Raw genomic sequence first — 57,671 nt, forward strand, 5'->3', positions numbered from 1 at the left:
GGAGAATGTGTATATGAATAAGATATTGAAAATTGTTACAGCTTGTATCGTATTACCTGTTAGTTTCTTATGTGCTAACACACAGGAAGTTCAAGAAGAGAAACAAACCAACTGCTGCTGCCTTGAAAACTCATTTGGGTACCTTAATGTTGGAGTAGGTCCTCTACCTGAGCTAATTCCTTCTTTTGGAATTGGGTATAGAACACAAAAAGATCATCACGGATTTGATTTGGCTGGATCTATTGCTAAAACTTGGATACGAACAACAGCTCGAGCAAGTGTATTATACAATTATTTTTTCAAACCAAATCTAGAATCTGAATTTTATGCTGGTTTAGGCTTAGCCATTAAAGGGGTACACGAGAAAATAGAGCGTAAGAATAACTCTCATGTAGCTGTTTATCCAGAGCTTGTATTTGGTAAGCAATATAAGAATGAAACAAACTGCCAGCGTTTCTTTCAAATGCAAATTAGTTTTCCTGTTTTTGTTCTTGATAAGATAGTTAAGAAGACTTGGACTCATCGTAAGAGCTCCTATAGTATTTTTTATCCTACATCTTACAAGACCTCCTACGTTCCTGAAGTAATTTTCAGCTACGGTATTGGTTTCTAAGTTTCTTTTATGAGCTGCCTTAAAAATTTAGGGCAGCTTTTTTCTCTTTATTCGATCATCTCTATAAAGGACAATTTTTTAGGATATGACAACTGGCATACTTCTAGAAAGTACTCTTAAGAGGTTTAGATTTTTGCTATACTTCCTTCCTAAATGGAGGGAAAGGAAAAATTACTTAGGGCCTGTTTAAAATCTTTTCAAAAGTAGAGCAATAAAAGCAAGAACCACCATATTCAGGCTTGTATGTAGTTTTCTTTCGCAATTTTTCCATAGCCGACGACATTTTTCTATCCACGCAAAAGAACGCTCTACAACCCATCTTTTGGGAATAACTGTAAAAGTATGAAGTGTATTTCTTTTGGCTATTTCTACTATACATCCTAATATCTCCTGCACACTCTTTGCAAATTTTTCTCCAGAATATCCTCCATCTGCTAAAACATTTTTTACACCGAACAAATGGTTTTTATGTAGTGAAAATGCTTCTATACTAGTGCCGATTCAAACGGCTAGCTTAATGGGATTTAAGTCAACGACTTGAAACTTGTCGTTTATCCTACATTTCAAAATATCTGTTATTTTCGGTATCTCTTCTAAGAAGAATCCTCTAATTGCCTGAAAAAAAGTCACCGACGTTTCGTAATATCGATTGTATACCTTCTTTTCCTTTAAGATCTTCCACAAGCGTTCAATAGGATTCAAATTCGGCGAATAAGGAGGGAGATAGTGCACTTTAATCCTAGAAGACATCAGAAACTCTTCTAGTTTCTTATTTTTGTTTGATCTTGCATTATCCAAAATTACATGAATAATTCGAGCCTCTGTCTGTTTTTCTAGCTTCTTGAAAAAATCGAGCATTGCATCGGCATCAACTGTCTTATATTCCTCTGTAAAAATCTTCATTGTTCTTAGAGCCTGTTTAAAATCTTTTCAAAAGTGAGGATATTCTGGAGAAAGATTTGCAAAGAGTGTGCAGGAAATATTAGAATATATAGTAGAAATAGCAAAAAGAAATGCACTTCATACTTTTAAAGTCATTTCTAGAAGATGGGTTGTAGAGCGTTCTTTTGCGTGGATAGAAAAATGTCGCAGGCTATGGAAAAATTGCGAAAGAAAACTACATACAAGCCTGAATATGGAGGTTCTCGCTTTTATTGCTCTACTTTTGAAAAGATTTTAAACAGGCTCTTAAAAAAAGCAATAGGACTTGAAGAGATTTACAGGGTTTTCACGGTTCTTTTAATTTCTTTTCAAAGATTTTTAACAGACGGGAAATTTCCTGTGGAGTTTCTTGGACAGAAGTTTCTATGGATCTTTTTTGCTTTTCGTTTTTTTTAGCAACATAAGAGAGAAAATCTGTTAAAGAAAGGGTTTTTGCTCTTAATGCTCTGCAGCGTTTAATCAACTCTTGATCATTGGATACAACTGTTGTGTGTGCTGGTTTTTTGTGTAATTGAATCTCTTCGAAGATATAGAAGTCAGCTGTTATGCTTAAAGGGGTATAGATGATCTCTAATTGGCTTATATGATGTTTTGTAGAGTGTTTTTCATGAGGATCACTGCCATCAAAGACTAAGACAATATCTAAAAAAGAAGAGATAGAGTTTGCGAAATAGGAGATGAGTTCATGACGGTATTGGCGCAGGGGAGTACGTTTTTTTGTTAAATAAAAAAGCAGATTGTAACCATCTACAAAGTAGCGCATTAAATAAGAGATGCTAATAGAGGAAAAAGTTTATCTAATGCTTTTCTGCGATGGGAGATTTTATTTTTAGTAGCTTCTTCTAGTTGAGCAAAGGTTTTTCTATATTCGTGTTTTAGGAAAATAGAATCATAACCAAAACCTAAACTGCCTTTTTCTTTTTCTAAAATAACCCCCTCTACTTTTCCTGTAGCGGCCTTTTTTAAACCCTCAGGAGAAGCTAGAGAGATTACACATTCAAAATAGGCATGGCGCAAGGGATCTTGCAAATGCTGCATAGATTTAAGCAGCTTTTGCCTATTTTGTCTATCGGTTGCATTATCCCCTGCGTAACGATGGGAAAAAATACCGGGCTCTCCATTTAAAGCGGGTACAACAAGTCCTGAATCATCAGCAATTACCCACGCATCCAATTGAATAGCCGCATGTATAGCTTTAGCAGTGGAGTTTTCTATAAAACTTATTCCTATTTCTTCTTGAGGGGTATAAGAGGGAAAATCGATTAAGCTTAATAGATCCAATTTAGGAAATAATTTAAGTATAGCACGAAACTCTCTGATTTTATGTACATTCTTACTGGCAATAATCAAACGCATAAAGCTATTCTCTTGTTTTAATAAAGATATAACAAATCAGAGACATTGGATGCAAAGTTCCTTTTCAAAATTTTAAAGATAGCTGTGGATTGCTTCTATGGTAAAAGTTTCTTCTTGAAACCGAAAGGACTCTCCTACTGATAAACCATTAATCGTTGAAGCCAACTTTGATTGAAAGGAAAGAATATTTTTTTCTGGATCAGCATCCCAAGGTCCTAGAATTGTGTAGTTTATTGTTTCTCCGTGAGTATTTTTGCAATCAATAATAGATCCTACTCCTACTTCTTGAGTAGAGATATCCTCTTTTGACAAAACACGCGCGCGATGCATTTGATCAGATAGGGTTTTTAGTTCTGATTGTAGTCTGTCTCTACGCTCTAAGGCAGCTTTGAATTCTGCATTTTCTCTTAGGTCTCCATGAGCTCTTGCAATTTCAATTTCTTTAGCATTTTCTACGGTTTCTACTGTGGCTATTTGTTGAATTCTTTGCTGCAATTTTTGGTATCCTTCTTGGGTTGTCCAAATAGTAAGGTCTTCTTGAACCTCTTTTTTATGAAGTTTAGCCAATTGAGGGTATGCCACTTCTGCAAGCGAGACAAAGATTTTTTGATCGTGATCGCTCAAAGAGTGACATTTTGTAACAAGAAGAAGAAATTCTTTTACATCTTCAATGCTGGATTCTTGCATGATCTGTCTCACTATAGCAAAACGACCAGCTGATAGGAGATTATGAATCTTTTTAACAAGGTCTCTTTGTAGAGGTTGATGTTCAATCCTGCTAAGTAAAACTAAAAGCCCTTCAAAAAATCTTGTTCGGCCCTGTTTATCACAAAGGGGAAGTGTTTTTTGGCTAATGACTTTTTGAAAGTACCAAATAAAAGCAGATGGGTATTTAGCTGGATGTATGTATAGTTGTTCTAATTTCTTAATGAGGCCATCTGAGGCTTTAGCTACGAGTAAAGCAGAAAGGATATAATCTCTTAATGGAGAAATGTCGATATAAAAAAGCAAATCTAAAAAAATCTGTGGCCATTCTTCAGAGTTTTGTTGTAGATGGTTTAAGCAACGTTTTTTAAAACTAATGATTTTGATCTCATCGATTAGTTTAAAAATAGAGGAACAGTTTTTAAAAATTTCTTTTATATTTTCAGATTCTTTTTCTTCTTTTAAATCCTGCAAAAAGAAATGAATTTGTAGGCTTTGAGCAGGAGTGATGTCAGTAAGCAAAAGAGCTTCAGAGAGCTTGGTCTTCAGGGTTGTTTTGAACTCTTCATTCTTCAGTGTTTCTGGAAAATCTTTTAAAAATCCATAGACCATTTCAATAAGAGTGTCTGCATTAGGCTTACTTTGTAATACGTCACTGAGCTTTTGCTCATGACTTATTTCCGTTTGTCTCAATTTAAAACTATTTTTAATATCTTCAGGGATTTCAATAAAGGTATCTTTTTTTAGCTTGGATCTAGTTGCTTGCCACCATCTTGTCCATTCTTTAGCAGGAATGATGAGATCACATAGTTCATCTTTAATTTCTGCGGTTGTTTTAGGGCCTAAATCCTTTAATAACATATGAATTACACCAACTGGATCTTTTCTGGCTTTTTTTTCGAGCAAATCAGGGTTTCCGAACCGCAAAGCTAAAAAATGATCAGGAGGAATAGGTATTAAAACTTTGAAGGCTGTTACAAAGGAAAGATCTTTCCTTCCGGGAACATAATCAAACTCGATGCTCACTTGTTCGAGAACAAAAGAAAAATCTACAATTTCTCCAACACCCCATCCTCCTGTATGAAAGACATAATTTCCAATTTTCATATGAGAGAGCAGCTCAAAGTTGCTAACTGCGCCTTGGAACTTTTCTCGATTGCGTAGCCCTATTAAACGAATTTTTTCGTTAAAAAGAGGATCATTTGGGTATTTAGCTTTCAAGAAATCTAAGGTCATCTGAGCCAAGGCATCATCATTCATTGTCTGTAAATCAATGATAAGCTTGAATATTTCTTCAGAACCAGGACTCTGTGGGGTAACTCGCCACAAGGGCAGAATTTCTTGTACATGTAGACCAAAAGAATCGGCCATTTCAGAGTATTTGATACTTTGTAAAATTGCTTTGAGTTCTTCTATATCCAACTCATCCCCGGCGCAATACTCCTCCCACAACTTGAGTACTCCAGAATAGTTGTGTTTAGCGATATGAGTTTGGAAATCTTTAAGATAGCTCATTTGAATTCCTTATAATCTATAGAAAATATGTGAAAGAAAACGGCGTCAAAAGGATCATAAGCTCCATTTTTGACTTTTTAACTAATAGTTCAGATTGCTTTTTCTTGCATCCGTTGAGTATATGAGTTCAACTAATTATCTTCAATTAAAACCCTAAAAACAATTCCTGGGATAGAAAGGATTGTTTTTTTGAAATTCAAATTTTTATTGATTTTTTTTAAAAAATTATTTTGTTTTTCTTACATCTAAAAGTAGGTGACTCCAATCGGCTAAGCAAATTCCTATTAAGGCGTAGATAAAGTATGTTTTAAAATGTTTGTAAAAAGAAAAGATATTCTCTGAAAAAGAAAAGATAAAACTAAGTAGAAATAGAATGGAGCTAAGCCAAATAATACGCGTAAAAGAACCTAATAAAAAGGAATGGGAAATGCCTCTATGTTTAAATATTTTGGAGTAACCACGAAAAGGCAATGTGATAAATCCACGCAGGGAAAATAGTTTTATTTTGTGAACAAGGTCTAAATCTGGATTCATGAACAAAGTGGCATAGGTAAAGGTTGCCGTAAAAATAATCAAAGCTTTCTCTGAGGGCTGAAAGAAATAATAACCAAAACCCACTAAAGCAGGTAGCATGAAGAAAAGATTGAATCCAGTATGAGTTTTATAGTTTGCCATAGCTTGATCCTTTTAAAGTGGCCCTTTCAACCTTGAAGTGCACAAAAAAGAACATATAAATACTTGAAAAAACATCTATTGTGCACCCGAGCATAGCATGTTTGTAGATAATCTCGTAAACACTTCTAGTGGAGTTTCGAAGTTGAGAGCCTTTCTAGGTCTGTTATTTAGTAAAGTTTCCACCCTTTCTATATCCTTGGAAGTCGTATCTAAAAAGCTTTGTGTTTTAGGAAAATATTGCCTAACTAGTCCGTTTGTATGCTCATTTAAGCCTCTTTCCCAAGAATGGTAGGGCGTTGCAAAGTAGAAGTCTGTCTCTAGCTCGAAACTAACCATTTGGTGATAGGCAAATTCTTTTCCGTTGTCTGCTGTTAATGTGTGTACAAAATCTTTGATAGGTTTAAGTTGTTCAATTAACGCTTGACTTACTTCCTCTGCAGTTTTATGAGAAACTTTGGCGAGCTTAGTTAGCTTGGAAGTTCTTTCTACCATTGATACAATTACGCCTTTATGTCCTGCCCCTATGACTGTATCTAGTTCCCAGTCTCCTAAACGAGTCTTTTTTTCTACAATACAAGGCCGTTGCTTAATATCTATACGACCAGGCATGTTCCCTCTTCCAGAAGCTCCCTTTCTCTGCTTGTTATATTTTTTCCCTCGATGACGGAGCTCTCTATAAAGCTGTCCTCCCTGTCGTTTATCTTTCCAGATATGATTATAGATGGTCTCATGACTAACATGTTCTTTACCATGTCTTTTAAGCCATCCGGATATTTGTATAGGGCTCCATTGCAACTTGATTTTTTCTTCAATACGGGTAACTATTTGAGGAGTCATTTTTTTATTGGGCTGAGAATTTTTTCTAAGAAATGCTTTTTCTTGAGCTTGCTGATGACGGTATCCTCGTTGCCCTTTATTTCTCTTAAGTTCCCTACTAATAGTGCTATGATGAACTTTTAGAATGTTTGCTATTGAGCTAGATGTATCTCCTCTAGCTTTTAAAATATAAATCTGACATCTTTGGTCATAGGTTAGGTGATGGTAGCCTTTAGGCAAGGTCTCTCCTTGTGTTTGATTGTTAAAAATCACAATAGAGATTCTTTCATCGCCTGCCTATTCTTTTTTTAATTCTTCTGTGCACTTCAAACTTGAAAAGACTAGTCTTGTTAAAAACTAAGTAGCTCTTTATTTTTGATGCGTCCTTTAAAAATATACTAATCTTATTTCAAATTAAGAATAACCTCTAAACGACATATGGATGCGATTATGATTAAAGTATTTGGAAAAAATCTATGTATTTCCCAACCTATAAAGCTTATTTCTAATATATTTGAATATACGCACTCTAGATAAGAGTAATTTGTGAATTCTTCACTTAAGATGTGTTGTGCTATTTTTCTTATTAGCACTTCTTGGATTTTTGCAGAACAAAATTCTTTTTGCCTAGAAAAATTTGAAGAAAACTCTCTTTTTCATGATCTAGAATTAGTAGGAAAAATTTATGAAGAGATGCCTGATAAGCTCCCTTTTATCTATAACTATTCAGCATTAGGAGGTTATTTTCATATACCTTCTGCACGTATGGATGCAATAGGCACTTTAGCAGCAAATATAACCTCCTCCTCCTCTTTTCAAATTTACAGTGTTGGGTTTCAATTTTTTGATCGGATTCAAGTATCAGCTAATTACCATATTTACAAAGGCATGAAAAAACAAAACACAGCTAGAATAGCAAATATTAAGTTGGGATTGATTCAAGATGATTTTACGTATGTTCCATCTCTTGCTATAGGCATAGATGATTTTATCGGGGTAGGGAGTGTTGATTCCTCTTATATTGTGATGAGCAAGCAGCTTCTTTCTCTCAATTTAGAATGTTCTTTGGGATGGGGCAGAAAAAGATTACAAGGGATATTTGCAGGAATATCTTGGAGCCCATTTAGAAAAAGCAAAAAGGCATTTCTGAAAAATCTCTCACTTATCGCTGAATATGACTCTGGTAGTAATAAGTCACACTCTTTAAAGAGAAAAATAAATACAGGTCTTGTATTTTCAGCAGGTGATTATTTTCAATTTTCCATTGCAAGTCTAAGAGGAAAAGAAGTAGCTGTATCTGGTTGTTTGCAATTTCCTCTAGGGTTGAACCAAAAAACAAAACCGCAAGATCCTTGTTTATATGTATCGCCCGTCAATACAGAGCCTTTAGGATGTATTCGTAATGAGCAAGACTTTTCTCAAGAAATTGCTTATGCATTAAAGCAGCAAGGTCTTGATTTATATAGAGCAACTCTTCAATACAATGCTTTTGGGGAAAAGCAGCTGTGTTTAAAGATTATCAATACACGTTATCGCGAAGAGTGTGAAGTTAGAGAGAGAATTCAATGTGTTTTAGCAGCTTTGATCCCTTCTGATATTACAAGTATTTTACTGGTTATAGAAGAAGGCGGAGTGAACTGTCAAGCCTATTGTTTTGATAGAAAACTTCTGGGGTTTTGGTATCACAATCAAATAAGCGATTTTGCATATAATGCACTCTCTCCTCTACAAGAAGTTCCAGAGTGTAAGAATTGTTATGAAGAAGCGATTATTTTTCAAAGGCATAAGCCGATTGGAACATTGGTAATACGTCCTCGGATGCTTACCTTTTTTGGTACCAACAATGGCAAATTTAAGTACAACATTGGCGCTATCCTTTCTCCTGAGGGCTATATTAAAGATCAGCTCTACTATAAAATTCAACTGGGTTATTCGGTTGCATCTAGTATGCAAAAAATCACGCAACATCAGAAAAATCCTTCGTATCTACCTATTGTGCGTTCAGATACATTATCCTATTTGCGTCCTAATCGACTTTCTTTAGAAGAGGCTTATTTACAGAAAACCTGGAATTTGGGATATGGATGGTTTTTTCGCACAGCAACCGGTTATTTTGAAATCGCTTATGCAGGAATTGTAGCAGAGTATTTATTTTATCCGGTTAATAGTAACTGGGCAATTGGTTTAGAATGCGCTGCAACTTATAAACGTAGATACCAGGGTATTGCCTTTACCAACCATATAAAACAACTAAAAAAAACAGGATATGTCGAGATTCCTTTTATAGGGATGCAATATTTCCTAGATGTTTATTATGACTGCAAACCCTTACATGTAGATCTGCAAATGAGTGTAGGGCGATTTTTAGCCAAAGAAAGAGGAATTCGCATAGAGTTAGGTCGGTATTTTCCTATTGGATTGCGTTTTTCTCTTTGGATGACTATCACAAATGGTCATGATCGAGTAAATGGAAGAGTCTATTACGATAAAGGCTTTTGTTGTGTCTTACCGCTCGATCTTTTTTTTCCCCGTAGTTCTCGTAACTATCTGGGATTTTCTATGTCGGCCTATCTTCGAGATGTAGGAGCTAGAGCAAAAACAGGGACGCCTCTTTATGATATTTTATATCGCGCCCGTTATAATTACTAGAGCAAATCCTTATCTTCGGAAAATTCTAACTTCTCTCTAACTGTGCTTGGATCTCCTTTTCTATTTGTGAAAAGAGCCCTTTCAACCTCAAAGTACACAAAAAAGAACATATAAATACTTGAAAAAACTGCTCTATAATAGTTTGATTTCAAATTAAAAATTGTATAACTAGGTTTTTTTGAAAAAATTGATCTATCTTGCAAGAAGATGTTATCTTTTATATAAAAATGTTTATACATTCAAACTCTTAATTTGAATGTAAAAGAGTATAAAGCATGTGCTACTTGTGGGTATGTCCACCCTTCATCTAAAAATAAAATAGATTTGATTCTATCGCATAGCCTTTTATCCCGTTCATGGCGATGACGAGCCTTGAGGATGTCTTTTTGGTTTCTTGTTAAGAAGTTCGCTTTTAGTTGCATATGAGCAAAACTTATATCTCAATCCATTAGAAAATTTCAATGAATTTAGTGTTTGAAAAGTCTTTTTTTTAATGCATTTCAGTATATTTCGAGGTTGAAAGGGCCGATGTTAAAGAACGGTTTAAAAAAATATATTGTCAAATTTGATAAAAGTGTTATATCAATGATTCTTATGGAATAAACTTCTGTAAAGTTAACTATTTATAACATTTGAGTATAAGCCTATTCCGTTCAGAATAGTCTTTTGGATGCTTTAACTTGTCTTCTAAGTCAGCTCTCTGGCTAGGGGTCAGTTTTTTCATGCTCAATAGCTTAACACAAAACAAAATATTTTTTTATTCTTCGGAAGCACTATATATGGATTCTAAGCACTTTCTTATCTTAACTAGCATAATTTTTTTTTCAGCTCCTTTGTGGGGAGATACCTATACAGTTTCAAGTGAGGCCGATGCAGGCCCAGGTAGCCTTAGACAAGCTATTTTAGATCTGAATGAGACGGGGAATACAGCTACTAATACTATAACTATAAATAGCGGATTGCCTCCTATTCTGCTTACTAGCAAATTACCTGTTATCCAAAGAACGGCAACGATTACTACTTCTGGAACAGTTCCTCAAATAATTGATGGGAACCAAAATCGTTTATTTGTTGCAAATGCTAATCTAACTATCGAAAATTGCAATATACAAAATGGTGCGGCTATTGGGGGAAATGGAATCTCAGGTCAAAGTAGTGGAGGAGGAGGGGGATTAGGAGCAGGGGGTGGAGTGTATGTAGCTCCTAATACTGTTGTTACTTTGAATAACACCTCTCTTAATAATAATCTTGCACAAGGAGGAAAAGGTGCAAGTGGTTTTCAAAATTTGAAAGGAGGAGGTTTCAGTGGATCAGGAGGAGGGGCTAGTTTTTCATCAGCTGACCCAAATGCTAGTCGGACACAAGGAGGAGGGGATAATCCAGGTCAACATGGATCTATGGGAAACCCAGTAGCAGGAGGAGGAAATAAAGGAGGAAAGGGAGGATTATCAAATCCTGGATTTATCTTCAACGATCTACCATTTAACTTTGTACAGGGAGTTCCAGCTAGAGGTCTAGGCAGGCTTCTAGATGTTATAGGTGGTATTAGTGACATATCTCGTAAATTCATAAATGTTAGCCTAACACCCAACTTTAACATAATAAACGGTCAGTCAGGTAGTAGTTCTGGAAACTTAAGGAGAGGGGGTGGAGACGGTGGAGACGGTGGTTCTACTACAAATGGTATTTATGAGTTTTTGTCAAGTGATGAACCTGTATATACAGGAGAAATAGAAGAAGGAGGCGTAGATGGAGGAGCAGGAGGAATAGGTGGAGCCGGTGGCGGAGGAGGTGGCGGGGCATATGTTGCACAGCCCCCAACTTTATTTGAGCAAGCAGTAAGCCCATTCGAAGATGAAATAGGTTACTCAAAAATACAACTTGTATCTCAACCTGGTAATGGGGGTGATGAGGTAGGTGGTGGTGGTGCTGCAGGTAACCTAAGAAATGGTGGTGATGGTGGTGGTTATGGTAGTGGTGGTGGAGGCGGATCCACATCGGCGTATAGCCTTGCAACCCCAAAAAAAGAACGGGGAGCGACCCCAGGCCTCCCTACTAGAACTTTTGCCCAGACAATAGCGCAACTAGTACCTCTAACGGGTTTTGGTAGTGGAGGTGGAGGTGGTGGTTTTGGAGGAGGCGGAGGTGGCGGAGGAGGCGATTTAACCCTCCTTTCCGGAGAAAAAGTTGAATATATCTCAGGAGGAGGAGGAGGATTCAAATTCGTTGAACCAATAATAATTGTTGTTGGAAGAAAAATTCCTTTCCAGGGAGGGGGAGGAGGAGGCGGAGGTGGTTTTGGCGGTGGCGGTGGTGGTAACGCTGCTTTTCTTCAGGAGGATGTTAAGGACTTCCCTATTTTTGAGGATGGTAGGGTCAGCCAAGGAGGGAAATTTGGAGGAGCTGGTGGTGGTCAGGCTCAACAAACAAAACCTTATGCAGGAAGTGGTGGAGGAGGAGCTGGAATTGGAGGAGCTGTTTTTGTTGGTAACAACGCCCAGTTAGTTATCCAAGACTCGGTTTCTTTAAGTGGGAATCAAAGCCAAGGAGGCGAGCCTGGAACAGATTCTGTCGGATCTGATATTGCTCTACCCGCTGGGCATGGGTTTGGACTTGCTGACGATATTTTTTTACATAGTAACACTAAGTTAGTATTTCAAAATGAGAACTCTTTACTAGCAGATTTTAGTATCCAATCAGATCCAGAAAATTTTCAAAATACAGTGGTTAGAAAAGAAGGTAGTGGCACGGTTACTATGACCTCACAAGAAAACAACTATCGAGGAACTACTGTAATCAAAGAGGGAACTATTGCTATAGCAAGTGATGTGCTGGGATTTCCTACTTCACAGCTCGTTTTTGCAGGAGGAACCCTTGAAGCAACGGATACTTTTTCCTTAAAACGACTTATTATTTTAGATCCAGGGGGAACTATTGCTGTAAATCCTTCTTGTACTTTAACTGTTACAACCCCTTTCGTGGGGGAAGGTTCGCTCACAAAAACAGATGAGGGAACATTGGTTTTACTAGCATTGTTCCCTCCATCGTTCCCTCTTACGGGAAATTTGATCATAGATGACGGAATTGTGATAGGAGACACATCCGGTATACAAAGAGATGTTCTTATTAACAAATTAGGAACTCTAGTTTTTGACCAAAATTTTGAAGGAGTTTACGAAGGTCGAATATCAGGTAATGGTACTCTATATAAAGATGGAATTGGAAGAGTATCTTTTATTGGATCTGATGATTTTTCAGGTAGCACTAATATTATACAAGGGGCTCTTGTTGTTCCTGAGGGAGAGCGTTTTAGCAGCGACTATATTTTTTTAGAGAGTCGTGCCGTACTGAAAAATAATGGAACAATTACTGCAAATCTTCTTTTTACTTATGGCACAACTCTTGGATCTGGAACATTCAATGTAAAGACTATAAATAACAGGGGTCGTCTTCGTTCGGGGAATTCTATTGGAACCCTTACAATCAATGGAAATTATGTACAAGACCCATCTGGTACATTAGGTATAGAAATTGATGCTACAGGAGCAGCTAATCTCTTAAATGTAACAGGAACTGCTACATTGGATGGAAATGTAGATGTCACTCTTAACCCCGGGGTTTACCTAAAAGGAACAACGTATACTTTTCTTACCGCAGGAGCAGTAACCGGGCAATTTAGTAGCTTGTTTGGCGACCCCCTTAATTATACCATCAATTATCTTCCTAACCAAGCCCAACTCTTTTTAACCGCCTCTTCTGTAATTCTAGGTATACCTAACTCCAGCTTGACCGGTAATGCTCGATCTGTAGCAGGTTATCTATTTTGTGATAACTTTGATTTTGCAAATACAGATCTAATTGTAGTAGCTAATAAGTTAATCCAGTTACCGATAAATGAATATACAAAAGCACTTAATAGCTTAACCCCTGCTGCATTTGGATCTCTGCCCTTAGTTGAACTCGAGAACAATTTTAATCTTGCCAATACTTTTTTTGTAGCAGGAGTTGGTCAAAGGTCCTATTGTTATAAAGATATCGATGAACCTACAAATGTTTGGTTTAACCCTTTAGGGTTTGTTTATTCACAAGATGGGCATAAAGAAGCTCCTGGCTTTACAGCTCACACCTATGGAGCTGTAGTAGGGGCAGACCGAGTATTTCTCGATGAGTGGAGCCTGGGCGTAGGGTTTGGGTACTCTCATGCCCAACTTGATTGGAAACATCAGGTAGGCCATGCTCATGCTGACTCCATATACTTAGGTCCTTATGTTAAGTACGACTCTGAAAATTTCTATTTTGATTTTCTGCTTTTAGGAGCAGGGAATTTCTATGATGTGGATCGAAAAATTGTGTTTCCAGGGTTTTCTAGAAAAGCACATAGCGATCCTACTACTTGGAACCTCTCAGAGATTCTCCTAGCAGGGTTTAGATTAGAGCCTTTCGATATAGACAATTTTTTCGTGCAACCTGAGATCAGATTAGATCAAACCAACTCATTCCAAGAGAAATTTAAAGAAACAGGAGCTCAATCTCTCGACCTTTCTGTAAAAGACAAACGCTCTTCCTTCTTACGCTCTTTGGTCAGTATTAAAGTCGTTAAAGAATCATGTGTTAGTGGTTTTTGCTTAGTTCCTAGTATCAATATAGGTTGGTTGAGAACAACTCCTCTAATACGCGGTCATTACGCTTCTAAATTTAGAGAGGGAACATTTTGTAAATCTGATTTTGTAGCCTCTAGTTTTCACCAAACAATTGATCAATTGCTCGTAGGTGCGCAATTTCTTGTTTCCCGCCAAGGAGACATCCAGTTATCTATAGGATATGAAGGGTTTTTTGGAAAAAAATCAACAGTGAATGAAATAAATATGAATGCGTGTTGGAGTTTTTAACTCTTGCTTTTGACCGTCTTATGTAGATGCTTGGAATACCTTTTGCCAATTCCTATATTTGGCTTAGAGCCTGTTTAAAATCTTTTCAAAAGTAGAGCAATAAAAGCAAGAACCACCATATTCAGTCTTGTATGTAACTTTCTTTCGCAATTTTTCCATAGCCTGCGACATTTTTCTATCCACGCAAAAGAACGCTCTACAACCCATCTTTTTAGGAATAACTGTAAAAGTATGCAGTGTATTTCTTTTGGCTATTTCTAATATACATCCTAATATCTCCTGCACACTCTTTGCAAATTTTTCTCCAGAATATCCTCCATCTGCTAAAACACTTTTTACACCGAACAAATTGTTTTTATTTAGTAGTCTTTTCAAGTTTGAAGTGCACAGAAGAATTAAAAAAAGAATAGGCAGGCGATGAAAGAATCTCTATTGTGATTTTTAACAATCAAACACAAGGAGAGACCTTGCCTAAAGGCTACCATCACCTAACCTATGACCAAAGATGTCAGATTTATATTTTAAAAGCTAGAGGAGATACATCTAGCTCAATAGCAAACATTCTAAAAGTTCATCATAGCACTATTAGTAGGGAACTTAAGAGAAATAAAGGGCAACGAGGATACCGTCATCAGCAAGCTCAAGAAAAAGCATTTCTTAGAAAAAATTCTCAGCCCAATAAAAAAATGACTCCTCAAATAGTTACCCGTATTGAAGAAAAAATCAAGTTGCAATGGAGCCCTATACAAATATCCGGATGGCTTAAAAGACATGGTAAAGAACATGTTAGTCATGAGACCATCTATAATCATATCTGGAAAGATAAACGACAGGGAGGACAGCTTTATAGAGAGCTCCGTCATCGAGGGAAAAAATATAACAAGCAGAGAAAGGGAGCTTCTGGAAGAGGGAACATGCCTGGTCGTATAGATATTAAGCAACGGCCTTGTATTGTAGAAAAAAAGACTCGTTTAGGAGACTGGGAACTAGATACAGTCATAGGGGCAGGACATAAAGGCGTAATTGTATCAATGGTAGAAAGAACTTCCAAGCTAACTAAGCTCGCCAAAGTTTCTCATAAAACTGCAGAGGAAGTAAGTCAAGCGTTAATTGAACAACTTAAACCTATCAAAGATTTTGTACACACATTAACAGCAGACAACGGAAAAGAATTTGCCTATCACCAAATGGTTAGTTTCGAGCTAGAGACAGACTTCTACTTTGCAACGCCCTACCATTCTTGGGAAAGAGGCTTAAATGAGCATACAAACGGACTAGTTAGGCAATATTTTCCTAAAACACAAAGCTTTTTAGATACGACTTCCAAGGATATAGAAAGGGTGGAAACTTTACTAAATAACAGACCTAGAAAGGCTCTCAACTTCGAAACTCCACTAGAAGTGTTTACGAGATTATCTACAAACATGCTATGCTCGGGTGCACAATAGATGTTTTTTCAAGTATTTATATGTTCTTTTTTGTGCACTTCAAGGTTGAAAGGGCCCATCTAATACTTGAGTCTACACGCAAAAAAACACGTCTACGAAGAGTTGATCTATATGATATTTTTTGTGGAATTTTGTACATTTTAAAAAGTGGTTGCCAGTAGCGTATGTTACCCATAGAATATCCTAAATGGGAATTATATTATTATTATTTCCCTCTTTGGAATAAAAAAGATGATAAAAATGCTAAGAGTATTCTTGAAATAGTTTTAAAAAAAATGGGTTGGCGAGGTCAGAAAAAGCAGTGGTCGGAAAGAGAAAACAAGCTTTGTAATTATTGATGCTCAAAGTGTTAAAAATACTGATGTAGAGCGTTCTTTTGCGTGGATAGAAAAATGTCGCAGGCTATGGAAAAATTGCGAAAGAAAACTACATACAAGCCTGAATATGGTGGTTCTTGCTTTTATTGCTCTACTTTTGAAAAGATTTTAAACAGGCTCTTACAGTGCGCTGGGAAAGAAAGGCAATATATTGGAACGGACTATTAATGTTTGGACTACTGGGATATTGGATGAATTTCTTAAGTCGGCAAGTATCTTTAAAACAGTAAATTTAATTCAAGATAGGTTCATCAAATAGTACGCAATCTTTTTAAAAACCCTTTGATCTCTTTGAAAGAAAAAAAGACAATTTTAGCTCTTTTACTCTCTGTGATTGTAATGTTCATTTGCCTGCAGTTTATTCAGGGAATTTTTTGTAGCTACATTTGGACTCATACTGGCATTTTTGTAGGCTATTGTTTAAAAATCATTGCAAATGCGGAGTCAAAAGACCTGCTAGTTTGAGCATGTCAATTGGCTCTTTTGAGCCAAAGACTTTAGCTAATTTGGTATCTGGAATAATCAGGCGCTTATTTTTTTGGTCTTGGCAGTTATGTTTTTTGATATACTCCCACATTTTTTTTACCACTTCCGGGCGAGATAGCTTTTCTTCTTTAACAATGGCTTGCAGTTCAGAAGATAGGGTATATAAATGTGCATTTTTTATGGGCTTTTTATCTGTTTTTTTTATTTTAGAAGGGCTTTTTTTTCCTTTTTTTGGTTTTTTAGAAACATAGGGAGTTTTAGGATGATTCACATATTTTTCAGTGAGTTGATCAAGATTATTGATGATTATATCGCAATCTGGATAGTTAGAACAGGAAAAAAAGGGTTTACCAAAACGAGAACGGCGTTGCACCATTTTCCCATCACATCCTAAAGCAGGACATGTAGGGAGATCTTGTGCTGAAATTTCATCTTTTTTAGGGATATTCACAATTCCCTTACATTCTGGGTATCGTGAACAGCCTAGAAAAGTACCAAATCGACCATAGCGAATTTTCATGGCGCTACCACATTTAGAACAGAGTTGATCCCAATTAAAGTTAGGGTCGTAATCTTCTTTATTGAAATTTAAGGCTTCTAAAGGGGTAGTAAAGTCGCAAGTAGGATAGCTAGAACAACCATAAAAGTATTTATTGCGTGCCCAGATTTTTTCTAATTTATGACCACAATTAGGACAATCAATATCTGTAGCTACTCGTGGAACAAAGGCTTCTTTTTCAGCAGCTACTACAAAAGGAATAAATCTTTTCCAAAAATCATGAAGTAATACTTTCCAGTTTTTATGATTATAGGCAATTTCCTCTAATTCATCTTCCATTGCAGAAGTAAAACCTACATCCATGATCATTTTAAAATTTTCTTCTAACATTTGTGCAATGACTCTTCCCAGCTCTGTTGGTTTAAGAGAACCTTTTTCTTTAACCGTATAATCCCTACTTTGAATCTTATTCATGATGGTTGCATATGTGGAAGGGCGACCAATTCCTGATTTTTCTAATTCTTTAACAAGAGAGGCTTCTGTGAAGCGAGGAGGAGGACGGGTAAAAGCTTGCTGTGCATCCACATCAAGGAGAAGTAAGGGTTGACCTTCAACCAAAGAAGGGAGCATTTTTTCATCTTCTTGCTGCTCTTCTTTTTCAGGAACATCTTTTTTTTCTTCATACACGACTAAAAATCCAGAAAATTTAAGAGTAGAGCCCGTAGCGCGCAGCAACATGTTTTGATTGGTTATGATGTCGCAGGAAACCGTATCATAGATGGCTGGATTCATTTGAGAAGCTAAAAACCGACGCCAAATCAGTAGGTATAATTTATATTGATCAGTTGTCAGATAGCTTTTAATTTCCTCTGGGCTATATTGTAAGCTAGTAGGTCTTATAGCTTCGTGAGCGTCTTGGGCATTTTTTTTACTAGAGTACTGTTTGCCTTGAGAGGGGAGAAATTCTTTACCATATACTTTTGTAATATACTTGCGGGCTAAGTCAATTGCTTCTGGAGCAATACGAACAGAATCGGTACGCATATAGGTAATTAACCCTTCAGCTCCTGTATTGCCAAGGTCAATTCCTTCATACAGGCCTTGCGAAATATTCATAGTGCGCGATGCGGAAAATCCAAAGTGTCGACTTGCTTCTTGTTGTAAAGTGGAGGTAATAAAAGGAGGTACTGAATTGCGTTTTTTTTCTTTTCTTTCAACAGATTGTACTTTATAGGAAGAATTTTGTAGCTGTGCTACAACTTTATGAGCCGCTTCTTCCTTATTAATAAGGATATAATCTTTACCGGGGACCGCTTCTTTTTCTACTTTTTTTCCATCGATTGCATAAAGGCAAGCATAAATCGGTGTACTATTTTTATCTGTTTGCAAAATGGATTGAATATTCCAATATTCAACAGGAAGAAAAACTTCAATTTCTTTTTCCCTATCAACGACTAGCTTTAATGCAACTGATTGAACACGACCTGCGGAAAGTCCTCCATCTCGCGCGCCTTGTACTCGGCGCATGAGAATAGGCGAAATCTTATATCCTACAATTCGATCGAGCAATCTACGCGCTTGTTGTGCATCTACCAGACCTTGGTCAATTTGACGGGGGTTCTTTAGTGCCTCTGATACCGCTTCTTTAGTAATCGCATTAAAAGTGACTCGTTTAAATTTAGTCCCTTTAGGGAGAATCGAAGCAATATGCCATGCAATTGCTTCTCCTTCTCTGTCAGGGTCTGGAGATAAGTAAACAATGCTTACCTGTTTTGCCGCTTTTTTTAAACGATCAATTACATCCTTTTTATCGGACATAATGGTGTATTGTGGCTCAAAGTCATTCTCGACATCAATTCCAAAACCTTTTTGTGGCAAATCGCGTATATGTCCTAATGAGGATTCGAATAGGTAATTTGATCCTAAGAGCTTTCTTAGTGTTTTAATTTTAGCCGGAGATTCTACAATAATTAATGCTTTTGTCATTATAACCTATGTATATCTATTTTAAACCAGCAGTACAACAAGACTGTTTTAAAAGACAAGTCACAAAATGGATTAAAAGTGGGCAGCTTAAGTGCTATGCTTGTCAAAATCAAGATAAATTTCTCCTAAGATGTCTTAGAGCCTGTTTAAAATCTTTTCAGTAAGGTATAATGATAGTTTTCATAAAACCTTTGGAGGTAATTATGACCCGCTCTTATCCAAGCGATATTTCTCGTAAACAATTTAGCAAAATCCATTTAATACTTGAGTCTACACGCAAAAAAACACGTCCACGAATAGTTGATCTATATGATATTTTTTGTGGAATTTTGTACATTTTAAAAAGTGGTTGCCAGTGGCGTATGTTACCCATAGAATATCCTAAATGGGAATTATGTTATTATTATTTCCCTCTTTGGAATAAAAAAGATGATAAAAATTCTAAGAGTACTCTTGAAATAGTTTTAAAAAAAATTGGTTGGCGAGGTCAGAAAAAGCAGTGGTCGGAAAGAGAAAACAAGCTTTGTAATTATTGATGCTCAAAGTGTTAAAAATACTGACTCTTGATACCATTACTGATCCTAGAGGAGCATCCTGCAATTTTATTCATCCTCTTATAACGATACTTTTGAGATTAAAGCTCTTCCAAAGTTAATGGATTTATTGGATCTCAAAAGTAGCATTATTACAGCGGATGCTCTTAATACACAAAAAGCAATTGCTAAGAAGACCATAAATATGGGCGCAGACTACGTGCTTCCAGTAAAAAGAAATCATCCAAATCTTTTTGAAGAGATAAAAGCTTTATTTGAGAATGCTGAAACAAAAAACTATAGCGATTTTGACAGTGATGCTTATGAGACAATGGAAAAATCCCATGGAAGAATTGAATTAAGAAAATATTATTCTCTAGATGCTACAAAACTTCCCAGCGCAAAGGAGTGGGAAGGGTTGCTGTCTGTTGGAATGGTGATACGTACCCGAACAGAGAGAGAAGGGAAAAACAAGCAGAGAAATGGAATACTATGTTTCAAGTTGTAAAATAGATGCTCATCTTCTAGCAAAAGTCGTTCGCGGTCAATGGGGAATAGAAAATTCATTACATTGGGTCTTGGATGTTAGCTTCCGAGAAGATAAACTTCGTTACCGAGATAGAATTGGAGTCCAAAATTTGGCAAGCATTAGAAAGCTTGTTCTAGGAGCATTAACCAAAGGCCCTTTCAACCTCGAAGTGCACAAAAAAGAACATATAAATACTTGAAAAAACATCTATTGTGCACCCGAGCATAGCATGTTTGTAGATAATCTCCTAAACACTTCTAGTGGAGTTTCGAAGTTGAGAGCTTTTCTTAGGTCTGTTATTTAGTATAAATTTCCACCCTTTCCATATCCTTGGAAGTCGTATCTAAAAAGCTTTGTGTTTAAATGATCCTGTATATCGAAAGAAGGGTTTAAAATTACTCTTTTAATGTCCTATGCCCTGCAAACCCATCAGCAGTTAAAAGAGCATTTATATAATTTTTTAAATGCCTTATGCTCGCCAAAGTTTCTCATAAAACTGCAGAGGAAGTAAGTCAAACGTTAATTGAACAACTTAAACCTATCAAAGATTTTGTACACACATTAACAGCAGACAACGGAAAAGAATTTGCCTATCACCAAATGGTTAGTTTCGAGCTAGAGACAGACTTCTACTTTGCAATGCCCTAACATTCTTGGGAAAGAGGCTTAAATGAGCATACAAACGGACTAGTTAGGCAATATTTTCCTAAAACACAAAGTTTTTTAGATACTACTTCCAAGGATATGGAAAGTGTGGAAACTTATACTAAATAACAGACCTAAGAAAAGCTCTCAACTTCGAAACTCCACTAGAAGTGTTTAGGAGATTATCTACAAACATGCTATGCTCGGGTGCACAATAGATGTTTTTTCAAGTATTTATATGTTCTTTTTTGTGCACTTTGAGGTTGAAAGAGCCAACTTCTACAATTCCTAAACAAGCATTTTTATAATGAGGAAATAATTACAATGTCGCCTATTTGTCCTTTCATACCGACATCAAATCTAACAGTAAAAAGGCCTAAAATTACACTGAAGTTAGCTTCAAAAGATGTAGAAAAGGTGGTCTTTCAGGATATGAAAAAGAGTTTTCAATCTGGTTGCGTTAATAAGCTTGTGTTTATATTTAGAGTGTCATCCAAAGTTCGTATATAGTGGTTCCGATTCATCGGATAAACCCTATCACTGTTCAGGAATACCTCAGAGAATATGATTCCGAAAATAAAACTGGAAGTAGCCCTCGAGGCGGTAGCAAATCAAAACTTTCACAAGACCAAACAGAGTCTCTACTAAAACACCTACAGGAAAAGACCTATCTTAAAGTCAAAGGGATCATAGCTTATGTGCATGAGCAATAGGGGATAAAATATTCCCGAAGTGGCATGACAGATTGGCTCATACAGCACGGATTTGCTTATAAACGTCCTAAAAAGATTCCTGGGAAATTAGATCCTGAAAAACAACGAATTTTCATAGAACAATATAGGGCTTTAAAGGAGACCTTAAACCCTGATGAAGAGATCTATTTCATAGATGCTGTGCATGTGGATGGATCAAAAAAGGCGTTCAAAAGACTTTGTAGACATCCGGGAAACAATTGCGATTGCATTTTGCTGCAGCTCTTTGCCTGACAGGAATGAAGATTTTTACAGAGGAATATAAAACAGTTGATGCCGATGCAATGCTCGATTTTTTCAAGAAGCTAGAAAAACAGACAGAGGCTCGAATTATTCATGTAATTTTGGATAATGCGAGATCAAACAAAAATAAGAAACTAGAAGAGTTTCTGATGTCTTCTAGGATTAAAGTGCACTATCTCCCTCCTTATTCACCGAATTTGAATCCTATTGAACGCTAAATAACAGATATTTTGAAATGTAGGATTAACGACAAGTTTCAAGTCGTTGACTTGAACCCCATTAAGCTAGCCGTTTGAATCGGCACTAGTATATAGTGGTTCCGATTCAATCGTATAGAAAAATATTTTGTTTTGTGTTAAGCTATTGAGTATGAAAAAACTGATCCCTAGCCAGAGAGCTGACTTAGAACACAAGTTAAAGCATCCAAAAGACTATTCTGAACGGAATAGGCTTTGTGTAATTTTGGGCTATGATGAGGGTATCTCAACAAAAAATCTTGCTAAAACACTCCGGATAAGCCCTATCACTGTTCAGAAATACCTCAGAGAATATGATTCCGAAAATAAAACTGGAAGTAGCCCTCGAGGCGGTAGCAAATCAAAACTTTCACAAGACCAAAAAGAGTCTCTACTAAAACACCTACAGGAAAAGACCTATCTTAAAGTCAAAGGGATCATAGCTTATGTGCATGAGCAATATGGGATAAAATATTCCCGAAGTGGCATGACAGATTGGCTCATACAGCACGGATTTGTTTATAAACGTCCTAAAAAGATTCCTGGGAAATTAGATCCTGAAAAACAACGAATTTTCATAGAACAATATAGGGCTTTAAAGGAGACCTTAAACCCTGATGAAGAGATCTATTTCATAGATGCTGTGCATCCTGAACATCAGTCCCAAGCCGTATGTGGATGGATCAAAAAAGGCGTTCAAAAGACTTTGCAGACATCCGGGAAACAATTGCGATTGCATTTTGCTGGAGCTCTTTGCCTGACAGGAATGAAGATTTTTACAGAGGAATATAAGACAGTTGATGCCGATGCAATGCTCGATTTTTTCAAGAAGCTAGAAAAACAGACAGAGGCTCGAATTATTCATGTAATTTTGGATAATGCAAGATCAAACAAAAATAAGAAACTAGAAGAGTTTCTGATGTCTTCTAGGATTAAAGTGCACTATCTCCCTCCTTATTCGCCGAATTTGAATCCTATTGAACGCTTGTGGAAGATCTTAAAGGAAAAGAAGGTATACAATCGATATTACGAAACGTCGGTGACTTTTTTTCAGGCAATTAGAGGATTCTTCTTAGAAGAGATACCGAAAATAACAGATATTTTGAAATGTAGGATAAACGACAAGTTTCAAGTCGTTGACTTAAATCCCATTAAGCTAGCCGTTTGAATCGGCACTAGTATATATGAAAACTTAAAAAATGTTTTTCAAGAGGCTATGGGAGAACAATTTTCTATTTCCCAGGCTAAAAATCATGAGAAATCAGATATAGTAGAAAATTACTTACAACATTCACTAAATTTATCCTCAAAAAATGTAAAAAATGCATTTTTTGAATTTATGACAAGATATCGAAGTGAAATTAGGGATACTTTTGTTACATTTACATTTACCCTCTTATCTGTAGATCCTATATATGCAGAATTAAAAGGCGATTCTCGAAAAGAGAGTAAAGAATTCGAAAAAAATAATCCTCCTCCTATTCCTTGGGCAACACATCCTTCTGGGAGGGCTATTTCTAATCCTCTTTATAAGCTGGCTTCTCAACGAGTAACTAAAGAAAAAAGTCTACTGAAAAAAATCATGGGATTTTTCCATAAATGCTTTGCAAGAAAATCTTGTCCGATCCCTCAAGCCCGCTATACTCTACATGCTTTTGATAGTGGTTTTGAATGCGATGCAGAAAGTGAAAATTTTACAAGACCTTTAAATGTTTCTCGCAATAAGGATCCTATTTATACAGAAATAAAAAATAGCAAAAAAAGAAATCCTCAGAGCCTGTTTAAAATCTTTTCAAAAGTAGAGCAATAAAAGCGAGAACCACCATACTCAGGCTTGTATGTAGTTTTCTTTCGCAATTTTTCCATAGCCTGCGACATTTTTCTATCCACGCAAAAGAACGCTCTACAACCCATCTTTTGGGAATAACTGTAAAAGTATGAAGTGCATTTCTTTTGGCTATTTCTAATATACATCCTAATATTTCCTGCACACTCTTTGCAAATCTTTCTCCAGAATATCCTCCATCTGCTAAAACACTTTTTACAACGAACAAATGGTTTTTATGTAGTGAAAATGCTTCTATATGCCTTACTGAAAAGATTTTAAACAGGCTCTCAGAAGATTCTGGGTATGAGACTATATCGTCTCCAAGAGCTTCTATAAGAAGCACTTTTTCAGACTCTGGTTATGAAATACCGCGCCAAGCTGAGCCTGTTGTTTATACTAGTTTGATTTCAAATTAAGAATTGCATAAATGGGTTTTTTTGAAAAAGTTGCTCTATCTTGCAAGAAGAGGTTGTTCTTTTTATAAAAATGTTTATATATTAAAACTCTTAATTTGAAATCAAACTAGTATATCTGGAAGTACTCGCCTAAAGTAAAAGAATAAAGCTAATTTTTCCCATAAGTCTTGACGGCAAACAAAGAAGATTATTACTCTTTAAGTAAAGCTCTTTTTTAAAGGAACCCTTATGGCTAAGTGCCTTTTTATTTTTATGATGATGCTTTTCCTGTGTCCTTCGTGCTATTCAAAAAAAAGTATCGTTGTAGTAGATGATTTTGAAAGCTTAAGTGGCAAGCACACCTCTGCTTGGAAGTATATTAAAACTAAAGAAGATTTTGAATATTTACATCTTTTTTCCCATATCTACGAGCAACGTAGACATCTATTAAAAGATCCCGGTGTTTCTTATCGTATTCCTAAGATCATTCATTTTATCTGGCTCGGTCCAAAGCCATTTCCATTAGCTTCAGTGGAAAATGTACGTATGTGGATAGCAAAGCATCCAGATTGGGAGATAAATTTTTGGACAGATCGTAATAGGCCATCTCCTTGTCCTGGAATGAAACAACGTTTGATAAATAGCCTCTCTTTTATACAACTTCGCGACTATTTTGTCATTTCTGATAACTTTGGAGAGCAATCCGATCTATTGCGTTATGAGATTTTATTTCAAGAAGGAGGGGTTTATGTAGATCACGATGTGAAATGTTTCAAAGAATTTGATTTGCTAAATCGAGCTTATGATTTTTATTGCGGTATCGATATGCCTTACACAAGCAGTCTGCCTTCTTGTATTTGTACTACGAATAGTTTAATAGGAGCAAAACCTAATCATCCTATCTTAAAGCAATGTATGGATTTATTGTCTAGCAGTTGGGATACAATTCAAGAGGAATATCACGGAAGTGACCGGGATTCTACGTTAAATCGTGTTTTGCACCGTACGTTTTGGTTATTTGGAGAGGCTGTAAAGAATAAAAATAATCAAGGAGAAAATCAAGATATTGTCTTTCCAGCTTATTATTTTGATGCGCCAAGAGATGAGTTAGCAATTTTTGCTCGACATCAATATGCAGGAAGTTGGCATGAAACAGAATCTATATTTGAAAAAATGGTTCGTAAAAAGCTAGTTGCGATTTGCAAAAAGTTGAATCAAATGTATCTTTGTTTTGCAGCTCTAGGAGTATTAAATATTATAGGCTTTGTAGGACTTTTTCTCTTTATGCGCAGGTCGTTAAGAACGTGATTAATGATGAAAAGTTGATGGAATGCCATTTTCATGGTTTTATTCCTGGTCCTCAAGAGGAGGTCTTTCTTTTTCTTAAAAGAACCGAATTAGCTAAATGTCAAAAAACTTTTTATCAAGCACTAGATTTTGTACAATCTTTATTTGATATTTATCCAAGTTGGGTAAGAATTGAGCTTACCGATCGGTTATACCTTTGGGAAGCTGCTGCTACCTATATAGAAGAGAATCAGGGTATTTTTACTCCTGTTGTGCAAATAAAAAAAAAAGGTGTTCCTTTTTGGTGTGCTCAAGAAGAGATTCTAGCACATGAACTTGTTCATGCTACGCGAATTGCTTTTAAGGAGAATCTTTTTGAAGAGGTGTTAGCGTATAAAACCTCGCGTAACTGGCTTAGGCGTTATTTTGGCCCTATTTTTTTTCATCCAAAGGAAGTTGTACTATTTCTCTTTTTGTTAGTTGGAATTTGGTGTTATCAATTAAGTTGTTTATTTTTTTTTGATGATTTACCCAGTCTAACTTTATGGATTCCTTTGATCCTAACAGGACTATTGATAATAAGAGTTATTATTGTGCAAACCATTTTCTCTTTATGTCTTAAAAAAATCCGTAGGCTTCTAAAGCAGCCCGATAAAGCACTTGGCTTTGCTTTAAGGCTTAGCGATAAAGAGATCATCGCTTTTGCTTTTAAATCTCTTGATAAAATGCGAAAATATATAGGAAAAATACAAGAAAAAAACTTACGCTGGCATATGTTAGCTCTAATATACATGCCATAATTGCACACAAAGAAGGGGTTGCTCCTTAAACGGAGTAGGTTAAACTCTCCAATATAAACGAGATTTTTTCAAATCTCAAAACCGCTCATTAAAGAGCAAAAAAATGAGGAGCAACCTATGAAGCATTATATTGGATTAGATGTATCAATGAAAAGAACTTTTATCTGTGTATTAAATGAACAAGGTAAGATTGTCCATGAAGGTTCAGAAAAAACAGATCCTGATTTACTAGCAGATGATTTTTCCAAAAGAGATTTTCAAGAAATCGTTGTTGGCTTTGAAAGTGGATGTTTATCTCATTACCTAGTCACAGGATTTAGAAAAAGAGCTATAGATCCCCTATGTATGGATGCAAGGAAGCTGAGTACGATTCTTGCTTTGAAAATAAATAAGACAGACAAAAATGATGCACGAGGAATCGCAGAAGCCCTTCGATCAGGTATGTATACACGAGTACACTGTAAGCCCCAAGATTCAGTAGAAAAAAGTATTTTGTTAGTTTCCAGAAGAGCGCTAATTAAACAGCAAACGCAGTTAAAAAATACTGTAAGGGGCTTGCTTAAAAGTTACGGAATACGATTGGGATCTGTGGGATCCAAAAGATTTTCGTCTGTGGTTGTAAAGCAGATAGAAAAACAGGAAAAAAGTATTGTTCTGAGCATAACCTCTCTATTAAATACCTTTGATAAGGTAGTTGAGGAAGTAGAAAAACTGGATAAAGAAATGCTTAAGCTGGTCAGTCAAGATAAAGAAGTACAACGGCTTATGACAATCCCTGGCGTAGGACCTGTAACAGCATTAACCTATAAAACAGAAATTTTTGATCCCACTCGTTTTAACGATTCTAAATCAGTAGGAGCCTATCTTGGTATGACGCCTAAACAGTATGCCTCCGGAGAGGTGCAAAGACAGGGAAGAATTTCAAAATGTGGATCCAGTGAACTTAGATCTCTATTAGTTGAAGCCGGAATAGTAATGCTGACACGAAGTAAGAAATGGAGCAAGCTAAAAGCTTGGGGATTAAAAATCATGAGAAAAAAAGGAATGAAGAAAGCCGCCTTAGCAGTAGGTAGAAAGTTATCCGTAATTATGCATAAGATGCTGATTGAACAAAAAGAATTTATTTACGGTGAGCCAAAGGCAGCTTAAAAACGCATTTTTTTAGAAATAAAAACATTAGGAAAAGTGACTAAAATTTTTTGCAGGAGAAAACCGAAGAAATAGGTAAAGACGACAAATGAGTTGGCTCTTAGAGCCTGTTTAAAATCTTCTCATTAAGGTATAATGATAGTTTTCATAAAACCTTTGGAGGTAATTATGACCCGCTCTTATCCAAGCGATATCTCTCGTAAACAATTTAGCAAAATCCATCTAATACTTGAGTCTACACGCAAAAAAACACGTCCACGAAGAGTTGATCTATATGATATTTTTTGTGGAATTTTGTACATTTTAAAAAGTGGTTGCCAGTGGCGTATGTTACCCATAGAATATCCTAAATGGGAATTGTGTTATTATTATTTCCATCTTTGGAATAAAAAAGAGGATAAAAATTCTAAGAGTATTCTTGAAATAGTTTTAAAAAAAATTGGTTGGCGAGGCCAGAAAAAGCAGTGGTCGGAAAGAGAAAACAAGCTTTGTAATTATTGATGCGCAAAGTGTTAAAAATACTGATACAGCGGAGAAGAAAGGATATGATGCAGGGAAAAAAATATCAGGAATAAAAAGACATATAGCAGTCGATAGCCAAGGGCTTCCTCATGCGATTCACATTACCACCGCTAATATCACTGACAGAAATGGGTGTATAGAAGCATTTTCACTACATAAAAACCATTTATTCGGTGTAAAAAATGTTTTAGCAGATGGAGGATATTCTGGAGAAAAATTTGCAAAGAGTGTGCAGGAGATATTAGGATGTATAGTAGAAATAGCCAAAAGAAATACACTTCATACTTTTACAGTTATTTCCAAAAGATGGGTTGTAGAGCGTTCTTTTGCGTGGATAGAAAAATGTCGCAGGCTATGGAAAAATTGCGAAAGAAAACTATATACAAGCCTGAATATGGTGGTTCTTGCTTTTATTGCTCTACTTTTGAAAAGATTTTAAACAGGCTCTTAGAAGCCGTAATATACATTGTCTTGCCCATTTCATTTCGGATAGCATAATGGAGCGAAGAATCTAAAATAGTTTTCTTCAAAAAGACTCCGCAGAGAACCCTGAACTTATCTCCCGCATTAAACTTTGCTGTCCTAAGATCTTAAAAAACGCCTTTTATTTTGCAAGCAAAATATCGGCTCGGAGAGCTTATGAAGAATTAAGAGAATTTATATTCCCCTTGTGTGCAATTAGAGAACCCAATTTATTAATCAGCTGGAAGTAATTTTGCATATTTTGCAACTAAAGAGCGTAGCATTTTAGATTGAGGAAAGAACACATCATATGTCATACCAAGAGATGTATTATATTGTTTTTGGATAATTCCTAAACCAAAGTCCTTGTGAAATACTCTATCTCCTTCCTGGAAATTGTTCTTCTCTACTTGTTGGTGGGTGTAGGTCTCTACGGGTTTTTTGGGAGGTATTTGAATAAATACCGAGGGAATCTCACTTAAGAAGCGGCTAGGCTGCATTATCTTAGTCATCCCCCAGAGATGGCGTTGACGAGCTGCTGTCAGGAATAAAAGATCTTTAGCACGTGTCATTCCTACATAGCATAGTCTACGCTCTTCTTCTAAAGAATCAGAATGACCAAGGGCATTAGTATGGGGAAGTAATTCTTCTTCTAGCCCCACTATAAATACACAAGAGAATTCAAGACCTTTACCATTATGTAAGGTCATAAGACGAATACGATCATTCTCTTCTGGCTTCTCTGGAGCGGATTTGAGAATTAACTCTTCTAAGAACTGAGCTAAAGAAGCTTCTTTATTTTCTTCTTCCCATTCTGTTGCTTTGGTAATTAACTCTTCTATATTTCTTCTTCGATCTTGGTAGCTATCTGGATCTTCACGCAGGTAGTCGAGATAGTGGGATTGATGAATAATTTGTTCAATAAGCAAAGAGAGTTTTGTCTTTTGCAGAACACTTTTTTGCAGTGAGAGAATGAGATTGGTGTATTCTTTTAATCCCTGCAGTTGTTTGTTAGAGAGTTTGCATGGGATTTTTTTATTAAGAATACTTTGAATACATGTTAAAATATCGATTTTATAGTTTTCTACCAATTCTCGTAATTTTTGAAGAGTTGTATCCCCTAACCCTCGTTTTGGTAGATTAATTGTACGTGAGAAAGCGATAAAATCTGTGCCAGCTAAAGTCATACGCAACCAAGCTAATAGATCTTTGATTTCTCTTCGTTGATAAAAGGAGAGTCCTCCAACGATTACATAAGGAATATTTTCTTTTAATAGATAGTCTTCAAATAGACGAGATTGAGAGTGCGTACGAAAGAAGATGGCGCACTCATTTAAACGCATTTTTTGGTCTATGTGTAGTTTATGAATCTGTGAAATGACAAAACGAGCTTCTTCATATTCGGTATCAGCAAGATATTGGGTGATTTTTTCTCCTTCTGTTCTCTTGCTCCATAGGTTTTTAGGGTATCTGCCTTCATTATGTTGAATTAGAGAATTTGCTGCTTTTAAAATGAGAGAATGACTGCGATAGTTTTCTTCTAAAGCGATGACTTTAGCCCCTGGAAAATCTTTTTCAAAATTTAGGATATTGTGTACATTAGCACCCCTCCAGGAATAAATGGATTGATCGGGATCTCCAACTGCAAAAACGTTATTATGACGAGCGGCTAGTAGGCGAATTAACATGTATTGCGCCATATTAGTATCTTGATATTCATCAATTAAAATGAAGGACCAGCATTTTTGGTATATATCTAGAACTTGGCTGTTAGATTTAAGCAGACCCACGGTTAGATATAGCAGATCATCAAAGTCAAGAGCATTATACTCTTTGAGCTTCTGTTGATATATCCCGTATATTTGACAAAGAGGTCTTTCATCAAGAGGAATATTTTCTGGTTGGGTCAATGCGTTTTTTGCTTGAGAAATCTGTGTTTTTAACTTTTTAAGAGTTGCTTTATCTTCTTTTAGCCCAAGCGTTTTTAAACATTCTCTGATTACCCTTTCGCTATCTTCTTGATCATAAATGGTAAAGTCACTGCGGTAATTTAAGTGAGTGATCGATTCGCGCAAAATACGTGCGCACAAGCTATGAAAGGTACAAGATAGTATGCTTTCCTGGGTTAGATGAAAAATTCTTTGGCGCATTTCATCAGCTGCTTTATTGGTAAAGGTCACAGCTAAGATTTCAGAGGAGGGGACGCCTATTTTAAGCAAATGGGCAATACGATAGGTCACTACTCTACTTTTACCGGAACCCGCCCCAGCTAATACAAGTAAGGGTCCTTCAATATGAGTTGTTGCAACACGTTGCTGAGAATTGAGTTGTTCTAGAAAATCCATACCACCGAAGCTCAAATTTTTGAATCGATGATAAGAAATTACTGCTTTTAAACCCAAGTAATCTGATAAATACTTGGGTTCAAAGGCAAATTAAAACATGTTTTAGAAAGGATAGCCGACATGCTTGGTTTACATGTCTCTTAGTGCATTTCTATCGCGACGGTTTATCGTATTGCTGCGATCCCTGTAATTACTATCATCTCTCATCGTATTGTCATCACAGCACTTTGGCGTTCTTTTGCAGTATGTTTTTGGCTTACAACATTTTGGTTTTTCGGATTGCATAAATCTTGTAGAATCACAGCATCCATCTGTAGTGCAAGCTGGTTCTCTTTTAGGCACGCAGCATCCATCTGTAGTGCAAGCTGGTTGTCTTGTGGGTTCACAAGGTTTGCAGCAAGGTTTAGGGCACTTGGGTTTGCAGCGCTTAGGCTTAGGGCAACATTTAGGTTTGCAGCACTTAGGCTTAGGGCACTTAGGTTTGCAGCACTTAGGCTTAGGAGCGCAACAGCCGTCTGCATTATTTAATTCATCATCTGCTCTTTTTCTTCCCCAACGTCTACTATTATTATCGTATCGGTCATCCCCATTATGGACAACATCTCTCTGTATCATGTCTACTTGCAGTTGCTTAGCGTTACGTGCTCCAACGAGATCACTTGTGTCAGTAAACTCCTTAGAACTATCTTGTGATATATATCCTTCTTTTTCAAACTCATTGTTCTGAGCAGGAGAGTGATCTCGAGCCATACTAAATGTTGTTTGTAACAAAGCCAATCCAATGGCTAATAAATACTTCTTCATTTTCCCCCCCTTTAATCCACATGGGTAATGTTGTTTCTCTATTTCTGGACATTAATAAAAAAATGTTTTTTTTAAAAACATTTTTTGTTGTTCGAGAGATTTATTTAAATTATCTATATAAGATATGTTTAGTTGGAATGTCTTTTTAAAGTTCACATATACAGTGTTTTAAAAATAAATAATGGATGATATTTTAGTGTCTGTGATAAAAAGAATATACTATGTTTAATTTTACGTTTTTTTTCTTAGCAATTTGGAGTTTTTGCCTTTCTGTAACAGGGTTAGAGCTGAAACTAGGGGTCGATTGTTTATTTGAAGCGAACAATATTGTTAAATTACGGAATAAAAAACTAGGACTTATTACTAATCAAACAGGAGTCAACAGCAACCTTTCTTCTACCATCGAGTTATTTTTAAATCATGATACTCAGCTCATTGCTTTATTTGCGCCAGAGCATGGCTTATATGGTTTAGAACAAGCGGGTGTTAAAGTAGAACCGCAAAGTATTCATGGTTTGCCCGTATATAGTTTATACGGAGCCACTAGACGAGCTACTTCGAGCATGTTGCAAGGGATTGATCTACTAATTTTTGATATACAAGATATTGGATGCCGGTCTTATACTTACCTTACGACTCTTTGTTATATCTTAGAAGAGGCGGCTAAACATAAAATTTCAGTGATGGTATTAGATCGTCCTAACCCTATGGGAGGCTTGATTGTAGATGGGCCTATGTTAGAGAATAAATGGCGATCTTACATCGGATATATCAATGTTCCTTATTGTCATGGAATGACAATCGGAGAGCTAGCTTGTTATTTTAATCAAGAGTATCGCATTGGATGTGATTTAGAAGTAATCCGCATGAAGGGATGGCAAAGATCGATGTTCTTTAAAGATACGAAGTTATGTTGGATTCCTACAAGCCCTAATATTCCCGAGGCAGAAACCCCTTTATTTTATGCTTCCACTGGGATTTTAGGAGAGTTAGGAATCGCAAATATCGGTATAGGAAGCACTCTCCCTTTTAAAGTTGTAGGGGCTCCTTGGATCAATGCAAGGCAGTTTGCTAAAAAGCTAAATGCGCAGAAATTACCCGGAGTTATTTTTCATCCCTGTTATTACCGCCCTCTTACAGGGCTTTATCAATCAGAGAATTGCGAAGGGGTTTTATTATTTATTCTCGATCATAAGATCTATAAGCCGCTTAGCGTACAGTATATGATCATAGGTCTTTTAAAAAGCCTTTATCGAGAACAGTTTACAAATAGACTTAAGCAACTAGGGACAGAAAGAAAGAAAAATTTTTGTAAAGCTAATGGAAATGAGCACATGCTTGAGATATTAAGTAACGAAGAGTATATTGCTTGGAAGCTAATTGGTTATCAATTCGAAGATCGTCAAAAGTTTTTAACAAAACGCAGTGCTTATTTGTTGTATTAATTAGCACTTGCAACTTTATTTTGCTAAAAAATGCTCTCTTTGTATTGACAAAAATAGATTGTATTTGTAGGATTTGCTATGCAAAATCAATAAAATGAGGAGTTATTTTATGTCAGCTAATCATATGCAGCCACTTGGAGATAAAGTTCTTATAAAAAGAGCTAATGCTAAAAAATCCCAAAGTGGAATTCTATTACCAGAATCCGTGCAAGAAAAATCCCGAGAAGCAGAGGTTGTTGCAGTGGGCCTTGGTAAATATGATGAACAAGGCAAATTAAGACCCATGCATGTAAAAGTAGGAGATTGTATTCTTTTTTCTTCCTATGCTGGTACCGAAGTAAAAACAGAAGATGAGCAAGCTGAATATCTGATTATATCTCAAGATGATATTCTCGGAGTTCTTGTTTAAATTTTAAGCCTTAAAGGAGATATGCTATATGGCTAAAATGCTGCAATTTAATCAAGAAGCCCTAAAATCTATTTTAGAAGGGATGAAAAAACTAGCTAGAGCAGTAGCTGCAACAATGGGCCCCAAAGGTCGTAATGTTGTTATTAATAAAGGAGGGAAATCACCTCTTTGTACCAAAGATGGAGTAACTGTTGCTCAAGAAATTTTCCTCAAAGATACCTTTGAAAATGTAGGAGCACAACTAGTCAAACAAGCTTCTAGTAAAGCATCAGATGTTGCAGGTGATGGTACAACAACCGCAATTGTTCTTGCCTATGCTATTTATAAAGAAGGAATGAAAAATGTGGGAGCTGGAGCAAATCCAATGCTGCTGAAAAAAGGCATGGATAAAGCGGTTTCTCATCTGTTGGCCGCTTTAGACAAGTTGGCTACCCCTGTTGCAAGCAATGAAGAGATTAAGCAAATTGCGACAGTTTCTGCTAATAATGATGCCGAAATCGGAGAGATTATAGCTGCCGCCATGCAGAAAGTGGGTCAAGATGGCATAATCACCATTGCAGAAGCAAAGGGGATTGATACTCTCTTAAATGTTGTAGAAGGAATGCAGATTGATAAAGGATATCTCTCTCCCTACTTTGTGAATAATGCGGAAAAAATGATCATTGAATATGAAAACCCTTTGATTTTGATAACGGATAAAAAATTATCACAAGCTAAGGAATTAGTTCCTATTCTTGAAAAAGTAAAAGAAATTCAACGACCTTTATTAATTATCGCAGAGGATATGGAAGAAGAGGTGCTCACCACTTTAGTTATCAATAAACTAGGAGAATCTCCGCTACCTGTGTGTGCTATTGGGGCTCCTTCTTTTGGTGATAGGAGGAAAGCTCTTTTAGAAGATATAGCGATTCTTACGGGGGCTACTTTAATTACAGAGAACCTAGGACTTTTTGTAAAGAATGTAGGTCTAGAAGTTCTTGGAACAGCAAAGAGCATTAAAATCTCCAAAGATTCCGCTACGATTATCGATGGTTTTGGCGATAAAAAAACGATTCAAGCTAGAATAGCTTTTTTACGAGCAGAAATTGAAAGAGAGACCTCAGACTATGCAAAACAGCATTTGGAAGAAAGATTGGCTAAATTATCTGGTGGGGTAGCTATTATCAATGTAGGGGCTGGTACTGAAACCGCGCTTAAAGAAAAAAAAGAGCGTGTTGAAGATGCTCTACATGCAACTCGCGCTGCTGTTAAGGAAGGGGTTGTAGCAGGAGGAGGAGTTGCGCTTTTACGAGCTATTAAGACACTAGATTCTCTTATATGTAGCGGCGATGAAGCAGTCGGTGTAGAAATCATCCGTAGGGCTGCATTTGCTCCTACGGCTGCGATTGCTCATAATTGCGGCAAGCAAGGGGATTTGATTGCTGAAAAAGTGTTTGAGCAACATGGTAACTGGGGCTATAATGGCCTTACAGATCAATTTAGCGATTTAGTTTTAGATGGAGTCATCGATCCAGTGCGTGTGACAAAAAGCGCTCTTATACACGCCACTTCTGTTTCCAGCATGTTATTAACAATTAATGCTGTAATTACAGAAAAACCCAAACCCAAATCAAAAGCGGTTCCTTCTATGCCTAATATGGATGGTATGATGGGCGGTGGTATGGGAGGTATGATGGGTGATATGGGAGGTATGGGTTTTTAAGTATATAAATCTTTAGTTTTCTTACCTCATAAAAAAAGGATCTTTATAAGGATCCTTTTTTATATTCATAATTAATTTTTTTGTTTACTTAAAATGTTTAAAAAATTTACCTCCCAACAGTGAATTTAAGTAGATATCTAAATTTGCTCAAAAAACAGGTGGTATATGGATGCTAAAGAGCTGCAGGAGATCGATTTTTTCTTACAAGCAAGCGAGCAATTTATATCCAATCAGCAGAGAAAGAAATTCTGCTTGATGAAGAAGCTCCTATTATGGAAGAAATCATTGACTCGTGGCAGGATCTTTATCAAAGTATAAAACAACTGCAAGATCTATGGGAAAAAAGGTCTTCTTTTCATAGAGATTATAAGATAGATCTTTTAAATCGCATGAAACAAGAATCTTCTTTTGTATATAGTGGTTCCGATTCAATCGCATAGAAAAATATAGGATTAACGACAAGTTTCAAGTCGTTGACTTGAACCCCATTAAGCTAGCCGTTTGAATTGGCACTACTATAATGCATATGCTGAAAAAGCTTGTGGTTCATCTTCTTGTGGTAAAGAGGGGATCCCCACGTACGATGGAGGTAAATCAGTGGCTGTAGGCTCTAGTTCAAATGGGGGGTTTAAATCTACCGCTGTGTATTCCACCGGTAGGTCAACGAGTAACTGCAGCATTTCGTAAAAAGTTTTAGTTCTTATAAAATCGCTCTTGAAATAACAAAAGCGATCTTAAGTAGATTAAAAGAAGTTTTTAATGAAGTAAATGAGTTCTTTAACTGCAATTCTTTGTTGTTGCATCGAATCGCGGTCTCTAATCGTAACCGTTTCTTCTGTGTTTTCAAAAGTATCAAAATCCACTGTAATACAAAGTGGTGTTCCAATCTCATCGTTACGGCGATAGGCTTTACCTACATTCCCCGTATCTTCATATTTAATACGACCAATACCTAGTTTTTGTAGGAAATGCTTAATTTCTTTAGCTTTTGTCACAATTTTTTCATTATTGCGAGCTAAAGGAACAACAGCTACTTTAATCGGAGCTAGATGAGGTTTTAGCTTTAGAACAATACGCTTTTGTCCTTCTGGTAATAATTCTTCTGTGAAAGCCTGTGTTAGAATAGCTAATACTCCACGATCTAAACCAGCAGAGGGTTCAATCACAAAAGGGATGATGTATTCTTTGGTTTGAGGATCTTGAATGCCAAGTTTTGTATTGGAATCGCTGTTAGTTGCTACATTAGCAAATAAAGTAAATTCTTCTTTAGCTTTGGTATGGGATCCTAAATCAAAATCCGTTCGATTGGCTATTCCTTCTAATTCTTCAAACCCATGTGGAAATCTATATAAAATATCAGTAGTAGCCTTTGAATAATGCGCTAATTCTTCTTTTTTTTGTGGTTGTAATTGAAGGTTTTCTGCCTGAAGACCTTGCTTTTTCCACCAATTTAACCGATTTTCTACCCAGACTTTATGCCAGGTTTCGTCTTCCCCTGGTTTTACAAAAAACTCGAGTTCCATTTGCTCAAATTCACGCACTCTAAAAATGAAATTTTTAGGAGTAACCTCATTACGGAATGCTTTTCCAATTTGTGCAATACCAAAGGGTAGTTTTCTTGAGGTTGCATCCACTACGTGTTTGAAATTGGTAAAGATGCTCTGTGCTGTTTCTGGACGAAGATAAGCGAAGCTTGTCTCATTATCAACAGGTCCTAAATTCGTACGAAACATCAAATTAAAATTGCGCGGCTGTGTTAAGTCTTTAGATCCGCAATGATCGCATTTATGATCAACAATATGATCTGCTCTCATGCGATGTTTACACTGACGACAATCTACCATGGGATCGGTAAAGGTGTCCTCGTGACCAGAGTATTTCAGTGTTAGGCGATGGGTAATAATCGAGCAATCTAAACCCTCAATATCATCTCTTTCATAGACAATAGATTTCCACCAGGCTGATTTCAAGTGATTTTTTAGTTCAACTCCTAGAGGTCCATAATCATATATCCCTTGAAGACCTCCATAAATTTCTGAGCTTTGAAAGATAAAACCTCTTCTTTTACAAAGAGCTACAATGTCATCCATCGATATTTTGCTGTCCATTTTTTCTCCCAGATCAGTTGAGCTATGATTATAGTTACTCTAGTATTTTTGGGAAAAGAATAGCTAAGAGCCTGTTTAAAATCTTTTCAAAAGTAGAGCAATAAAAGCAAGAACCACCATATTCAGGCTTGCATGTAGTTTTCTTTCCCAATTTTTCCATAGCCTGCGACATTTTTCTATCCACGCAAAAGAACGCTCTACAACCCATCTTTTGGGAATAACTGTAAAAGTATGAAGTGTATTTCTTTTGGCTATTTCTAATATACATCCTAATATCTCCTGCACACTCTTTACAAATTTTTCTCCAGAATATTCTCCAATGGTTTTTATGTAGTGAAAATGCTTCTATACACCCATTTCTGTCAGTGATATTAGCAGTGGTAATGTGAATCGCATGAGGGAGCCCTTGGGTATCGACTGCTATATGTCTTTTTATTCCTGATATTTTTTTCCCTGCATCATATCCTTATCTTCTCCGCTGTATCAGTATTTTTAACACTTTGAGCATCAATAATTACAAAGCTTGTTTTCTCTTTCCGAGCACTGCTTTTTCTGACCTCGCCAACCAATTTTTTTTAAAACTATTTCAAGAATACTCTTAGAATTTTTATCATCTTTTTTATTCCAAAAATGGAAATAATAATAACATAATTCCCATTTAGGATATTCTATGGGTAACATACGCCACTGGCAACCACTTTTTAAAATGTACAAAATTCCACAAAAAATATCATATAGATCAACTCTTCGTGGACGTGTTTTTTTGCATGTAGACTCAAGTATTAAATGGATTTTGCTAAATTGTTTACGAGAAATATCGCTTGGATAAGAGCGGGTCATAACTACCTCCAAAGGTTTTATGAAAACTATCATTATACCTTAATGAGAAGATTTTAAACAGGCTCTAAGAATAGGGCTTTCCAAGAGTTATATGAAAATTGTATTTTACTTTATTTCTGTTAAATTTGTATCCTCTTAGGGGTGTCTATAGTGGTTCCGATTCAATCGCATAGAAAAATATAGGATTAACGACAAGTTTCAAGTCGTTGACTTGAACCCCATTAAGCTAGCCGTTTGAATTGACACTACTATATAACAAAAAGATATAAAACTAGGAATATTAGTAGTTTTTTAGAAAAAGCTATCATTACAATCATTTTTTTACTCAAATGTCCTATCTTTTTTATGAAAAATTTTTAAAAGAAAAACCTGATTAGACGCAAGAAGAACTAAATGAAAATAGTGCAACACTTACGATCAGCTTGGCAAAATGACTCTTTTTACATGCAAACAACTTCTAAAAATGCAGCTGATATCTTTGAAGCTGGAGTAGTTGGATGCATAACAGGTCGTATTACTCGGGTTATTTCCCCAAGAGATGGAGCGATTTATTCAATGGCTGATAATGCTTCTGGTATTTTTGTCAAGTTTATCGAAAACAAGTTTTTAAAAGAGCCTCTTATGTCTGATAAAGATCTAGAAAAAAACTTAAGAGTTCTTGTAGGAATGTATTTAACGAACTATTTTAGGATAAGCATCTGTTCTTTAATAAGAGTGAGGGGTTTAGAAATTTTTGATTTTAATTTTGGTTTTAATAAAGCTAACATAAGATTTATCTGTGTAAAATTTGCTGTAAATGTAGTAATCAAAAATACACTAGACCTCTTGCATAACCTGAACTTTAAAGCTCGCAATTTGTAATTATTATTTCCATCTTTGGAATAAAAAAGAGGATAAAAATTCTAAGACTATTCTTAAAATAGTTTTTAAAAAAATGGGTTGGCGAAGTCAGAAAAAGCAGTGGTTGGAAAGAGAAAACAAGCTTTGTAATTATTGATGCTCAAATTGTTAAAAATGTAGAAATAGCCAAAAGAAATGCACTTCATACTTTTACAGTCATTCCTAGAAGATGGGTTGTAGAGCGTTCTTTTGCATGGATAGAAAAATGTCGCAGGCTATGGAAAAATTGCGAAAGAAAACTATGTACAATCCTGAATATGGTGGTTCTCGCTTTTATTGCTCTACTTTTGAAAAGATTTTAAACGGGATCTTAGTAAAAATCTGTTGAATTATCTTTTCTGCATAAAGAGGTGCTGAAATTTGTGAGAGGTAAAAGGCAAGGATTAACATGCGTTTCAAGAGCGATCTCCTAGGATTTTTAAACAAGAGCATGGCAAGAATGAAAAAAAAGTATAAAAAAAGGTTCTCTTAAAGAGCTCATTTAAAATAAAACGCTCTTGCTGAAAATCAAGTAAATCGGGATGATGTATCCCCTATGCACTGGTAGCTCAGCTGGATAGAGCACCCGGCTACGAACCGGGAGGTCGGAGGTTCGAATCCTCTCTGGTGCATTTTTTTCTATAGAGAGCTATCTATGATCGTAAAAAGATTTTCAACCGGGCCAATAGATACGAATAGCTATTTGCTTAGCTGCCCATCTTTTAAGTCAGCTGTTGTAATTGATGTAGGACAGGATAGTGCTACAGAGCTTAGCTCTTATGCAGAAGAGCACCAATTAACACTGGAAAAAATTCTTCTTACTCATTCTCATTGGGATCATATTGCAGACGTTGTTTGCCTAAAAAATCATTTGGATATACCGGTTTATATACACCAAGATGATGAAACTAATGTCATAAATCCTGGTTCTGATGGGCTTCCTCTCTTTATTCCTATTCAAGGAGTAAAAGTAGATCATCATCTAAAAGATGGTGAAGTGGTTAATGTAGGAGATCTGCACATTCAAGTCATTCATACTCCAGGCCACACTCCGGGAGGTGTATGTTTTTATCTGGAGAAACAGAAAATCCTCTTTTCAGGAGATACCCTATTTCAAGGAGCTATTGGTCGAATGGATTTGCCAACAGCATGCCCTACCCTTACAATGATAGAATCTTTAAAAAAATTAGGAGCTCTTCCACAAGAGACTATTGTCTATCCAGGGCATGGGGATAAAACTACAATTAAGCAAGAACTTTCAAACATTCATGCAATGGAAAAACTTTTACACAAGAGGACGTTATGAGTCGTTTACTGATTGGAAAAAAAGCCCCTTCTTTTAGGGCAAAGGCTGCACAAGGGGATAAAATAATAGATGGGTTTTCTTTAGATGATTTTTTAGGGCAATATGTTGTGCTTTTCTTCTACCCTTTAGATTTCACTTTTGTTTGTCCAACAGAGGTGCACGCTTTTCAAGAAGCCCTTCAACAATTTAAGCAAAGAAATGCTCAAGTAATTGGTTGCTCGGTGGATAGTGGATTTTCTCATCTAGCTTGGCTTTCTACTCCTAAAGCTAAAGGTGGTATTGAAGGGATAGAATATCCGATTATTTCTGATCTGAATAAGAAAATAGCTAATGATTATGGCGTATTGCATGAAGAAGAAGGAATTGCTTATCGAGGTTTGTTCTTAATTGATCGTCAAGGAATGATACGTCATCTTTTAATCAATGATTTCCCCATTGGACGTTCTGTAGAAGAGGTTTTGCGTATTTTAGATGCATTAATCTGCTTTGAAATGCATGGAGAGGTTTGCCCTGCTAATTGGAGCGTGGGTAAAAAAACCATGCAACCGGATGCAGTGGGATTGGTTCATTATTTTAGCTAAGCGTGGCTGGTTAAGAAGTCATAGAGATCTTTTTGAGAAGTAACGAAGATGCTTTGGTATAAAAAACAAATGGCAATGGTGCGTTTGATAATATCTTCATCTCCTACTCCAGGCATGCAAATAGCTGATAGCTTAGGGAATGCTTTTAGATTTTTAAGCATTTTTAGCCCTTGTTTATAATCCGGCAAGCTAAAACCTTCTTCTTTTACTCTAAAATAGATTAACAACCTATTGTAGAGTAGCATCTGAATGCCACATGGTAATCCTTCGCTTCCCTTAGGAGGATTGCCAAATTTTTCTGCTAGTTGATAGGCAGATTTACAGAACTTAGGAGTGCAAAACTCTCCTTTTTCTGCTTCTCCAAATAAAAAAACCGTATGGCGCATCTCTTCCTCCTTTGAAAGGGACTTATTTGTTTCTTTATATTTTTTCAAAAAAAAATTCAATATAAGTAAAGTTGTTGTAGGAAATTCTTTGTATAATTAAAACTAATGTTTTAATTTATGGAGGTGGCTAGATGCTGAGAATTTTCCTTTTGTCTCTGATTATCAGTCATATGGGATTTATCTTTGTGCAATCTAAAGAGCAAATAGAGGAAAATTTTTTTGATACTGTTCATCAATTAATTGATCAAGATGATTTTTTTCAAGCCAAAGCAGTACTTATTCAGGAAATTTCTCAGAATCTTTTTCTTGCCAAAAGATTTGATTATGAAAACTATCAAAACGTTAAAAGCCAAGTCTTTAAAAGATTAACAGGAGAATATGAGAATATTCCTTTAGTTTTTTGCCAGCTGTTTGAAAATATTAGTTGGAAAGATATGCAAAAAGAGTTAACCGCTTATCAAGAAAAAATACAAAGACAAATGCAAGCTTTTTTTGTTTCTGTATCTACGCAGGATTCTTTTTATCAACTTCCTTTATTAGAAGAGGATAAAAAAAATATCAGCATCATTATTAAAACAATGGCAGAAAAAGGATTGCTAAAATTACTGCTTCTGCAAAACGATTTAGAAAAAAAAGGAGATCAAGTGAATTATATTCATCCTTTGCGCTTTATTGGATATATCTTTTCCAATGAAGAACTAAAAAATTGTATGCGTCAAATTAAGACCAGTAGATTTAAATGGAATGAATTTATTAAAGGGTTTTCTCATCGTATGGATGAAGAATACGCTGTAGATAACCTCATACGCTTTATACCAGAATTTGTAGAGCAGGTATATCCACAACACCCTGAACGCATTGAGGTTTTTATTAAGAAAAAATCTTGGGAAGAGTTTGTTACTGATTTATTAAATTAAAGATAATCCATGAAAGAAAAATCGATTAACTATTGGTTTTTTGGCTTCTATTTTTTATGGATAAGTACATTACATATTGTTCATTTGTTGCTAAAGTCCAATGTAGTCATATGGTATGTTGATGCAATAGGACAATGTGCTCTTGAAACTATTTTATTAATGATATTAGCTAAACTTCTCAGTTTATATATTCCTTTTGCTGTCAACATAGTTGGATTGAGCCTCTTTTTAATCTTAGCTTATATCATTGATTTTCCTCTTATTCGACTAATGGATATTTCATTTTGGTTTGCTTTAAATTTTATGCTGCAAGAAGGATGGGACAATATTTTAGAGTTGCTGTATGCAAGCAATATTTCTTTAACCAATTGGGTCCTTTTAGTTTTTGGCTCGGTCATTATCTTAATTTCGAGTGTATTGTGTTTTAAAAAAACACAATACTGGAGTGACAAAATTCCTCTTTATCTTTCCTTTCATTCTCTGATTGTATTATTAGGTGGTAGTTTTCTTTTACTATGTGGTTGGGATTTAATAACGCTAGATAGGAAAATGCTTGATAATATACAGGCATATCAAAAAATCCTGCCTTGGAAAACCACTTTTTTTGTGAAAGAAAAGGAGTATTTAGAAGTAGATCAACCTATTCTAGCTCTGCAAGAACATAACTTATTAGAGATTGAGAAATTGCATTTAAATGCAAAACCAGATATTTATTTATTTATAGTAGAATCTTTAAGAGAAGATTTTATTAATCATGAAATAGCTCCTTATTTAAACTCTTTTAAAGAACAGGCGCTCTCTTTTCAATTAGCTCTTGCTAATGCAAATGCAACACATCTTTCCTGGTTTTCACTTTTTTATTCTCAATTGCCATTTCATTGGAATTCTTTATTATTAAAGCAAAAAGCCATGGGAAGTCCTTTTTTACAAATATTGAAGACAAGTGGATATCGCATCCATGTATACGCCTCCTCACGCCTTGGTTATTACGGAATGGGAGAGAGTTTATTTGGTCGTAATCGAGAGCTTATTGATAAAATGGTTACGCAAGATTCTGTAGCAGTACCTACTTATTTAAAAGACCAAGCTGTTGTCAATTGTTTAATAGAGGATATGCAACAGAATAAAGGTGGGCGGGTATTTATTACTTTTTTAGATTCTACGCATTTAGACTACAGCTGGCCTATTGAGAAAAAATCTGTTTTTGAACCAGTGGATCAAACCCTTAACTATCTAAAAGCTCTCTCTAATAATAAAAACTATTTAGAAAAAATTAAGAATCGTTATCGAAATGCGCTGCATTTTGTGGATACCTTATTTGGGAAATTTTTCGTAGCTCTTGAATCGGATGAAGATGCTTTGGTAGTAATTACAGGAGATCATGGAGAAGAGTTTTATGAACAAGGACATCTTTTTCATGCTTCTCATTTAAGTTATCCACAGCTTCATATTCCTCTTTATTATCGTTTAGGGAACGATCCTAAATGGAGTGGATGCACTTTAGATCGACTTAGTTCGCATATGGATATTTTCCCTACTCTATTTCACTATTTATTGAAAAAACCATTTATAGGAAATTATGAAGGACAATCTGTTTTAGAAGAGAGTCATTGGCCTTATGCGGTAATCACCCGGTTCAATGCTTGTTTTTCCCCGACAGAATTTTGCATTCACGATAAAGAATATAAAGCGATTTTTCGTGCAGAAAAGGATGTTTTTAGTTGTAAAAGATTACAACTCATAGATGTAAAAACATGGCATGATGATCTATTAGCTAACAAAGAACAAATCCTAGAAGAGCGATTCAAACCAGCTCTTAAAAAGGTATTTCCTTCTCATGAGTAATGTAAGAACTTGGAGCCTATCAAAACTAGATTCACTACTTGGAACCTGTTTCCCTTACCAGAGATGCTCTTATGAAACACAAGAGGAAATCAAAACCTATAGAAGTCCTTTAAGTTTACAAAAGTTTGCAAAAGAGCATGGATATTTCTCACATGCACCTCTGCTCTCTTTCGTATCTAGTAGTCAAGGGGACTTAAAAGTTGTGCAAGGAGCATTAGAAAACACTGTAGAGGTAGATAATAACTGGCTAGATTTTTGTGTAACGGAGCTTCTTTGCAAAGCATTAGCCTATCGCGATATTGCTTTAAGCCATGAGATAAAAATTCCTGTTCGTAATTTACAAAATCAAATCTTTTTAGAGACATTTGTTCTAGATCGAATTTTTAATCTTTGGCAACAGATGCCAGCTTTTGGTTGGATTCCAAAAAATTCTCACATTTCTTCTTTGTTAATTTTTCGAGGAACGGATTGTAGTCTAACTACTAAGAGAAGCTTAGCTTCTCTTTTTAGCGATTTAGATTTTTCTGGTCCTGGGTTTAGCGTATTTAGGAAAGCGAAATTACAGATCCAAGAATGGTTAGCCCAAGTTCATCAAAAAAAAAAGACTGCGCGTGTACTGGGCTGTAGTTTAGGAGGAGCTCTAGCTGGGCATACCTTTATCGAATATTACGATCTATTAAGCAAAGAATCCTCTGTTGCTTTTCATCCTCCAGGAGTATTTAAACAGGAAAAAAAAAACTGGAATCAGCTTGAAAAAGAAATTAAACAGCGGTTTATTACTTATGTTGCACAAGGAGATTCTGTCTCCAAAGTAGGCTCTCTCATTGGAAATAGATATGTATTATCCATAGATGCAGAACTAAAGCCTTTAGTTGCGCATACTCTATTATTTGCAGGACAGCCGCTACTTATTTGCCAAAATGCGCGTGAGCTTTAAGTTCATGTTCAATTTCCAGTAGACGATTGTATTTAGCAACCCTATCTGTACGGCAAGGTGCTCCTGTTTTAATCTGTCCTGTTGAAAAAGCCACGCTTAAATCAGCAATTGTTGTATCTTCTGTTTCTCCTGAGCGATGAGAAATAACGGTTTTATATCGATTCTTTTTTGCTAGATCTATAGTTCCAAGAGTTTCTGATAGAGTTCCAACTTGATTGAGTTTAATTAAAATAGAATTAGCCACTCCTTGATCAATCCCTCTTTGTAGAAATTTTGGATTGGTTACAAAGATATCATCTCCGACTATTTGGATTTTTTTCCCTAATGTAGTTGTTAATTTATGCCAACCTTTCCAGTCATTTTGATCGAGAGGGTCTTCAATGCTATCAATAGGGTATTTTTCGCATAATTCACTAAGGTAGGTGATAAGCTCTTCTGTTGAACGTGTGCTAAAAGGCATACCAGCTGCTTGTTTTTTTCTTTCTATATAAGATTTGCTGCAACTGTCATAAAATTCAGAAGCGGCACAGTCCATGGCAATGGTTATTTGGCTACCTGGTTCATAGCCCGCTTGCTTAATGGCCCTTAAGATATAATCGAGAGCTATCTCATTGGATTCTAATCTAGGAGCAAATCCTCCTTCATCTCCAACCGATGTAGAATATCCTTTGCTTTTTAAAAGCGATTTTAGTATGTGATAGATTTCTACACCCCAGCGCAATGCTTCACGAAAACTAGGTGCTCCGACAGGGCGAATCATAAACTCCTGAAAATCGAGTAGACTATCTGCATGAGCTCCTCCATTGATAATATTCATCATAGGGCGGGGCATTATATAATTGGTTTGAGGGTGTAAGTACTTATAAAGAGGTATCTTTTTAGAGCAGGCAGCAGCTTTAGCTACTGCAAGAGAAACTCCTAGAATAGCGTTAGCTCCATAGCGTGATTTATCTTCTTTTCCATCTGCTTGAATCATTAACTGATCGATTTTATTTTGTGCAAAAAGGGATTCTCCTCTTAAAAGTTTAGCAAGAGGATTGATCACGTTTTCTACAGCCTGCAGAACACCTTTACCTTGATAGCGCTTAGGGTCTTTGTCTCTTAGTTCAACAGCTTCGTGCTCACCGGTGGATGCTCCGGAGGGAACAATGGCTTTACCTTGGCTACCATCTGTAGCAAAAACAGAAACCTCAATTGTGGGATTGCCGCGAGAGTCGAGTACTTCTAAAGCATCAATAGATTCGATATTACTCATATAAAATGCCTAATGGTTAACGATTTTGATGTTTTTTAAATAGAGAAGACATTAAAGCGCAATAAGAGGCAAAGCGCAAGTTCGAAATTTTTCCTATCTCTACTGCTTTTTTTACTGCACAATTAGGTTCTTCTTGATGGGTGCAATTGGGAAATTGACATTCTGAGGAAATGGTAAAGATTTCAGAAAAGTAAGAAGATAGTGTTTTTTTATCTACATCCCAGATTCCAAAACTCTGAATACCAGGGGTATCAATACAATATCCCCCTCCTTCTAAGGGGATCATGCGAGCTTGTGTTGTCGTATGTGAGCCTTTGCCTGTGCGTTTTACCACTTTCCTTGTTGCAAAGCAAAGGCCTGTAGCCAAATTAATCAAAGAGGATTTACCTACTCCAGATTGTCCAGAAAATACCGATGTTTTATTGTGCATTTGTGTTTTTAATGCATCGATGCCTTCTTGAGTGGTAACACTCATAGGAATTACGATGAAATGAAGCGATTTATAGGTATGAACAAACTCTTCATATAATCTCTTTTCCTCTTCAATAGCTTCCCAAGAAAGTCTATTAGGAGGATTATCTAATAAATCTACTTTATTGATGAGAATAATCGGACGAATATTTCCTTTTTGTGCGGCTATAATATAGCGATCGATAAGTAGAGGTTTTAATCTAGGACTACAAACAGAAGCTGTAATAAAAACTTGGTCTACATTGGTGGCAATCAATTGTTGCTTATTGCGAGAGAGGTTATCTGCTCTAGACAGAATAGAGCTACGGGGGATTATTTGAGTAATCACAGCATGAGTTTCATCGATGATTTGCATAGATACAAGATCTCCAACCGCTATGAGGTTTTTCATAAGGTCACGCTCTTGTTTAAGAGCGCCTTTTAAAGAACAAAGGTAGGAATATTCATTTGCAAAAACCGTAATTCCATCTGCTGCAATAGTGAGAACTCTACCTTGTATATCTGTTGCATTAATAAGCTTTTTACTTTGTTTGAGCAGTTGGTCCTGATTGCTTTTTTTAAATTTAGATCGGTCTTTTTTTTCTGCGGTTTTTCTTTGTTTGCGCGAAGCCTTTCTATCTGCATTCCAATATTGCTCCTCCCAATGGAGAAAGTGATCTTGCTTACTCATTCTTGGCCCTGTACAGATACATGAAAATAGCTCCAGCAATTGCCACGTTCAGAGATTCAACGGGTTTTTTAACGGGGATGGCTATTTTTTTAGCGTGTTGCATGATAAAAGGACTCAGTCCGTGGGATTCATTTCCCAAAGCTAAAGCGATGGGTTTTTCTGGTAAGTTTTTTTGGATTTTATCCCCTTTAGCATCAGCTGCATAGATAGAAAACCCCCCTTTTTGTAGTAGGCTCTGTAGATTGATAAGGTCTCCTTGAGTTAGGTTTAAAAAAAAAGTTGCGCCCTTAGCAGCACGCAGTGCTTTATCATTATATAAATCTACGCATCCCTCTAATAAAAATACATCCCAATCAAATGCTAAAGCGGTGCGTAAAAGAGTTCCTAGGTTCCCAGGATCTACCACTCTATCCAAGATCAGTAAGCGCTTACTAGACTTTACATCTTGAAAGGTAGGCATATAGATCTCAGCTGCAATGGGCTCAGGAGCTTCAAGACCTGTAATTTTTTCTAGGATAGCTAAAGAAGTGGTATGGATTTGTTGTGCTTTATAGGAAAAAAGAGGTCGGTATGTTTTTTCGATCAGAATATTTTTAAAAAAAAATTTTTGAGATAATTCGCGAATCAACTTTATTCCACTGATTAAGACCGTTTTTTGTTCATAGCGATATGCGCGATTTCGTCGCAATTTAACTAAGTGTTTGATAAGAGGATGTTGTAGACTGGAAAGGTAGCTCATGAGAATATTTGTTTCGAACAAGCCCATTTTGTCAGAAAATAGATTGCCCAGCAATAGCAATTGTATTTATTCTTAAACTTTTTACAAAAAAGAGGTTCTCTTTGTGGATGTAATGCTCTTAAAAAAAACATACGGCGCTTAAAAGTTCTGTTTTTTACTTTAAGATACCCTCCTTTAGCTAAAGAAGGATTAAAGAATGTTTTAGATGTTTCCTATTATAAAGGGATGCTCAAAAAAAGTAAGATTGAAAATACAAGTTTAGATCAGATCATTAATTTATGTAACGAGATCCGGTTGTTAAATTTTGATGTAAGGTGTGGAAATATATCTCATTTTGAGCTCTTAACCATGTTTAGTCCCAAAGTGGGATGGAGTGGATTAATTCTAAAACCTTTTGGTTTTTTTTGCCAACTTTTGATGATATACATGCCATAATTGCACACAAAAAATGGGTTGCTCCTTAGACGGAGTAGGTTAAACTCTCCAATATAAACAAGATTTTTTTAAATCTCAAAACCGCTCGTTAAAGAGCAAAAAAATGAGGAGTAACCCATGAAGCATTATATTGGATTAGATGTATCGATTAAGTTCATGATGCAACAAGTTGCTCTGCCATTCTCTTAATTTTTCCGCAGCTCTGTTTCTTGCTGCTTGTAAAGCCGATTGGTAGTTTTCTCTATCAAATGTGCCGGTCTCTGCATGCTGTATGTCTATTTGGGTTTGTTCTAGATTATTAAGTATATAGCCCTTGGGTTCTTTAATAATGCGATAAGAGTTGACTATTGTTGAAGCAGCTAAACCCGCAGTTGCTTGCAAAAATTGTATAGGAACTCTCTTTAGCATAGCTTTTCCGAGTGGACGATCAGAGGAATAAATGAGCCCAAGGCCCCGAATGGTCAATTCTCCCACAGCAAAGACTCGCAAGATGAAAAATGTAGTATTGGATACTCCTAAAGCAAGAAACGCTGGAGGACGAAGTCTTTGTCCAGGTTCTGTTATTTCATTTATATAATTGAATATTTGATGCTGAATGTGATAATCTAATCTTTCTGAATGAGAGATGGATGTAGGATTATTTCTTATTTGATAATCTGGGGCCGTAGATTCTCTCCTACTTTTTACTTTCTTTGCCCTACCAAAGGCTTCTTGAGATTCCCGTTGATGATCTTCATTGTCAATGGTTCCTCGTTCTGCATGGTCAAGATCTACTTTAGTATATTCTTTCCCATATAATATATGAAACTTGGGGTTTGAATCAAAAGCTATGACAAAAGGTCCAATTATTAAGTTTAGCACATCCAAAGGTATTCCTAAGGTCTTTATAGATGCTTTTTTCAGCATAGCTTTTCCGAGTTGACGATCGGAAGAACCGATAAGCCCAAGTCCGCGAATAGTTAATTCTCCTATAGAAAAAACCTGCAGCATGAAAGAAATTAAGCTAGAGGTTTCTATAGAAAAAAAGGCTGCAGAACGAAACGATTGCGTATGTTCTATCATTTTTTCTGTATAATTAAATATTTGATTACGAATCCGGTAATCCAGATGTTCTGAATGAGAGATAGGTGCAGACATAGTATAACCCTTTTTGTGTTAAATGGTTTGTTGAACGGGGAAGGCTTTATAGCTTGCTGGATCCTTAGTATAAAGTCTTGCTATTGCTGCTATAAAGTCAGCCGAGCTTGAGCCTGGATCAATATCTAATTTTTTGGCATGATCTTTAGTAAAGGTATAGCAATTATCACCTGGTAACTCAAAAAAGGCGACCCATTTCTTTTTTGTATAAGTGATATTGGGAAGTAATGCATTTTTCCCTCGTATATTAAACTGGCGAGGGGTTTCCTTTAACACTTCCTTTCCAATATCTCGTATTATCTCTTGGACCTTATCACTAGTTCTCATCCAAATCTCGGTTCTTTTTTCGTATTCTAACTGACTCAAAGAAAGAAGATGAGCCTCTACAGGAGGATTGAACTCTGCTAGATAAATAAATTTTTCTCCAACGTCTATCTCTGTACTAGTACTTAGACAGGCCTCTCTATTAAAAAAGCCATCATTAATCCCTTCTATCACAATTGCAGCATGACTCCTAGAAACCCCTTCAGTTGTAATAACTGTTACAGCCCAAGTAAATTTACTAACACGCACTCTAGGATCAATTACAATGGGTTCACTAATTGGTTCAATTTCAATAAACAAAGGTCTTTCTACAGAAACAAGAGAAGCTCTTTCTTCCAGAGATTTTTGCTTTTTATGCAGAAAATCTGGAAGAGAATAAGGAAAGAAACGAGAAGTAACTGTCTGAGCACTCCTAAGGACTATACCTGTGCTAACTCCAGCAATCACCGTTCCTGTTAAAAACCCTAAATAGGCTCCAGCCATGGTTCCCAAAATACCATTGCCACAAAACTTGCTTACCGAATTAGCTGTAGCAACAATTACTTTTTTCGATAAATACATCGCACCAGAAGCAACTGAATACACTATTTTTTCGTTTTTGATAAGGAATGATTCTTGATCGAGCCTATCAGAAGAAGCTTCTATTGCTAGATTATTTTTTTCTACAGCTAATTCTTTTTGGAAAAGTTCAGAATTAATAACCCTTACTTTAAAATCTCTTATTAAACAAAGTATGTGTTGTGGGTTATTAAAAGCTTCTTTTTTTATTTTATTAACGAGAGCAACCGTTCCGGGATGACATCGTGAAGAAGGAACTGTGACTTCTTGCAAAGAAGTATCTTTTTTTGAGAAGTTTCTGAATACATTCCAAACTAAGTCTTCCGTTCCACGATTCAGGATAAGCTCTGTAGTGGGATCGTATTCCCATGACTGGTAGTTAGAAAATGATTTTATGAAATCATTTTCAGGTGTATGGATTGCTTCTTCAGCCTTATCAAATTCTCTACTAGGGATTCTCCAAGTGTGGTAGGTGTTATAAAATCTTGCAGCACCATTCTCTTCCACCATAACCTTGCATGTCTTGAGGTAAGAGATCTCCTGCTCTAGATCCTCTTCTTCTGGAAGGTCAATATCATTGCAGTAGATCTCTTTTTTATTTCCATCAATTGTTTTATACTTTAAAGAGTTATGCTCTTTAATTAAATAGACCACGCACTCATTTACATTCCACTGATGAATCGTTTTTTGAGAAACGATTCTTTCTGGATCTTCTGCCCTAACAAGAGGCAGCAAAGGCTGTTGATAGAAATCAGAAAGTTGATTTAAAGAAGTAATGCTCATAAGGAGTTTAGTTTTTATGTTTCGTTGCCCAATCAACAGTTTTATTCACCAACTTGTTTGTTGTTAGATTAATACCTGTATTAATCACTACTTGAGCTGCTTTTTGGCTAATAGGCTCAGCAGTGTTAATTGATTCTTCGGCAATATGTGCAACTGGGTTAGGAAGAACTTTTGCGGAAAAGCTTTTGCTAGCGTCATTTGATCTTTTAATAAATGCATCTGAACGCTCTCCTAAAGCAGCTTTTACAGGAGCTGTACATTTATGCGCCTGCTCATTGATTTGTCCTTTTAGGGCTTCAAATGCAGCATCTCTTGTCACTATGGTTTTCCCTTTTCTTATTGGTAGTGTCATATAAAACTCCTAAGTTTAGACTTAGTCTGATTAAAAAGATGTATTTTAACAGAAAGTAAAAAAAAACTATAAGAAATCTTAAAAATCGAGCTCAAGGATACCTTAAGACTAAAAAAAACAGAAAAGCTAAGCTAACTCAAGGAAGCTTCATTTAATTTCTTTTCTTTGATCAAAAATCTTTAATCTTCTAATAAATCTGCTTTCGATAATTTTATCAAAAAAAACAAAATAGTTTAAAAAGCATAATTAATTTAATTATGTGAGTAGACTTTAATACCTACAATTCCTACCTCCTAGCCAGGGCCAACGTATGAAGATTTTGCTTGATAATTGAGAGATAAAAAAGGCAATCAAGACCACTTACATGCAGAAGCTCATAACTTTTTTGAACAAGCACAGGACGTTATACCGGAAGAAGCTAGCTGTGATTATTGGCGGTCTGAAAAAGGTACTCGAGCAGGGCACAGGACATTAAAAGAGTAATTTTAAAATCTTCTCTCGATATACAGGATCGATAGTCCTTTATTAGGGAAATTGTATTAGTAGATTTTTAAGTTTTTAGGGTGTTTGAGTACGGTTTGACGCCTATAAATCAAAAATTAGGTTAATGAATGTTCTAGTTGTCAAACCGTACTCAAACATCCTAAAAACTTAAAGGGCTGCGGAAAATAAGGAATGGACAATTTCCAGAAAAATTCAAATTACTCTTTTAATGTCCTGTACCCTGGGTACTCGAGGACGTAGTGAGATAAGAGAAGTATGGGCGACTGAGAAATTAGATTGGTTACCTCAGCGTCAGATTTGGAAGAAGCTGCATAGCTTGATATGCGTAAAAGTACAGAAGAAATCGCAAGAGAAGAATAGCTGTGAAATTCGGTATTTTATTTCAAGTCTACCTGCTAATGCAGAACGTCTTGCAAAGGAAGTGCGTAATCAATGGAGCATCGAAAACAAATTGCGTTGGCAACTTGATGTTAATTTCCGAGAGGATTTAAGTCGTGTTAGAAAAGGAAATGGAGCTGAAAATCTATCTATAGTTCGATGGGCTACTTTGAATCTTTTACAAAAATGGATCATTATGGCTTAGTGGCTGCCATTTGTCAGGACTTAAAAGCAGTGGCTATGATCGTCAATGGTCTGGGCTTTACGAATAGAACATTAGATTTCTTGCATAACCCCTTATTTTAAAGCTTTCATTTATAGATTCCTAATCTTAACAAAAGCATTTCCAGCTATATCGCTCAAACAATCATATCTCCTGGATTAAAATACTTTAAAATTTTAGATTGCTTATTGGTTATGCAAGAGATCTATTGTATTTAGCTCATCAATTTTTTGCATCCAAGCCAATAGATAAGGCTCCCAAGATTTGGTCTTAAGGCCAAAGATATTACCGATCATGCGCTAGGCTGTGCTCTCGATAATATTGCAGAAGAAAGTCATTTGCTTGTTTGGAGAGACGGCAATTCAAATGCAAGCAATGTATCAATTCCGCCATACATAGTTTAAAATCTCTGCAAAAGCGCAATTCATTTAGAAAAGCATAAATTATAAAACTGTCCTATGCCCGTGCCCTTTAAAAAAAGCTTAAAGTTCCTGATGCAACAAGTTGCTCTGCCATTCTCTTAATTTTTCCGCAGCTCTGTTTCTTGCTCCTTGTAAAGCCGATTTTGAGAAGTTTCTGAATACATTCCAAACAAGGATTGACAATCGTCTGCCATCAGGCCCTCAAAGGAAAGTTAGTCCAGGAATAGCAGCGGTAGCTATGATCATCAATGGTCTGGGCTTTACGAATAGAACATTGTATTTAGCTCATCAATATTAAAGCTTTTTCGCTAATTTTAAGAGAATAGTTAGAGAAAATTTAAAATTCTGTTTAATCTTGGAAGAAGCTATTAAGCGCTCTTTTTTTGAATTTTTCTGTGCGATGAAATGTAAAATTACATGATTATAACCTACATGAATCATACTCTTCAAGAGATTGCAATCATTTCATCCATTAGTAAGGCGATTTCCTTATTGTGAGTGATGACAATGAGGGTACGGGACTGTATGGAGTTTAGAATGTTTTTTAATGTTAATATAGCGGTTTCATGATCAAGGCTAGATGTTGGTTCATCTAGAATTAAAACAGGACTTTTTTTAATGAGCGCTCTTGCAATTGCAATTCTTTGCTTTTGTCCTCCGGAAAGTCTGTCACCTCTTTCTCCAACAATTGTGTCATAGCCTTTGCTAAGTTTTAATATAAAGTCATGGCAATTGGCAATTTTAGCTGCACAGATGATTTCATCTTCTGTTGCGCTCAGATTGCCGTATTGAATGTTATCTCTTACTGAGCGATTAAGAAGAGTCGGGTGTTGAGCAGCAACAGAAAAGTACTGACGGAGACTATTTGGGGAAAGCGTTTGGATGTCAACTCCATCTAAAAAGATCTGTCCCTTTTGAAGGGAAAGATGAGAAAGGAGAAGATGAATAAAGGTCGTTTTTCCTGATCCTGAAAATCCTGTCAGTGCTACTTTTTTTCCAGACCTTATAGAAAAACTGAGATGATTGAATAACGGCTTGTCATAAGCATAGCATAGGTTTTGGACCTCAATGTTTCCCATAGGTTGAGCGATCTTTGACGAATTTTGTTGCTCGAGCACTCCTGAGAAAAGGACATCCATATTTTCTTTGACCCGTCCAAATTCTTCATTAAATCGAATCAATTCCATACTCAAGTACCAAAGAAAACTCGTTAAGTTGAGTAAAATCATGATAATAAGTACAAGAGACCCATTAGAAATTGTGCTTGTTTTCCACTGAAAATAAGTAATTAACAATGTAATGATCAGCATGAAAATGGTTGATAAGCCAAGAATAAGACGGATTTTTTCTAAGTACTTTTGAACATTTTGCGCAGCGACAAGTTCTTCATTCAAATATTTATTAAAATATTGATCTTCGTCGGTTTCCCTACAAAATATTTTGATCGTAAAAATGTTAAAGAAACTATCCACAATCTTCCCATGCAGATGAGACCTAACAGACGCAAGATGCTCAACTTTTTCTAAAGACCTCATTCCCATCTTCCAAGTGATTCCTAAGTGTAAGAGCATCCACACAAGGAAAAGAAAGAAAAGTTTGAGGTTGATTGTTACTGTAATCATAAGGGAAAACGCCATATGAGAAAGAATGGGGATGAATGATGAAAGACAAATGGATAGAAGGGCTTCGATTCCTTGTGTAGCTCCATGAATTTTATCTGAAAGAGTTCCTGTTACATTTTCTAAAAAAAACGAATAAGAGTATGCTTTGACTCGTTTGAACAATTTTTCACAGAGTTCTTTGCGAATATCAGGAATTGTTCTGAGAAGCAGCCTTCCTTGGATTCTCATGCAAACTTCCATGAGAACCCAAATAAAAATGATGGTCAGTAATGATCTAAAAACGCATTCTGAAATCTCTTGCGCATTTAAATGACTTGTTGAATCCAAAATGGTTTTTACAATATAAGGGGTGGCAATATCTCTAAGAGACCAAAATATCCCTAGGAATCCAATTGCTAAAATTTTTAGTTGATAATTCTTTAAAACTGAATGAATAAGCGTTTTTTTCATAATGTATAAAATTTTATTTTAATAGAAAGTTTTGTATGCATTTTTTGTTTCTTATCACAGGAAGACAATCTATCCAATTTGCTAAGCGGTGTATATATTCTATTTTAGGCCAGAAAGGAAATTTTTCATATGATTGGCTTTATGTCGATGATGCCTCAGGATACTCCACTCATGATAGAAAAGCACTGATGCAGATCATGCATGAACGCGTGTTATTTTTAGAAAAGCGTCATTTTCAAATAAGGGCCATTGCAAAAGGGATCTCTGAAATCGATCATCCAAACGCGATTGTGTGTTTAGTGGACGGTGATGATTATTTACTCGGCGATGCGCTTTTTCACGTTGCTAAGGCCTATCAAAATCCTAATATTGCAATGACATATGGGAACGTGCTTATTGACTTTCGTCCCTATCAAGATCTTCAATCACCTTACTTTTTGGATAAACAGGGAGTCAATACAGAGTACTCGGATGAAGTCTGGCGCAACCTGAGCTTTCGACAAGATGGGTTTCGCTGTTTTCACTTGCGCACTTTTAGGCGTTGGCTTTGGGATTTCATTGATCCTGTGGTTTTTAATCGCCCCAATGGAGACCCCATCCGAGCTTCGGGAGATAGTGCGTTTGTTTTTCCAATGTTAGAATTACTCGGTGAAAAAAAGCATGTCGTCTTTATTGAAACTCCGATTTACGTCTATCGATTGCATCCAGGAAACGTCCATTGTCATGATAAAAAAAGTCAATTTGAAGACTTAGAGTTTATCCGATTTTTCCAAAAACCCTTTCAACCATTAGATCGCGCTCTTTTGAAATGGTATTTAGATGGAGCTTGCAAAGAATGTGTGGAATAGGTGGTGCTGTCGGCATTGACGACTCACAAAGGGAGCTCAAAGAGATCATCAAGCAAGTGTGTCAAAATCTTCATCATAGAGGGCCAGATGATCAGGGATATTTTATTGGCCCAGGGATTGCATTAGGAAGTACAAGGCTTTCGATTCGGGGGCTTCCTTTAGGAAAGCAGCCGATGACAAGCAATAAAGTTTGGATTGTTTTTAACGGCGAGATTTATAACACGGAAACTCTGCGCAATAAGATACATTGCAATCAATGGAAAACCGATTCAGATACTGAAGTGATTTTAAAGGGGTATATTCAATACGGATCCGCAATTTTCAAAGAGCTTGCTGGAATGTTTGCGTTTGCCATTTGGGATGAACCAAAAGCAACGCTCTTCTTGGTTCGCGATCGCTGGGGAGAAAAACCTCTATACTATGCAAAAATTTCTCATGGGCTGGTATTTGCTTCAGAACTAACTGGGCTTAAGCCTTGGAAAGATTTAAGTTGGGAGGTGAGCCTCCCTAATATTCTTGCTTTTTTAAAATGGAGTTATGTTCCAACCCCTTGTTCCGGATGGAAAGATGTGCTTCAGTTAAAACCTGGCTATTACTTGAAATGGCATCACAAGACCTTTGAATTAAAGCGTTATTATTCCCCACATTTAGAAGTCAAACACCGAGAAGTGGATGAATTAAGAGACCTCATTGGGTCTTGTGTCAAACAATGTAGCGTTTCAGATCAGCCGATTGGCGCTTTCTTAAGTGGAGGGATTGATTCTTCACTTGTTGTCACTTATCTGCAGAAATGCATTCCAACGTTTCCTGTATATTCAATTGATTTTGAAGACAAAACCTATTCTGAAAAAAAATACAGCACGACCCTTTGTAAAAAGCTTGGATTAAAACACATTCTCATTAAGTGCGACGAGAGATTTTTGGCTAAGCATTTCGATACAATTGTTTCTTGCTATGGAGAACCCTTTGCAGATGAATCCATGGTTCCGACCTTTTGTTTGGCTAAACGTGCTAAGGAAGATGTCGATGTTGTGTTAACTGGAGATGGGGCTGATGAATTTTTCCATGGCTATGAACGTTATTTCTTTAACCATCCAAGCGCTTGTTATTCAGATGTTTTCTCCTCAATGGATCTCTTGACCAGAAACTTTGTTCTTGTAAAAGAGATGCAGACAATCGTTGCAACTCCTCGTCTTGATTTTTTAAAAGAGTGGAAGTCTGGCAATGTCCATCCATACAGAGCACGTTCTTTTGACGATATTCAAAATTATTTAGTAGATGACATTTTAACTAAATTAGATAGAGCGACAATGCACGTTGGCTTAGAGGCGCGCGCGCCTTTCTTAATGCCCGAGATCACACATGTTGCATTGAACCTTCCTATCAAGCAGCTTATAGAAAACAAGAAAAGAGGAAAATGGATCCTAAGACAAGCAGCAGAAGGACTCGTGCCTCCAGCTATTATTAATCGAAAAAAACAAGGATTTGGGGTCCCTCTAGGAAACTGGTTTTCTGGGATATTAAAAGACTGGATGAGAGAAAGGCTATTATCTGGAGTCTTAACTGAATTAAAATTTTTTTCTTTGTCAGGTCTTGAAAAACTCTCTCAGAATCCTCATGGGCACTCTCGCGCTATTTTCAATCTTTTGGTGTTAGAAA

General features: G+C 36.2%; 51 protein-coding genes, 1 tRNA gene and 7 pseudogenes (1 of these 59 running past the window's edge). 36 read left to right on the top strand and 23 right to left on the bottom strand.

The window, feature by feature from the left end; all coding sequences use genetic code 11:
- Nucleotides 1-13 precede the first annotated feature (13 nt).
- The gene (locus tag RHABOEDO_RS00855) at nucleotides 14-613 is read left to right on the top strand and encodes a hypothetical protein (RefSeq protein ID WP_215216921.1); all 600 of its coding nucleotides are present in this window, start codon (nucleotides 14-16) and stop codon (nucleotides 611-613) included.
- Nucleotides 614-799: 186 nt separating this feature from the next.
- On the opposite strand, the pseudogene RHABOEDO_RS00860 reads toward RHABOEDO_RS00855, so the two are convergent.
- Nucleotides 800-1,072: pseudogene (locus tag RHABOEDO_RS00860) on the bottom strand (transposase); the annotation flags it as partial.
- Nucleotides 1,073-1,114: 42 nt separating this feature from the next.
- Nucleotides 1,115-1,516, bottom strand: a complete 402-nt coding sequence (locus RHABOEDO_RS00865; protein ID WP_215216922.1) for a transposase — start codon at nucleotides 1,514-1,516, stop codon at nucleotides 1,115-1,117.
- A gap of 37 nt (nucleotides 1,517-1,553) precedes the next feature.
- Between RHABOEDO_RS00865 and RHABOEDO_RS00870 the strand changes: the two are divergent.
- Nucleotides 1,554-1,793 (top strand): annotated as a pseudogene (locus RHABOEDO_RS00870) (transposase); the annotation flags it as partial.
- Between the two features lie 48 nt (nucleotides 1,794-1,841).
- On the opposite strand, the gene RHABOEDO_RS00875 reads toward RHABOEDO_RS00870, so the two are convergent.
- The 5 genes from RHABOEDO_RS00875 to RHABOEDO_RS00895 form a co-directional block, all read right to left on the bottom strand.
- Nucleotides 1,842-2,318 carry an NYN domain-containing protein gene (locus tag RHABOEDO_RS00875; protein ID WP_215217612.1) on the bottom strand — a complete coding sequence of 159 codons (477 nt, stop codon included), beginning with the start codon at nucleotides 2,316-2,318 and terminating at the stop codon, nucleotides 1,842-1,844.
- Nucleotides 2,318-2,911, bottom strand: coding sequence for an RdgB/HAM1 family non-canonical purine NTP pyrophosphatase (rdgB, locus tag RHABOEDO_RS00880; protein ID WP_215217611.1), 594 nt, complete (start codon nucleotides 2,909-2,911; stop codon nucleotides 2,318-2,320). Before rdgB ends, RHABOEDO_RS00875 begins: the two co-directional genes overlap by 1 nt.
- Before the next feature lie 72 nt (nucleotides 2,912-2,983).
- Entirely contained in the window at nucleotides 2,984-5,131 is a 2,148-nt protein-coding gene (locus RHABOEDO_RS00885) for a GreA/GreB family elongation factor (protein WP_215217610.1), read from the bottom strand.
- Between the two features lie 225 nt (nucleotides 5,132-5,356).
- Nucleotides 5,357-5,806 (bottom strand): DUF2227 family putative metal-binding protein, encoded by a 450-nt coding sequence (locus tag RHABOEDO_RS00890; protein WP_215217609.1) that lies wholly within the window; start codon nucleotides 5,804-5,806, stop codon nucleotides 5,357-5,359.
- A gap of 75 nt (nucleotides 5,807-5,881) precedes the next feature.
- Nucleotides 5,882-6,895 carry an IS30 family transposase gene (locus RHABOEDO_RS00895; RefSeq protein ID WP_215216525.1) on the bottom strand — a complete coding sequence of 338 codons (1,014 nt, stop codon included), beginning with the start codon at nucleotides 6,893-6,895 and terminating at the stop codon, nucleotides 5,882-5,884.
- A 273-nt stretch (nucleotides 6,896-7,168) separates the two neighbouring features.
- Between RHABOEDO_RS00895 and RHABOEDO_RS00900 the strand changes: the two genes are divergently transcribed.
- Nucleotides 7,169-9,271, top strand: a complete 2,103-nt coding sequence (locus RHABOEDO_RS00900; protein ID WP_215217347.1) for a YjbH domain-containing protein — start codon at nucleotides 7,169-7,171, stop codon at nucleotides 9,269-9,271.
- A gap of 239 nt (nucleotides 9,272-9,510) precedes the next feature.
- On the opposite strand, the gene RHABOEDO_RS00905 is transcribed toward RHABOEDO_RS00900, so the two are convergent.
- Entirely contained in the window at nucleotides 9,511-9,693 is a 183-nt protein-coding gene (locus RHABOEDO_RS00905) for a hypothetical protein (protein WP_215217346.1), read from the bottom strand.
- Nucleotides 9,694-10,050: 357 nt separating this feature from the next.
- On the opposite strand from RHABOEDO_RS00905, the gene RHABOEDO_RS11345 reads away from it, so the two are divergent.
- On the top strand, nucleotides 10,051-14,160 hold the full coding sequence (locus RHABOEDO_RS11345) for an autotransporter outer membrane beta-barrel domain-containing protein (RefSeq protein WP_256439917.1): 4,110 nt from the start codon (nucleotides 10,051-10,053) through the stop codon (nucleotides 14,158-14,160).
- A gap of 74 nt (nucleotides 14,161-14,234) precedes the next feature.
- Here the strand turns inward: RHABOEDO_RS11345 and RHABOEDO_RS11350 are convergent.
- Nucleotides 14,235-14,517: pseudogene (locus tag RHABOEDO_RS11350) on the bottom strand (transposase); the annotation flags it as partial.
- A gap of 77 nt (nucleotides 14,518-14,594) precedes the next feature.
- Between RHABOEDO_RS11350 and RHABOEDO_RS11355 the strand changes: the two are divergent.
- Nucleotides 14,595-15,608: an IS30 family transposase gene (locus RHABOEDO_RS11355; protein WP_215216525.1), complete on the top strand. Its 1,014-nt coding sequence runs from the start codon at nucleotides 14,595-14,597 to the stop codon at nucleotides 15,606-15,608.
- 20 nt (nucleotides 15,609-15,628) lie between these two features.
- Nucleotides 15,629-16,097 (top strand): annotated as a pseudogene (locus RHABOEDO_RS11360) (transposase).
- A 315-nt stretch (nucleotides 16,098-16,412) separates the two neighbouring features.
- On the opposite strand, the gene topA reads toward RHABOEDO_RS11360, so the two are convergent.
- Nucleotides 16,413-18,956 (bottom strand): type I DNA topoisomerase, encoded by a 2,544-nt coding sequence (gene topA, locus RHABOEDO_RS00935; RefSeq protein WP_215217694.1) that lies wholly within the window; start codon nucleotides 18,954-18,956, stop codon nucleotides 16,413-16,415.
- A gap of 203 nt (nucleotides 18,957-19,159) precedes the next feature.
- On the opposite strand from topA, the pseudogene RHABOEDO_RS00940 reads away from it, so the two are divergent.
- The 9 genes and pseudogenes from RHABOEDO_RS00940 to RHABOEDO_RS00980 form a co-directional block, all read left to right on the top strand.
- A pseudogene (locus RHABOEDO_RS00940) lies at nucleotides 19,160-19,520 on the top strand (transposase); the annotation flags it as partial.
- Nucleotides 19,521-19,589: 69 nt separating this feature from the next.
- A complete protein-coding gene (locus RHABOEDO_RS00945) occupies nucleotides 19,590-19,997 on the top strand; it encodes an ISAs1 family transposase (protein WP_281069587.1) in 408 nt (135 codons plus the stop codon).
- Entirely contained in the window at nucleotides 19,972-20,217 is a 246-nt protein-coding gene (locus RHABOEDO_RS11365; RefSeq protein ID WP_220017661.1) for an ISAs1 family transposase, read from the top strand. Before RHABOEDO_RS00945 ends, RHABOEDO_RS11365 begins: the two co-directional genes overlap by 26 nt.
- 272 nt (nucleotides 20,218-20,489) lie before the next feature.
- On the top strand, nucleotides 20,490-20,666 hold the full coding sequence (locus RHABOEDO_RS00955; protein ID WP_220017907.1) for a hypothetical protein: 177 nt from the start codon (nucleotides 20,490-20,492) through the stop codon (nucleotides 20,664-20,666).
- Between the two features lie 506 nt (nucleotides 20,667-21,172).
- A complete protein-coding gene (locus RHABOEDO_RS00960) occupies nucleotides 21,173-21,376 on the top strand; it encodes a hypothetical protein (protein ID WP_220017662.1) in 204 nt (67 codons plus the stop codon).
- A gap of 3 nt (nucleotides 21,377-21,379) precedes the next feature.
- Nucleotides 21,380-21,649 carry a helix-turn-helix domain-containing protein gene (locus RHABOEDO_RS00965; RefSeq protein ID WP_434062187.1) on the top strand — a complete coding sequence of 90 codons (270 nt, stop codon included), beginning with the start codon at nucleotides 21,380-21,382 and terminating at the stop codon, nucleotides 21,647-21,649.
- Nucleotides 21,622-21,876, top strand: coding sequence for a transposase (locus RHABOEDO_RS00970; RefSeq protein WP_220017542.1), 255 nt, complete (start codon nucleotides 21,622-21,624; stop codon nucleotides 21,874-21,876). Before RHABOEDO_RS00965 ends, RHABOEDO_RS00970 begins: the two co-directional genes overlap by 28 nt.
- Nucleotides 21,877-22,027: 151 nt before the next feature.
- On the top strand, nucleotides 22,028-23,062 hold the full coding sequence (locus RHABOEDO_RS00975; protein WP_215216421.1) for an IS630 family transposase: 1,035 nt from the start codon (nucleotides 22,028-22,030) through the stop codon (nucleotides 23,060-23,062).
- A gap of 48 nt (nucleotides 23,063-23,110) precedes the next feature.
- Nucleotides 23,111-23,704, top strand: coding sequence for a hypothetical protein (locus RHABOEDO_RS00980; protein WP_220017663.1), 594 nt, complete (start codon nucleotides 23,111-23,113; stop codon nucleotides 23,702-23,704).
- On the opposite strand, the pseudogene RHABOEDO_RS00985 reads toward RHABOEDO_RS00980, so the two are convergent.
- Nucleotides 23,676-23,948, bottom strand: a pseudogene (locus tag RHABOEDO_RS00985) (transposase); the annotation flags it as partial. The gene RHABOEDO_RS00980 and the pseudogene RHABOEDO_RS00985 overlap by 29 nt on opposite strands.
- Nucleotides 23,949-24,366: 418 nt before the next feature.
- On the opposite strand from RHABOEDO_RS00985, the gene RHABOEDO_RS00990 reads away from it, so the two are divergent.
- The 4 genes from RHABOEDO_RS00990 to RHABOEDO_RS01005 all read left to right on the top strand — a co-directional run bounded on the left by RHABOEDO_RS00990 (nucleotide 24,367) and on the right by RHABOEDO_RS01005 (nucleotide 28,314).
- Nucleotides 24,367-25,425 (top strand): glycosyltransferase family 32 protein, encoded by a 1,059-nt coding sequence (locus tag RHABOEDO_RS00990; protein WP_215216708.1) that lies wholly within the window; start codon nucleotides 24,367-24,369, stop codon nucleotides 25,423-25,425.
- Nucleotides 25,422-26,204, top strand: coding sequence for a hypothetical protein (locus tag RHABOEDO_RS00995; RefSeq protein ID WP_215216707.1), 783 nt, complete (start codon nucleotides 25,422-25,424; stop codon nucleotides 26,202-26,204). Before RHABOEDO_RS00990 ends, RHABOEDO_RS00995 begins: the two co-directional genes overlap by 4 nt.
- A 117-nt stretch (nucleotides 26,205-26,321) precedes the next feature.
- The gene (locus RHABOEDO_RS01000) at nucleotides 26,322-27,353 is read left to right on the top strand and encodes an IS110 family RNA-guided transposase (protein WP_220017664.1); all 1,032 of its coding nucleotides are present in this window, start codon (nucleotides 26,322-26,324) and stop codon (nucleotides 27,351-27,353) included.
- A 168-nt stretch (nucleotides 27,354-27,521) separates the two neighbouring features.
- Nucleotides 27,522-28,314, top strand: a protein-coding gene (locus RHABOEDO_RS01005) for an IS5 family transposase (protein ID WP_220017853.1) whose coding sequence is annotated in 2 segments (ribosomal slippage) — nucleotides 27,522-27,785 and nucleotides 27,787-28,314 — 792 coding nt in all. Because the reading frame shifts where the segments join, the coding sequence is not laid out codon by codon here.
- Nucleotides 28,315-28,570: 256 nt separating this feature from the next.
- Here the strand turns inward: RHABOEDO_RS01005 and RHABOEDO_RS01010 are convergent.
- Nucleotides 28,571-30,682, bottom strand: a complete 2,112-nt coding sequence (locus tag RHABOEDO_RS01010; protein ID WP_215217402.1) for an ATP-dependent helicase — start codon at nucleotides 30,680-30,682, stop codon at nucleotides 28,571-28,573.
- A 1,025-nt stretch (nucleotides 30,683-31,707) separates the two neighbouring features.
- Here RHABOEDO_RS01010 and RHABOEDO_RS01015 point away from each other — a divergent pair.
- The 4 genes from RHABOEDO_RS01015 (at nucleotide 31,708) to RHABOEDO_RS01030 (ending at nucleotide 35,482) form a co-directional block, all read left to right on the top strand.
- Nucleotides 31,708-32,931: a DUF1343 domain-containing protein gene (locus RHABOEDO_RS01015; protein WP_215217404.1), complete on the top strand. Its 1,224-nt coding sequence runs from the start codon at nucleotides 31,708-31,710 to the stop codon at nucleotides 32,929-32,931.
- Nucleotides 32,932-33,040: 109 nt separating this feature from the next.
- Complete coding sequence (locus RHABOEDO_RS01020; protein ID WP_215217405.1) at nucleotides 33,041-33,340, top strand: co-chaperone GroES; 300 nt, start codon at nucleotides 33,041-33,043, stop codon at nucleotides 33,338-33,340.
- 28 nt (nucleotides 33,341-33,368) lie between these two features.
- A complete protein-coding gene (gene groL, locus RHABOEDO_RS01025) occupies nucleotides 33,369-35,042 on the top strand; it encodes a chaperonin GroEL (RefSeq protein WP_215217406.1) in 1,674 nt (557 codons plus the stop codon).
- A 272-nt stretch (nucleotides 35,043-35,314) separates the two neighbouring features.
- Nucleotides 35,315-35,482: a hypothetical protein gene (locus tag RHABOEDO_RS01030; protein WP_215217407.1), complete on the top strand. Its 168-nt coding sequence runs from the start codon at nucleotides 35,315-35,317 to the stop codon at nucleotides 35,480-35,482.
- Between the two features lie 75 nt (nucleotides 35,483-35,557).
- Here RHABOEDO_RS01030 and RHABOEDO_RS01035 read toward each other — a convergent pair whose 3' ends face one another.
- From RHABOEDO_RS01035 to RHABOEDO_RS01045, 3 genes and pseudogenes are all read right to left on the bottom strand, one after another.
- Nucleotides 35,558-35,722, bottom strand: a complete 165-nt coding sequence (locus RHABOEDO_RS01035) for a hypothetical protein (protein WP_215217767.1) — start codon at nucleotides 35,720-35,722, stop codon at nucleotides 35,558-35,560.
- A 63-nt stretch (nucleotides 35,723-35,785) separates the two neighbouring features.
- Complete coding sequence (locus RHABOEDO_RS01040; protein WP_245397532.1) at nucleotides 35,786-37,132, bottom strand: glycine--tRNA ligase; 1,347 nt, start codon at nucleotides 37,130-37,132, stop codon at nucleotides 35,786-35,788.
- Between the two features lie 93 nt (nucleotides 37,133-37,225).
- Nucleotides 37,226-37,990: pseudogene (locus RHABOEDO_RS01045) on the bottom strand (IS5 family transposase).
- A gap of 444 nt (nucleotides 37,991-38,434) precedes the next feature.
- On the opposite strand from RHABOEDO_RS01045, the gene RHABOEDO_RS01050 reads away from it, so the two are divergent.
- From RHABOEDO_RS01050 to RHABOEDO_RS01070, 5 genes are all read left to right on the top strand, one after another.
- A complete protein-coding gene (locus RHABOEDO_RS01050) occupies nucleotides 38,435-38,851 on the top strand; it encodes a hypothetical protein (RefSeq protein WP_220017665.1) in 417 nt (138 codons plus the stop codon).
- A 128-nt stretch (nucleotides 38,852-38,979) separates the two neighbouring features.
- Nucleotides 38,980-39,192, top strand: coding sequence for a transposase (locus RHABOEDO_RS01055; RefSeq protein ID WP_434062190.1), 213 nt, complete (start codon nucleotides 38,980-38,982; stop codon nucleotides 39,190-39,192).
- A gap of 235 nt (nucleotides 39,193-39,427) precedes the next feature.
- Nucleotides 39,428-39,501: transfer RNA gene (locus RHABOEDO_RS01060), tRNA-Arg, on the top strand.
- A 23-nt stretch (nucleotides 39,502-39,524) separates the two neighbouring features.
- Nucleotides 39,525-40,175 carry an MBL fold metallo-hydrolase gene (locus tag RHABOEDO_RS01065; RefSeq protein WP_215216359.1) on the top strand — a complete coding sequence of 217 codons (651 nt, stop codon included), beginning with the start codon at nucleotides 39,525-39,527 and terminating at the stop codon, nucleotides 40,173-40,175.
- Entirely contained in the window at nucleotides 40,172-40,756 is a 585-nt protein-coding gene (locus RHABOEDO_RS01070) for a peroxiredoxin (protein ID WP_215216360.1), read from the top strand. The genes RHABOEDO_RS01065 and RHABOEDO_RS01070 overlap by 4 nt, the downstream gene beginning before the upstream one ends.
- On the opposite strand, the gene RHABOEDO_RS01075 is transcribed toward RHABOEDO_RS01070, so the two are convergent.
- Nucleotides 40,753-41,190, bottom strand: coding sequence for a hypothetical protein (locus tag RHABOEDO_RS01075; RefSeq protein ID WP_245397533.1), 438 nt, complete (start codon nucleotides 41,188-41,190; stop codon nucleotides 40,753-40,755). The two genes, RHABOEDO_RS01070 and RHABOEDO_RS01075, sit on opposite strands and share 4 nt — an antisense overlap.
- A gap of 83 nt (nucleotides 41,191-41,273) precedes the next feature.
- Between RHABOEDO_RS01075 and RHABOEDO_RS01080 the strand changes: the two genes are divergently transcribed.
- From RHABOEDO_RS01080 to RHABOEDO_RS01090, 3 genes are read left to right on the top strand one after another with little or no spacing between them, the layout of a single operon-like run.
- A complete protein-coding gene (locus RHABOEDO_RS01080) occupies nucleotides 41,274-42,059 on the top strand; it encodes a DUF8085 domain-containing protein (protein ID WP_215216362.1) in 786 nt (261 codons plus the stop codon).
- A gap of 9 nt (nucleotides 42,060-42,068) precedes the next feature.
- Complete coding sequence (locus RHABOEDO_RS01085) at nucleotides 42,069-43,904, top strand: sulfatase-like hydrolase/transferase (protein WP_215216363.1); 1,836 nt, start codon at nucleotides 42,069-42,071, stop codon at nucleotides 43,902-43,904.
- On the top strand, nucleotides 43,897-44,841 hold the full coding sequence (locus RHABOEDO_RS01090; RefSeq protein WP_215216364.1) for a hypothetical protein: 945 nt from the start codon (nucleotides 43,897-43,899) through the stop codon (nucleotides 44,839-44,841). Before RHABOEDO_RS01085 ends, RHABOEDO_RS01090 begins: the two co-directional genes overlap by 8 nt.
- On the opposite strand, the gene eno is transcribed toward RHABOEDO_RS01090, so the two are convergent.
- The 6 genes from eno to RHABOEDO_RS01120 all read right to left on the bottom strand — a co-directional run bounded on the left by eno (nucleotide 44,813) and on the right by RHABOEDO_RS01120 (nucleotide 51,565).
- The gene (eno, locus tag RHABOEDO_RS01095; protein ID WP_215216365.1) at nucleotides 44,813-46,096 is read right to left on the bottom strand and encodes a phosphopyruvate hydratase; all 1,284 of its coding nucleotides are present in this window, start codon (nucleotides 46,094-46,096) and stop codon (nucleotides 44,813-44,815) included. The genes RHABOEDO_RS01090 and eno overlap by 29 nt on opposite strands.
- A gap of 16 nt (nucleotides 46,097-46,112) precedes the next feature.
- Nucleotides 46,113-47,237 carry a ribosome small subunit-dependent GTPase A gene (gene rsgA, locus RHABOEDO_RS01100; protein WP_215216366.1) on the bottom strand — a complete coding sequence of 375 codons (1,125 nt, stop codon included), beginning with the start codon at nucleotides 47,235-47,237 and terminating at the stop codon, nucleotides 46,113-46,115.
- The gene (locus tag RHABOEDO_RS01105; RefSeq protein ID WP_220017666.1) at nucleotides 47,230-47,976 is read right to left on the bottom strand and encodes a TrmH family RNA methyltransferase; all 747 of its coding nucleotides are present in this window, start codon (nucleotides 47,974-47,976) and stop codon (nucleotides 47,230-47,232) included. Before RHABOEDO_RS01105 ends, rsgA begins: the two co-directional genes overlap by 8 nt.
- Before the next feature lie 570 nt (nucleotides 47,977-48,546).
- Complete coding sequence (locus tag RHABOEDO_RS01110) at nucleotides 48,547-49,548, bottom strand: hypothetical protein (protein ID WP_215216369.1); 1,002 nt, start codon at nucleotides 49,546-49,548, stop codon at nucleotides 48,547-48,549.
- Between the two features lie 18 nt (nucleotides 49,549-49,566).
- Entirely contained in the window at nucleotides 49,567-51,213 is a 1,647-nt protein-coding gene (locus RHABOEDO_RS01115) for a hypothetical protein (protein ID WP_215216370.1), read from the bottom strand.
- Nucleotides 51,214-51,220: 7 nt separating this feature from the next.
- Nucleotides 51,221-51,565, bottom strand: a complete 345-nt coding sequence (locus RHABOEDO_RS01120) for a hypothetical protein (RefSeq protein ID WP_215216371.1) — start codon at nucleotides 51,563-51,565, stop codon at nucleotides 51,221-51,223.
- 330 nt (nucleotides 51,566-51,895) lie between these two features.
- Here RHABOEDO_RS01120 and RHABOEDO_RS01125 point away from each other — a divergent pair, with 330 nt between their 5' ends.
- The 3 genes from RHABOEDO_RS01125 (at nucleotide 51,896) to RHABOEDO_RS11370 (ending at nucleotide 53,390) form a co-directional block, all read left to right on the top strand.
- Nucleotides 51,896-52,048: a hypothetical protein gene (locus RHABOEDO_RS01125; RefSeq protein WP_215216372.1), complete on the top strand. Its 153-nt coding sequence runs from the start codon at nucleotides 51,896-51,898 to the stop codon at nucleotides 52,046-52,048.
- A 229-nt stretch (nucleotides 52,049-52,277) separates the two neighbouring features.
- Nucleotides 52,278-52,652, top strand: coding sequence for an ISAs1 family transposase (locus tag RHABOEDO_RS01130; RefSeq protein ID WP_215216373.1), 375 nt, complete (start codon nucleotides 52,278-52,280; stop codon nucleotides 52,650-52,652).
- Between the two features lie 522 nt (nucleotides 52,653-53,174).
- Entirely contained in the window at nucleotides 53,175-53,390 is a 216-nt protein-coding gene (locus tag RHABOEDO_RS11370; protein ID WP_215216374.1) for a DUF4277 domain-containing protein, read from the top strand.
- Between the two features lie 148 nt (nucleotides 53,391-53,538).
- On the opposite strand, the gene RHABOEDO_RS01140 is transcribed toward RHABOEDO_RS11370, so the two are convergent.
- Nucleotides 53,539-55,164, bottom strand: coding sequence for an ABC transporter ATP-binding protein (locus RHABOEDO_RS01140; RefSeq protein WP_215216375.1), 1,626 nt, complete (start codon nucleotides 55,162-55,164; stop codon nucleotides 53,539-53,541).
- A gap of 35 nt (nucleotides 55,165-55,199) precedes the next feature.
- Between RHABOEDO_RS01140 and RHABOEDO_RS01145 the strand changes: the two genes are divergently transcribed.
- Both RHABOEDO_RS01145 and asnB read left to right on the top strand, forming a co-directional pair.
- Nucleotides 55,200-56,012 carry a glycosyltransferase gene (locus tag RHABOEDO_RS01145; protein WP_215216376.1) on the top strand — a complete coding sequence of 271 codons (813 nt, stop codon included), beginning with the start codon at nucleotides 55,200-55,202 and terminating at the stop codon, nucleotides 56,010-56,012.
- Nucleotides 56,000-57,671, top strand: the 5' portion of a protein-coding gene (asnB, locus tag RHABOEDO_RS01150) for an asparagine synthase (glutamine-hydrolyzing) (RefSeq protein WP_245397624.1). The gene runs 26 nt beyond the window's last position; the window shows 1,672 of its 1,698 coding nt (coding positions 1-1,672); its start codon is at nucleotides 56,000-56,002; its stop codon lies off the right edge, out of view. Before RHABOEDO_RS01145 ends, asnB begins: the two co-directional genes overlap by 13 nt.

Source organism: Candidatus Rhabdochlamydia oedothoracis (genome assembly GCF_019453995.1).
GTDB classification, from domain to species: Bacteria; Chlamydiota; Chlamydiia; order Chlamydiales; family Rhabdochlamydiaceae; genus Rhabdochlamydia; species Rhabdochlamydia oedothoracis.

Excerpts from the sequence above, each read along its gene's own strand:
- RHABOEDO_RS01080 (WP_215216362.1), top strand. The coding sequence starts at position 41,274 with ATGCTGAGAATTTTCCTTTTGTCTCTGATTATCAGTCATATGGGATTT.
- RHABOEDO_RS01035 (WP_215217767.1), bottom strand. The coding sequence starts at position 35,722 with ATGCTGCAGTTACTCGTTGACCTACCGGTGGAATACACAGCGGTAGAT.
- RHABOEDO_RS01110 (WP_215216369.1), bottom strand. The coding sequence starts at position 49,548 with ATGTCTGCACCTATCTCTCATTCAGAACATCTGGATTACCGGATTCGT.
- RHABOEDO_RS01070 (WP_215216360.1), top strand. The coding sequence starts at position 40,172 with ATGAGTCGTTTACTGATTGGAAAAAAAGCCCCTTCTTTTAGGGCAAAG.
- RHABOEDO_RS11365 (WP_220017661.1), top strand. The coding sequence starts at position 19,972 with ATGGAATACTATGTTTCAAGTTGTAAAATAGATGCTCATCTTCTAGCA.
- RHABOEDO_RS01085 (WP_215216363.1), top strand. The coding sequence starts at position 42,069 with ATGAAAGAAAAATCGATTAACTATTGGTTTTTTGGCTTCTATTTTTTA.
- rsgA (WP_215216366.1), bottom strand. The coding sequence starts at position 47,237 with ATGAGTAAGCAAGATCACTTTCTCCATTGGGAGGAGCAATATTGGAAT.
- RHABOEDO_RS00855 (WP_215216921.1), top strand. The coding sequence starts at position 14 with ATGAATAAGATATTGAAAATTGTTACAGCTTGTATCGTATTACCTGTT.
- RHABOEDO_RS01040 (WP_245397532.1), bottom strand. The coding sequence starts at position 37,132 with ATGGATGACATTGTAGCTCTTTGTAAAAGAAGAGGTTTTATCTTTCAA.
- RHABOEDO_RS01115 (WP_215216370.1), bottom strand. The coding sequence starts at position 51,213 with ATGAGCATTACTTCTTTAAATCAACTTTCTGATTTCTATCAACAGCCT.
- RHABOEDO_RS00980 (WP_220017663.1), top strand. The coding sequence starts at position 23,111 with ATGGGAGAACAATTTTCTATTTCCCAGGCTAAAAATCATGAGAAATCA.
- RHABOEDO_RS01050 (WP_220017665.1), top strand. The coding sequence starts at position 38,435 with ATGCAAACAACTTCTAAAAATGCAGCTGATATCTTTGAAGCTGGAGTA.
- rdgB (WP_215217611.1), bottom strand. The coding sequence starts at position 2,911 with ATGCGTTTGATTATTGCCAGTAAGAATGTACATAAAATCAGAGAGTTT.
- RHABOEDO_RS00875 (WP_215217612.1), bottom strand. The coding sequence starts at position 2,318 with ATGCGCTACTTTGTAGATGGTTACAATCTGCTTTTTTATTTAACAAAA.
- RHABOEDO_RS00885 (WP_215217610.1), bottom strand. The coding sequence starts at position 5,131 with ATGAGCTATCTTAAAGATTTCCAAACTCATATCGCTAAACACAACTAT.
- RHABOEDO_RS01065 (WP_215216359.1), top strand. The coding sequence starts at position 39,525 with ATGATCGTAAAAAGATTTTCAACCGGGCCAATAGATACGAATAGCTAT.
- RHABOEDO_RS01010 (WP_215217402.1), bottom strand. The coding sequence starts at position 30,682 with ATGGATTTTCTAGAACAACTCAATTCTCAGCAACGTGTTGCAACAACT.
- RHABOEDO_RS01145 (WP_215216376.1), top strand. The coding sequence starts at position 55,200 with ATGCATTTTTTGTTTCTTATCACAGGAAGACAATCTATCCAATTTGCT.
- groL (WP_215217406.1), top strand. The coding sequence starts at position 33,369 with ATGGCTAAAATGCTGCAATTTAATCAAGAAGCCCTAAAATCTATTTTA.
- RHABOEDO_RS00975 (WP_215216421.1), top strand. The coding sequence starts at position 22,028 with ATGAAAAAACTGATCCCTAGCCAGAGAGCTGACTTAGAACACAAGTTA.
- RHABOEDO_RS01140 (WP_215216375.1), bottom strand. The coding sequence starts at position 55,164 with ATGAAAAAAACGCTTATTCATTCAGTTTTAAAGAATTATCAACTAAAA.
- RHABOEDO_RS01020 (WP_215217405.1), top strand. The coding sequence starts at position 33,041 with ATGTCAGCTAATCATATGCAGCCACTTGGAGATAAAGTTCTTATAAAA.
- RHABOEDO_RS01030 (WP_215217407.1), top strand. The coding sequence starts at position 35,315 with ATGGAAGAAATCATTGACTCGTGGCAGGATCTTTATCAAAGTATAAAA.
- RHABOEDO_RS01130 (WP_215216373.1), top strand. The coding sequence starts at position 52,278 with ATGTCCTGTACCCTGGGTACTCGAGGACGTAGTGAGATAAGAGAAGTA.
- RHABOEDO_RS00955 (WP_220017907.1), top strand. The coding sequence starts at position 20,490 with ATGCTCGCCAAAGTTTCTCATAAAACTGCAGAGGAAGTAAGTCAAACG.
- RHABOEDO_RS00905 (WP_215217346.1), bottom strand. The coding sequence starts at position 9,693 with ATGCAACTAAAAGCGAACTTCTTAACAAGAAACCAAAAAGACATCCTC.
- topA (WP_215217694.1), bottom strand. The coding sequence starts at position 18,956 with ATGACAAAAGCATTAATTATTGTAGAATCTCCGGCTAAAATTAAAACA.
- eno (WP_215216365.1), bottom strand. The coding sequence starts at position 46,096 with ATGAGTAATATCGAATCTATTGATGCTTTAGAAGTACTCGACTCTCGC.
- RHABOEDO_RS01105 (WP_220017666.1), bottom strand. The coding sequence starts at position 47,976 with ATGAGCTACCTTTCCAGTCTACAACATCCTCTTATCAAACACTTAGTT.
- RHABOEDO_RS01000 (WP_220017664.1), top strand. The coding sequence starts at position 26,322 with ATGAAGCATTATATTGGATTAGATGTATCAATGAAAAGAACTTTTATC.
- RHABOEDO_RS00890 (WP_215217609.1), bottom strand. The coding sequence starts at position 5,806 with ATGGCAAACTATAAAACTCATACTGGATTCAATCTTTTCTTCATGCTA.
- RHABOEDO_RS01015 (WP_215217404.1), top strand. The coding sequence starts at position 31,708 with ATGTTTAATTTTACGTTTTTTTTCTTAGCAATTTGGAGTTTTTGCCTT.
- RHABOEDO_RS00990 (WP_215216708.1), top strand. The coding sequence starts at position 24,367 with ATGGCTAAGTGCCTTTTTATTTTTATGATGATGCTTTTCCTGTGTCCT.
- RHABOEDO_RS01090 (WP_215216364.1), top strand. The coding sequence starts at position 43,897 with ATGAGTAATGTAAGAACTTGGAGCCTATCAAAACTAGATTCACTACTT.
- RHABOEDO_RS00865 (WP_215216922.1), bottom strand. The coding sequence starts at position 1,516 with ATGAAGATTTTTACAGAGGAATATAAGACAGTTGATGCCGATGCAATG.
- RHABOEDO_RS11345 (WP_256439917.1), top strand. The coding sequence starts at position 10,051 with ATGGATTCTAAGCACTTTCTTATCTTAACTAGCATAATTTTTTTTTCA.
- RHABOEDO_RS01120 (WP_215216371.1), bottom strand. The coding sequence starts at position 51,565 with ATGACACTACCAATAAGAAAAGGGAAAACCATAGTGACAAGAGATGCT.